56 protein-coding genes, 1 tRNA gene and 1 riboswitch (2 of these 58 cut by a window edge) are annotated in these 57,671 nt (G+C 37.1%); of the genes, 37 read left to right on the plus strand and 20 right to left on the minus strand.

Annotated features, from left to right (window positions below; all coding sequences use genetic code 11):
• From EZ456_RS05750 to EZ456_RS25280, 19 genes are all read left to right on the plus strand, one after another.
• Positions 1-360: the 3' end of an O-antigen ligase family protein gene (locus EZ456_RS05750; protein ID WP_131528197.1), read on the plus strand. Its footprint begins 858 nt before the window's first position; only the last 360 of its 1,218 coding nucleotides appear in the window; its start codon lies off the left edge, out of view; it ends in the stop codon at positions 358-360.
• 58 nt (positions 361-418) lie between these two features.
• The gene (locus tag EZ456_RS05755) at positions 419-1,693 is read left to right on the plus strand and encodes a DegT/DnrJ/EryC1/StrS family aminotransferase (RefSeq protein ID WP_131528199.1); all 1,275 of its coding nucleotides are present in this window, start codon (positions 419-421) and stop codon (positions 1,691-1,693) included.
• On the plus strand, positions 1,690-2,292 hold the full coding sequence (locus EZ456_RS05760) for a sugar transferase (RefSeq protein WP_131528202.1): 603 nt from the start codon (positions 1,690-1,692) through the stop codon (positions 2,290-2,292). Before EZ456_RS05755 ends, EZ456_RS05760 begins: the two co-directional genes overlap by 4 nt.
• A 6-nt stretch (positions 2,293-2,298) precedes the next feature.
• Positions 2,299-3,399 carry a glycosyltransferase gene (locus EZ456_RS05765; protein WP_131528204.1) on the plus strand — a complete coding sequence of 367 codons (1,101 nt, stop codon included), beginning with the start codon at positions 2,299-2,301 and terminating at the stop codon, positions 3,397-3,399.
• A 20-nt stretch (positions 3,400-3,419) separates the two neighbouring features.
• Positions 3,420-5,261 (plus strand): asparagine synthase (glutamine-hydrolyzing), encoded by a 1,842-nt coding sequence (gene asnB, locus EZ456_RS05770; protein ID WP_131528206.1) that lies wholly within the window; start codon positions 3,420-3,422, stop codon positions 5,259-5,261.
• Positions 5,262-5,265: 4 nt separating this feature from the next.
• Positions 5,266-6,159: a glucosamine inositolphosphorylceramide transferase family protein gene (locus EZ456_RS05775; protein ID WP_131528208.1), complete on the plus strand. Its 894-nt coding sequence runs from the start codon at positions 5,266-5,268 to the stop codon at positions 6,157-6,159.
• A gap of 13 nt (positions 6,160-6,172) precedes the next feature.
• Positions 6,173-7,255, plus strand: coding sequence for a glycosyltransferase (locus EZ456_RS05780; RefSeq protein ID WP_131528210.1), 1,083 nt, complete (start codon positions 6,173-6,175; stop codon positions 7,253-7,255).
• Between the two features lie 117 nt (positions 7,256-7,372).
• A complete protein-coding gene (locus tag EZ456_RS05785) occupies positions 7,373-8,464 on the plus strand; it encodes an NAD-dependent epimerase (RefSeq protein WP_131528212.1) in 1,092 nt (363 codons plus the stop codon).
• 212 nt (positions 8,465-8,676) lie between these two features.
• Positions 8,677-10,080 carry a pectate lyase family protein gene (locus EZ456_RS05790; protein ID WP_131528214.1) on the plus strand — a complete coding sequence of 468 codons (1,404 nt, stop codon included), beginning with the start codon at positions 8,677-8,679 and terminating at the stop codon, positions 10,078-10,080.
• A 78-nt stretch (positions 10,081-10,158) separates the two neighbouring features.
• A complete protein-coding gene (locus EZ456_RS05795; RefSeq protein WP_225876475.1) occupies positions 10,159-11,313 on the plus strand; it encodes a glycosyltransferase family 4 protein in 1,155 nt (384 codons plus the stop codon).
• Between the two features lie 52 nt (positions 11,314-11,365).
• Positions 11,366-12,169, plus strand: a complete 804-nt coding sequence (locus EZ456_RS05800; protein ID WP_131528216.1) for a phytanoyl-CoA dioxygenase family protein — start codon at positions 11,366-11,368, stop codon at positions 12,167-12,169.
• 11 nt (positions 12,170-12,180) lie between these two features.
• Positions 12,181-13,152, plus strand: coding sequence for a hypothetical protein (locus tag EZ456_RS05805; RefSeq protein ID WP_131528218.1), 972 nt, complete (start codon positions 12,181-12,183; stop codon positions 13,150-13,152).
• Positions 13,149-13,643: a GNAT family N-acetyltransferase gene (locus EZ456_RS05810; protein WP_131528220.1), complete on the plus strand. Its 495-nt coding sequence runs from the start codon at positions 13,149-13,151 to the stop codon at positions 13,641-13,643. Before EZ456_RS05805 ends, EZ456_RS05810 begins: the two co-directional genes overlap by 4 nt.
• Before the next feature lie 39 nt (positions 13,644-13,682).
• Positions 13,683-14,720, plus strand: coding sequence for a GNAT family N-acetyltransferase (locus tag EZ456_RS05815; protein WP_131528222.1), 1,038 nt, complete (start codon positions 13,683-13,685; stop codon positions 14,718-14,720).
• A gap of 24 nt (positions 14,721-14,744) precedes the next feature.
• Positions 14,745-15,809, plus strand: coding sequence for a GNAT family N-acetyltransferase (locus EZ456_RS05820; RefSeq protein WP_225876476.1), 1,065 nt, complete (start codon positions 14,745-14,747; stop codon positions 15,807-15,809).
• 30 nt (positions 15,810-15,839) lie between these two features.
• On the plus strand, positions 15,840-17,768 hold the full coding sequence (locus tag EZ456_RS05825; RefSeq protein WP_131528224.1) for a polysaccharide biosynthesis protein: 1,929 nt from the start codon (positions 15,840-15,842) through the stop codon (positions 17,766-17,768).
• A gap of 133 nt (positions 17,769-17,901) precedes the next feature.
• Positions 17,902-18,318, plus strand: coding sequence for a helix-turn-helix domain-containing protein (locus EZ456_RS05830; protein ID WP_131528226.1), 417 nt, complete (start codon positions 17,902-17,904; stop codon positions 18,316-18,318).
• 152 nt (positions 18,319-18,470) lie between these two features.
• On the plus strand, positions 18,471-19,028 hold the full coding sequence (locus EZ456_RS05835; RefSeq protein ID WP_131528228.1) for a hypothetical protein: 558 nt from the start codon (positions 18,471-18,473) through the stop codon (positions 19,026-19,028).
• 42 nt (positions 19,029-19,070) lie between these two features.
• Complete coding sequence (locus EZ456_RS25280) at positions 19,071-19,370, plus strand: hypothetical protein (RefSeq protein WP_131528230.1); 300 nt, start codon at positions 19,071-19,073, stop codon at positions 19,368-19,370.
• 331 nt (positions 19,371-19,701) lie between these two features.
• On the opposite strand, the gene EZ456_RS05845 is transcribed toward EZ456_RS25280, so the two are convergent.
• Complete coding sequence (locus EZ456_RS05845) at positions 19,702-20,715, minus strand: zinc-binding alcohol dehydrogenase family protein (protein WP_131528232.1); 1,014 nt, start codon at positions 20,713-20,715, stop codon at positions 19,702-19,704.
• Between the two features lie 365 nt (positions 20,716-21,080).
• Between EZ456_RS05845 and EZ456_RS05850 the strand changes: the two genes are divergently transcribed.
• Both EZ456_RS05850 and EZ456_RS05855 read left to right on the plus strand, forming a co-directional pair.
• Positions 21,081-21,995 carry a pentapeptide repeat-containing protein gene (locus tag EZ456_RS05850; RefSeq protein ID WP_131528234.1) on the plus strand — a complete coding sequence of 305 codons (915 nt, stop codon included), beginning with the start codon at positions 21,081-21,083 and terminating at the stop codon, positions 21,993-21,995.
• A 206-nt stretch (positions 21,996-22,201) separates the two neighbouring features.
• Entirely contained in the window at positions 22,202-22,633 is a 432-nt protein-coding gene (locus tag EZ456_RS05855; RefSeq protein ID WP_131528236.1) for a DUF1801 domain-containing protein, read from the plus strand.
• A 99-nt stretch (positions 22,634-22,732) separates the two neighbouring features.
• Here the strand turns inward: EZ456_RS05855 and EZ456_RS05860 are convergent, their stop codons facing one another.
• The 6 genes from EZ456_RS05860 to EZ456_RS05885 form a co-directional block, all read right to left on the minus strand.
• Positions 22,733-23,182 (minus strand): SRPBCC family protein, encoded by a 450-nt coding sequence (locus EZ456_RS05860; RefSeq protein WP_131528238.1) that lies wholly within the window; start codon positions 23,180-23,182, stop codon positions 22,733-22,735.
• A 232-nt stretch (positions 23,183-23,414) separates the two neighbouring features.
• Positions 23,415-23,501: transfer RNA gene (locus EZ456_RS05865), tRNA-Ser, on the minus strand.
• 95 nt (positions 23,502-23,596) lie between these two features.
• Positions 23,597-24,589 carry a YihY/virulence factor BrkB family protein gene (locus EZ456_RS05870; protein WP_131528240.1) on the minus strand — a complete coding sequence of 331 codons (993 nt, stop codon included), beginning with the start codon at positions 24,587-24,589 and terminating at the stop codon, positions 23,597-23,599.
• A gap of 8 nt (positions 24,590-24,597) precedes the next feature.
• Entirely contained in the window at positions 24,598-25,005 is a 408-nt protein-coding gene (locus EZ456_RS05875) for an acyl-CoA thioesterase (RefSeq protein WP_131528242.1), read from the minus strand.
• Positions 25,005-26,060 carry an endolytic transglycosylase MltG gene (gene mltG, locus EZ456_RS05880; protein WP_131528244.1) on the minus strand — a complete coding sequence of 352 codons (1,056 nt, stop codon included), beginning with the start codon at positions 26,058-26,060 and terminating at the stop codon, positions 25,005-25,007. Before mltG ends, EZ456_RS05875 begins: the two co-directional genes overlap by 1 nt.
• Before the next feature lie 18 nt (positions 26,061-26,078).
• Positions 26,079-26,849 (minus strand): PASTA domain-containing protein, encoded by a 771-nt coding sequence (locus tag EZ456_RS05885; protein WP_131528246.1) that lies wholly within the window; start codon positions 26,847-26,849, stop codon positions 26,079-26,081.
• A 190-nt stretch (positions 26,850-27,039) separates the two neighbouring features.
• Between EZ456_RS05885 and EZ456_RS05890 the strand changes: the two genes are divergently transcribed.
• From EZ456_RS05890 to EZ456_RS05900, 3 genes are all read left to right on the plus strand, one after another.
• Positions 27,040-28,026, plus strand: coding sequence for a D-alanine--D-alanine ligase (locus EZ456_RS05890; RefSeq protein ID WP_131528248.1), 987 nt, complete (start codon positions 27,040-27,042; stop codon positions 28,024-28,026).
• Positions 28,027-28,356: 330 nt separating this feature from the next.
• Positions 28,357-28,941, plus strand: coding sequence for a Crp/Fnr family transcriptional regulator (locus EZ456_RS05895; RefSeq protein ID WP_225876477.1), 585 nt, complete (start codon positions 28,357-28,359; stop codon positions 28,939-28,941).
• 113 nt (positions 28,942-29,054) lie between these two features.
• Positions 29,055-29,447: a DUF983 domain-containing protein gene (locus EZ456_RS05900; RefSeq protein WP_131528250.1), complete on the plus strand. Its 393-nt coding sequence runs from the start codon at positions 29,055-29,057 to the stop codon at positions 29,445-29,447.
• A 330-nt stretch (positions 29,448-29,777) separates the two neighbouring features.
• Here the strand turns inward: EZ456_RS05900 and EZ456_RS05905 are convergent, their stop codons facing one another.
• Positions 29,778-30,302 (minus strand): nuclear transport factor 2-like protein, encoded by a 525-nt coding sequence (locus tag EZ456_RS05905; RefSeq protein WP_131528252.1) that lies wholly within the window; start codon positions 30,300-30,302, stop codon positions 29,778-29,780.
• A gap of 708 nt (positions 30,303-31,010) precedes the next feature.
• On the opposite strand from EZ456_RS05905, the gene EZ456_RS05910 reads away from it, so the two are divergent.
• Positions 31,011-31,841, plus strand: coding sequence for an IS982 family transposase (locus tag EZ456_RS05910; protein WP_131528254.1), 831 nt, complete (start codon positions 31,011-31,013; stop codon positions 31,839-31,841).
• A gap of 17 nt (positions 31,842-31,858) precedes the next feature.
• Here the strand turns inward: EZ456_RS05910 and EZ456_RS05915 are convergent, their stop codons facing one another.
• From EZ456_RS05915 to EZ456_RS05935, 5 genes are all read right to left on the minus strand, one after another.
• Positions 31,859-32,620, minus strand: coding sequence for a copper homeostasis protein CutC (locus EZ456_RS05915; RefSeq protein WP_131528256.1), 762 nt, complete (start codon positions 32,618-32,620; stop codon positions 31,859-31,861).
• A 25-nt stretch (positions 32,621-32,645) separates the two neighbouring features.
• Positions 32,646-33,524 (minus strand): YegJ family protein, encoded by an 879-nt coding sequence (locus tag EZ456_RS05920; RefSeq protein ID WP_131528258.1) that lies wholly within the window; start codon positions 33,522-33,524, stop codon positions 32,646-32,648.
• Between the two features lie 41 nt (positions 33,525-33,565).
• The gene (locus EZ456_RS05925; RefSeq protein ID WP_131528260.1) at positions 33,566-34,600 is read right to left on the minus strand and encodes a N(4)-(beta-N-acetylglucosaminyl)-L-asparaginase; all 1,035 of its coding nucleotides are present in this window, start codon (positions 34,598-34,600) and stop codon (positions 33,566-33,568) included.
• Positions 34,601-34,829: 229 nt separating this feature from the next.
• Positions 34,830-35,636: an amidohydrolase gene (locus EZ456_RS05930; protein ID WP_205945034.1), complete on the minus strand. Its 807-nt coding sequence runs from the start codon at positions 35,634-35,636 to the stop codon at positions 34,830-34,832.
• Positions 35,637-35,656: 20 nt separating this feature from the next.
• A complete protein-coding gene (locus EZ456_RS05935; protein ID WP_131528262.1) occupies positions 35,657-36,802 on the minus strand; it encodes a methionine aminotransferase in 1,146 nt (381 codons plus the stop codon).
• Positions 36,803-37,082: 280 nt separating this feature from the next.
• On the opposite strand from EZ456_RS05935, the gene EZ456_RS05940 reads away from it, so the two are divergent.
• On the plus strand, positions 37,083-38,615 hold the full coding sequence (locus EZ456_RS05940; protein WP_131528264.1) for a DUF2271 domain-containing protein: 1,533 nt from the start codon (positions 37,083-37,085) through the stop codon (positions 38,613-38,615).
• Positions 38,581-39,270, plus strand: coding sequence for a PepSY-associated TM helix domain-containing protein (locus EZ456_RS05945; RefSeq protein ID WP_205945035.1), 690 nt, complete (start codon positions 38,581-38,583; stop codon positions 39,268-39,270). Before EZ456_RS05940 ends, EZ456_RS05945 begins: the two co-directional genes overlap by 35 nt.
• Before the next feature lie 69 nt (positions 39,271-39,339).
• On the opposite strand, the gene EZ456_RS05950 is transcribed toward EZ456_RS05945, so the two are convergent.
• Positions 39,340-40,566 carry a multidrug effflux MFS transporter gene (locus EZ456_RS05950; protein WP_131528266.1) on the minus strand — a complete coding sequence of 409 codons (1,227 nt, stop codon included), beginning with the start codon at positions 40,564-40,566 and terminating at the stop codon, positions 39,340-39,342.
• A 211-nt stretch (positions 40,567-40,777) separates the two neighbouring features.
• On the opposite strand from EZ456_RS05950, the gene EZ456_RS05955 reads away from it, so the two are divergent.
• The 4 genes from EZ456_RS05955 (at position 40,778) to EZ456_RS05970 (ending at position 43,311) form a co-directional block, all read left to right on the plus strand.
• On the plus strand, positions 40,778-41,548 hold the full coding sequence (locus EZ456_RS05955) for a queuosine precursor transporter (RefSeq protein WP_131528268.1): 771 nt from the start codon (positions 40,778-40,780) through the stop codon (positions 41,546-41,548).
• A gap of 41 nt (positions 41,549-41,589) precedes the next feature.
• Positions 41,590-42,036, plus strand: a complete 447-nt coding sequence (locus tag EZ456_RS05960) for a hypothetical protein (protein ID WP_131528270.1) — start codon at positions 41,590-41,592, stop codon at positions 42,034-42,036.
• Between the two features lie 127 nt (positions 42,037-42,163).
• On the plus strand, positions 42,164-42,964 hold the full coding sequence (locus EZ456_RS05965) for a type II toxin-antitoxin system antitoxin SocA domain-containing protein (RefSeq protein ID WP_131528272.1): 801 nt from the start codon (positions 42,164-42,166) through the stop codon (positions 42,962-42,964).
• Positions 42,965-42,966: 2 nt separating this feature from the next.
• Complete coding sequence (locus tag EZ456_RS05970) at positions 42,967-43,311, plus strand: hypothetical protein (RefSeq protein WP_131528274.1); 345 nt, start codon at positions 42,967-42,969, stop codon at positions 43,309-43,311.
• A gap of 75 nt (positions 43,312-43,386) precedes the next feature.
• On the opposite strand, the gene EZ456_RS05975 is transcribed toward EZ456_RS05970, so the two are convergent.
• From EZ456_RS05975 to EZ456_RS05985, 3 genes are all read right to left on the minus strand, one after another.
• Positions 43,387-44,631, minus strand: coding sequence for a homoserine dehydrogenase (locus EZ456_RS05975; RefSeq protein WP_131528276.1), 1,245 nt, complete (start codon positions 44,629-44,631; stop codon positions 43,387-43,389).
• 138 nt (positions 44,632-44,769) lie between these two features.
• Complete coding sequence (locus EZ456_RS05980) at positions 44,770-45,828, minus strand: homoserine O-acetyltransferase family protein (RefSeq protein ID WP_131528278.1); 1,059 nt, start codon at positions 45,826-45,828, stop codon at positions 44,770-44,772.
• A 28-nt stretch (positions 45,829-45,856) separates the two neighbouring features.
• A complete protein-coding gene (locus EZ456_RS05985) occupies positions 45,857-47,188 on the minus strand; it encodes an O-acetylhomoserine aminocarboxypropyltransferase/cysteine synthase family protein (protein WP_131528280.1) in 1,332 nt (443 codons plus the stop codon).
• 264 nt (positions 47,189-47,452) lie between these two features.
• A riboswitch (SAM riboswitch) is annotated at positions 47,453-47,563 on the minus strand.
• A gap of 211 nt (positions 47,564-47,774) precedes the next feature.
• Here EZ456_RS05985 and EZ456_RS05990 point away from each other — a divergent pair.
• Positions 47,775-48,788, plus strand: coding sequence for a hypothetical protein (locus tag EZ456_RS05990; protein ID WP_131528282.1), 1,014 nt, complete (start codon positions 47,775-47,777; stop codon positions 48,786-48,788).
• Between the two features lie 155 nt (positions 48,789-48,943).
• Here the strand turns inward: EZ456_RS05990 and EZ456_RS05995 are convergent, their stop codons facing one another.
• Positions 48,944-50,059 carry a trans-sulfuration enzyme family protein gene (locus tag EZ456_RS05995; protein WP_131528284.1) on the minus strand — a complete coding sequence of 372 codons (1,116 nt, stop codon included), beginning with the start codon at positions 50,057-50,059 and terminating at the stop codon, positions 48,944-48,946.
• A gap of 122 nt (positions 50,060-50,181) precedes the next feature.
• On the opposite strand from EZ456_RS05995, the gene EZ456_RS06000 reads away from it, so the two are divergent.
• From EZ456_RS06000 to EZ456_RS06015, 4 genes are all read left to right on the plus strand, one after another.
• A complete protein-coding gene (locus tag EZ456_RS06000; protein WP_225876478.1) occupies positions 50,182-50,676 on the plus strand; it encodes a hypothetical protein in 495 nt (164 codons plus the stop codon).
• Between the two features lie 496 nt (positions 50,677-51,172).
• Positions 51,173-52,366, plus strand: coding sequence for an aminofutalosine synthase MqnE (gene mqnE, locus EZ456_RS06005; protein WP_131528286.1), 1,194 nt, complete (start codon positions 51,173-51,175; stop codon positions 52,364-52,366).
• A 100-nt stretch (positions 52,367-52,466) separates the two neighbouring features.
• Positions 52,467-53,093 (plus strand): histidine phosphatase family protein, encoded by a 627-nt coding sequence (locus EZ456_RS06010; RefSeq protein WP_131528287.1) that lies wholly within the window; start codon positions 52,467-52,469, stop codon positions 53,091-53,093.
• Between the two features lie 45 nt (positions 53,094-53,138).
• Entirely contained in the window at positions 53,139-53,864 is a 726-nt protein-coding gene (locus EZ456_RS06015) for a menaquinone biosynthetic enzyme MqnA/MqnD family protein (protein ID WP_131528288.1), read from the plus strand.
• 114 nt (positions 53,865-53,978) lie between these two features.
• Here the strand turns inward: EZ456_RS06015 and EZ456_RS06020 are convergent, their stop codons facing one another.
• Both EZ456_RS06020 and EZ456_RS06025 read right to left on the minus strand, forming a co-directional pair.
• Complete coding sequence (locus tag EZ456_RS06020; protein ID WP_131528289.1) at positions 53,979-54,293, minus strand: HPF/RaiA family ribosome-associated protein; 315 nt, start codon at positions 54,291-54,293, stop codon at positions 53,979-53,981.
• Between the two features lie 63 nt (positions 54,294-54,356).
• Entirely contained in the window at positions 54,357-55,106 is a 750-nt protein-coding gene (locus EZ456_RS06025) for a phospholipase D-like domain-containing protein (protein WP_131528291.1), read from the minus strand.
• Positions 55,107-55,647: 541 nt separating this feature from the next.
• Between EZ456_RS06025 and mutS the strand changes: the two genes are divergently transcribed.
• Positions 55,648-57,671, plus strand: the 5' portion of a protein-coding gene (gene mutS / locus EZ456_RS06030) for a DNA mismatch repair protein MutS (protein ID WP_131528293.1). It continues 589 nt past the right edge of the window; the window shows 2,024 of its 2,613 coding nt (coding positions 1-2,024); it begins with the start codon at positions 55,648-55,650; the stop codon falls past the right edge of the window.

A 57,671-nucleotide genomic window follows, 5' to 3' on the forward strand; every position in this document is an offset into this window, starting at 1 on the left:
ACCTGGAATGATGTAGTACAGCACAACTTTGTTTATAAAAAAGGACCTATCGTAATTACCTCTCATAATGCCTACCTAATGTTTATTACTTATTTGGGGCCTTTGCTGGGCTTTATTTTACTCGTTTTATTATATCGAAAAGTTGGAAGAATTATTTTTTACGCCTTTCTACATATCAAAGATAGGAAGAATACACTCCTGGTCTGTTTAAGCTGCTCTTTTCTGGCCATATCCATCAACTCATTTTTTCATAACGAATGGCTTCTGGCTACAAGCGGCCCCACATTGTTCCTCTACTTTGCCATTTTACAACTTTCCAAAATCAAAATGGAAGATCCCATTCTGGTTAAATACAATTAACAGTTCTGGTTATCCTAAAGCTGTAGGCTATTAAATTCTCACAATTAAATTGACGAATATGAACATTCCATTTTCACCACCGTTTATCGATCAATCTGTGGTTGATCAGGTATTAGAGACCCTTAATGATAAGTGGATCACAACTGGGCCCAAAGTAAAAGCCCTTGAACAAGAAATTAAAAGCATCACAGGAACAAAAGAAGTGGTCTGTGTAAACTCGTGGACATCTGGGGCAATTTTAATGTTGAAGTGGTTTGGGGTTAAAGCCGGTGATGAAGTAATTGTTCCAGCTTATACTTATAGCGCTACAGCTTTAGCGGTTCTTCATTGTGGTGCCACACCCGTTATGGTTGATATTTTAGATGATTTTAACATCGATCCGGATAAGGTAAAGGCCGCAATTACGACTAAAACAAAAGCCATAATTGCAGTAGATATTGCTGGCTGGCCTTGCGATTATACAGCTTTAAAAGAGTTGATTATGAATCATAAAGTGCAAAAAAAGTTTAAGTGCGAATCAGAAAAACAATTGCTCTTAAAAAGAATTCTGTTAATTTCTGATGCGGCCCATTCAATTGGAAGTTTATTTAATGATAAACCAGCTGCTCAAAAATGTGATGTGACTATATTTTCTTTTCATGCAGTTAAAAATATTACTACAGCAGAAGGTGGTGCGATATGCTTAAATCTTCCGTATCCATTTGATTCAGAGGCAGAATACAGCTATTTAAAAATGTATACGCTCAATGGGCAAAATAAAGATGCACTTTCCAAATCAAGAGGCGGAGGCTGGCGCTACGATATTTTATTCCAGGGATTAAAAATCAATATGCCCGATATATGTGCTGCTATTGGCCTTGCGCAGATCAGAAAGTACAATGACGAACTTTTGCCACAGCGAAAGAAAATTGCTCTTCAATATTGCGCGGGCTTTCTGCATGAAGATTGGTTTATTGCTCCACCTTTGGTGAGTACACAAAGAGAATCGTGCTATCATCTTTTTCCGATGCGGGTTAAGGGGTTAACTGAAGAACAAAGAGATCAGGTGATTGATGACCTCGCATCGTTGGGTATTGCCAGTAATGTTCACTTCATTCCAATGCCAATGCTTACCCTCTTTAAAAACCTAGGTTATAAAATTGAAGATTACCCAATGGCGTATCAGAACTATGTAAACGAAATTTCACTCCCTATCTACCCGCAATTAACCGAAACAGAAGTAGAGTTCATTATCAATTCGGTTATCAGCTGTGTTAATATACAATTGAATAATCGCATTAAAACTATGGAAGAAACTTTTATTGTACATAAACAAATGGCAGTTGCATCATGAAAAAGAATAAAAAAAGAGTGTTCGACGTGGTACTCGCAAGCTTATGCCTAATCCTTTTTAGCCCGCTCTTAATCCTGATTGCGATTTTGGTTAAACTCGATTCTAAAGGGCCTATCATCTTTAAACAGATCAGGGTAGGGCGAAATATGAAAGATTTTCACCTGGTAAAATTTAGAACCATGTGCGTAGTGCAGGGTAGCCATAGTTTGCTCACCATCGGGAATCACGATAACCGAATTACTAAGCTGGGTTATTGGTTAAGGAAATATAAACTAGATGAACTGCCCCAGCTATTAAACGTTTTAAAAGGGCAAATGAGTTTTGTAGGCCCAAGGCCAGAAGTGAGAAAATATGTAAACCTCTATAATGATGCACAGCGTTACGTTTTATCGGTTAAGCCTGGTATTACCGATTGGGCTTCAGTAGAGTTTTGTAACGAAAACGAACTTCTTAAACATGCTGAAGACCCTGAAACTTATTACATCGAACGCATTATCCCCGCAAAAATAGAACAGAACATGAGGTATATCAACCATAACGATATCCTAACCGATTTCAGGATTATTTGGTTAACGATTAACAGAATTGTCATCAACTAAAATAATATGTACGCTCCTAAAAAAACTACTAAAGAAGAAGTTAATCATACAAAGAAAGTATTCTTTGTACTCAGCTCATTAACTTCGGGTGGCTCAGAACGGGTATTCTGGAACCTGGCCCAGGGATTTAACAAAGATAAATTTGATGTAACCGTTGTGATTTTGGATTCAACAGTGAATTGTTTCTCGATGGATTTGGCGGGTGTACGTTTTATCGATCTAAAAACAAAAAAAGCATCTAAATCTTTTTTCGCGCTTTATAACTTGCTAAAAAAGGAAGCGCCTTATGCCGTTTTTTCCACTACCGATCACATTAATATTTTAGTATCGCTGGTGGGGCGGTTTTTAAAAATTCCGATGCTTATTGCAAGGGCTTCTAATATTCCGCACGAACAAAGATTGTTTGAAGGATTTAAATCGAGGTTTTACGAACTTTTTGCCAGCGCAAGTTATCGGGGTTACAAACAGATTGTTTGCCAGTCAGAAGAAATGAAACAATCATTGATCGATACTTATAATGTTAATCAAAAACTGATCAAGGTCATTGCTAACCCCGTATTGAAAACCAATAAGTTAAAGGAAGTTAAAACACCTGATAAAATTTATAGATTATTAGTTGTGGCCCGTTTTGCACTCGAAAAAGGCTTAGAACGGCTGGTTGATATTATGGCGCATTTGCCCGAAAATTATCACCTCGATTTTGTGGGAACAGGCGTGCTGAAAGAACAGATTAACGCCAAAATTAAGAACCTTGGGCTCGATCACAGACTTAAAATTTTAGGGGAAATTAAAAATATTCATGAAGTAATGGTTCAGCACGATTTAATGGTGCTGAGTTCTTATACCGAAGGTTTTCCTAATGTGGTTTTAGAAGCGCTTACCGTAGGCCTACCAGTGGTAACCTTTAGAGTGAGCGGAATCCCGGGATTAATTATCGATGGCTTTAACGGTTTTGTTTTAGAGCAGGATGATTTGGCAGGCTTTAGGCGGCGAATTATCCAGTCCTGCACCCAAGGCCAATGGAACCCGGCAGAGATTAGGCGAAATGTGTATCAGAAATGTGCGCTTGATAAAATCAGCGCCCAATATGAAGAATTAATCAGTTAACAATCTAAAATATTATCGCTATGTGTGGAATATACGGCACAACCATACCTTACTCCAACGGAACTATCCGTGAGAAAATGGCAAGAATTAGTTTTCGGGGCCCAGATTATACAGGTGTTCAACGTTATGATCAAGTAATTTTTGCGCACAATAGATTAGCCATTATCGACTTGGATGCGCGTTCCAATCAACCCTTTTCGTATATGCACCTCCATATTGTTTTTAACGGAGAAATATACAATTATAAAGACATTAGAAAGGATCTGGAACGCAAAAACTACCAGTTTAGCACCAGCTCCGATACCGAAGTAATTTGCGCAGCATATCTTGAATATGGTGCCGATTGCTTAACTCGTTTTAATGGGATGTTTGCTTTTGTAATTTATGATACTCGTAAAAATGAATTGTTTGGTGCCAGAGACCGTTTTGGCAAAAAACCTTTTTATTATGCACACGATCATCTATCGTTCGAATTTGCAAGCCAACCCTCACAAATCAGTATAGATAGGAGCCTTGGTGTTAACGAAGAAGCTATTAACCAATATTTGATATGGGGTTATGTGCCAGAACCTCAATCTATTTATACAGAAGTAAAGCAATTGCCTGCAGCTAACTATTTTAAATACGATCTTAAATTTCATAAGCTTAAAATTACCGAATACTGGAGTTTGGATTATGGTTGGAAGAATAAGTTTGAGGGTAGTTACGAAGAAGCTAAAGATGCTTTAGCATTGATTTTGGCCGATGCGGTTAAAATCAGGATGAATGCCGATGTACCCTTGGGCGTATTTTTATCTGGCGGTATAGATTCATCGTTAATTGCGGCTTTGGCCACAAAAGAAATCGACCATGTTAAAACGTTCTCCATAAAATTTAACGAGAAAGGTTTCGATGAAAGTGCTTATGCCAATCAGGTTGCTAAGCACCTGGGCACCGACCATTATACCATTGAGTGTAATTATAATGATGGTATTGAGTTAATTGAAAACTTTAATCGTTTTTACGATGAGCCTTTTGCCGATTCGAGTGCTATTCCCACCATGTTACTCAGTAAAAATACCAGGCAACATGTAACTGTTGCCTTGAGTGGTGATGCTGGCGACGAAGCTTTTTTAGGTTATCACCGTTACAAATGGATTAAACAGGTAAACAATCTATTTCATGCGCCGCATAGTGTTAGAAAAGTATTGGCGGGCTTAATTAACCAATCGCCGAGTTACCGCCATAAATTAATTGCCATGGGTATTTCTATGGAAGATGTAGAAAAACTATATGTAAAGATGTTTGGCAATATGGAAAACTCGTGGGTAAAACAACCCGACTTGGCCAAATATAACCCATTGATGCATATTTTAACTAATCCATCTAAACCGTTGTTAGAACGCATTTCTGATTTTGATATTAAAACCTATTTAAATGGCGATATCAATACTAAAGTAGATCGTGCATCAATGGCCTTTTCGCTAGAATCGCGCTCTCCTTTAATGGATTATCGGGTGATGGAGTTTTCGAGAAGCTTGCCCACAGCATTTAAATATTCCAACGGAAACCAAAAAAGAATATTAAAGGATTTATTATTTGATCGTGTTCCTGCGCACATGTTCGATCGGCCAAAAGCTGGCTTTACCATGCCATTTCAACACTGGTTCAGAAATGAATTAAAAGATTATGTGATGGATAATTTATCAGTCGATAATTTGAAAAACATTCCTGGCATTCATTTGAAAAGAACACAAGAAATTATTAATGAGCATATGACTGGAAAGTGGAACAGGTATCCACAGATTTGGAAATTGCTGGTGCTCTCTCAATGGTTAATTAAAAATAAATCAACAGCAAATAAAATTTCATTAGTAGCATAACAGGATGAATGCAACAGTTAACCTCTTTAATAAAATATTCACAGCTGATAAATGGAACATTGGTTTTGTTTATCAAACGCCTGAAGAGCTGATCAGTACAAAAAAGCTTGGCGCGGCCATAAACTGGTTGCAAGAAGATACCATCGATTATGCAGCTGATCCTTTTGTGGTGAGTGTAAATAATGCACCAAGGATTTATTATGAAGAACTGGATTTTTGGAAAGGGAAGGGCGAGATTATGATGATTGATGGATTCGATTTCAAAAACAAGAAAAAAGTACAGGGCATTAAGCCCGATGCGATCCATTTATCTTATCCTTATCTTATTGAGGAAAATGGTTGTTTATACTGCATTCCGGAAACATCAGAAGCAAAAGAAATAACACTTTATCAGGTTGATCATAAAGATCCAAGTCAGTTAACCAAAATAAAAGTGCTGGTTAGCGGAAAAGCTTTTGTAGATAGCTCGATTATTTATCATGATAATAAATACTGGCTTTTTACCAGTGTATCCGGAGAAAATGATCACCTGTACATTTATCATTCAAAAACTTTAAATGGTCAATACACCGGGCATTACCAGAACCCTATTCCTGTAGAAAAAGAATTTTGCAGGGCTGCAGGGAGTTTATTTAAAGTTGGTAAATCGCTGTATAGGCCAACACAAAACCCCATTAACCGCTACGGAGGCTCAATTATCATTAACGAAATTGAAACACTCAGTGAAAAAGAATTTAAAACCGCCAATAAATTCGAAATATTACCAGATAAACCGTACAGTAAAGGACTCCACAACATCAGTTTTGCCAACAACATTATTGTAATAGATGGTAAGCGGAAAGTATTGAGCTTGATGATGCCATTCAAAAAAATTGTTCGAAATCTTAAAAGAAGATAAATCACCATCCGAAATGAATACAATAGGAAAAAAAATGATTTTCATTTCGTTAACCGATGCTCCCAATGGCGCTGAAAATGTGCTGCTGATGATGGCTACCACTGTTAAAGGCGAAATGTGCTTTTTAAAAAAACATGCTTTTACAGGACTTAAAATTTCTGAAGGGATTTCTAAAAGATACTTATCTAAGAAAACAATTTTTTGGGGCTTTGTAAAACTGATACCGCTGCTCCGAAAATATAAAAAGGATGATGTGGTAATGAGTACGCACCCATATTTAAATGCGTTCTTGGGTTTTTTGAAACGTATAGGTTATCTCAGATCGAAATTAATTGTACGCGAATGCACTTCTGTTTTTACCCGTTTCACCGGAATTAAAAAACGCATTTATCAAATCATTTACCGCATGGGTTATCCGGCTGTTGATTTAGTGGTTTGTCAAACAGCGTTAATGAAAATACAGCTCTTCGATCATAATAGATTTTTATCTGAGCATAAAATATTGGTTCAGCCCAATCCAATCGATTTTAATAAGATTATTGCTAAATCTGCTCAGCCTTTAATTAATGGCGATGCCAAACTAGATTTTATCTGCTCCGCAGGAAGGCTGATCCCGGAAAAAGGATTTCCGATTTTGATCAAAGCTTTTAAACTGATTCAGCAGGAGCACCCAAAATTGAAATTACTTGTATTGGGAGAGGGGAAAGAAAGAGCATTATTAACCAATATTATTCAGGAGAATAATTTAAGCGATTCGGTTTTTTTAAAGGGACAGATAGATAATCCAGCCCCATATTTTAAACAGGCAAAACTTTGTGTAGTATCTTCCATAAAAGAGGGTTTTCCGAATGTGCTGTTAGAAATGATGTCGGTAAATAACGCGGTAGTATCTACACTTTGCGCAGGAGGCATCAGCGAAATTCCGGCTATTGGCAAAGTTGAAATAAACAATGTAGAAGCTCTTGCCGAGGCGATGGGCAAAAAATTAAAGCAAAACCAACATCAAAGTTCTGAAATTGAGATGCAGTATTTGTACAGCCGCAGACCGGAAATATTCGCTCAATCTATTTTAAACGCTTTACAGCACCAAAACTAGCCCGAAGTATAAACAAAGCATTACCGCATTTCTGATGGGATGCTTTGCTGTATCCTAAAAATAAACAATCGAGCCTTTTTCGAGGCCATTTTTAACTGTTTCTCAAACTTAAATTTTATGAAAATTTTAATTACCGGTACAGCCGGATTTATTGGTTTCCATTTGGCAAAACGCTTATTGGAAAGAGGAGATGTTGTTGTTGGTATTGATAACATCAACGATTACTATGATGTAAACCTAAAACACGCCAGGTTGGCTCAAACAGGTATTAACCATGCCGATTTGGTTTATGGTGTTCCTCAGGTAAGTGATAGATATGAAAATTACACTTTCATAAAGTTGGACATCTGCGATAAAGAAAGTTTAGAAAATTGTTTTAAAACGTATCAGTTCGATGCGGTTTGCAATTTGGCTGCACAGGCAGGTGTACGGTACAGTTTAACTAACCCAGACGCCTACATAGAAGCAAACATTAAAGGCTTCTTAAATATCCTGGAGTGTAGCCGTCATTTTAAAGTTGGCCATTTATTGTATGCCAGCTCTTCGAGTGTTTATGGGTTAAATAAAAAAATGCCATTTTCTGCACACGATAATGTAGATCATCCGGTTTCATTATATGCGGCTTCTAAAAAAAGCAACGAATTAATGGCACATGCTTATAGCCATTTATTTAATTTACCAACTACTGGTTTACGTTTCTTTACAGTTTACGGTCCTTGGGGTCGCCCAGATATGGCCTTGTTCTTATTTACAAAAGCAATTTTAGAAGGTAAGCCTATTGAAGTTTTTAATAACGGGGAAATGAAAAGAGATTTTACCTATGTAGATGATATTATTGAAGGTATTGTAAGAGTCTTTGACCAACCAGCACAGGCAAATCCCAACTGGAATAACCAAAATCCTGATCCAGCTACATCGGCAGCACCTTTTGCCGTGTTTAATATCGGGAGAGGAGCACCGGTTAACTTGTTAGATTTTGTTGAAGAAATTGAAAAAGAAACGGGATTAACGGCGCAAAAAATATTTATGCCTATGCAAGATGGTGATGTAGCAGAAACATCAGCAGATATAGATGATTTAAAAAACTTGTTAAATTATGAACCATCTGTTTCTGTGCAAAAAGGTGTAAAGAATTTTGTGAACTGGTTTACAACATTTTATCACCCAAATTTACAGTTAGCTCCTAAAACAGCTGTTGTTACAATTTAGTTTGTCATAATAGTGTAAACTATATGTATTATAAATTTTATTTAACTGAATTATTAAACTGTCATTTTACTATCTGTAAGCAATTGGTTTACAGTATAAATAATATCAAATATTAAGCCTATTATTTAATTATCAGCGTTTTAACTGCATTTTATTAAATATACTCATTTATCGCACATAGCGTTAAGTTGTAAATTTAAAAAAAATAAAAAATGCAGAGAATGACAAAATTGTTTAAAAAAGTGAGTTTAATTGGTTTAATATTATCGACAATTATCTTCTTTAGTAATTGTAAAAAAAGTGTGAAGGCTGACGATCCAACAGCTGATAGCACCGAATTGTTTTCAGGCGATTCATCAGCCGTATTGGCAGCTACCAGCGGCAGTACTGGTAAATTAAGCGTTTCTGGATTAAAATCTGAGGGAGGTTATGCATTTAAAATTTCGCAATCAATTTCTGGTGGTGATAATTCTACTTCAAAAGAACAATCAATTTTAAGATTATTTGAAAACGGAGTAGAAATTGGTCCTGCCCATAGTATACACGATGATATCAGGAATTTAGGTAAAGGAAGGTTTAGCCATTGGGGTGCTACGGTAATATTTTCAGCATCAGATAATACCGACCCAAGAACTAATGGTCGTTCTTATACTTATGTAGTGGGCGGTACAAGTGCTGCGTTACCACCGGCTGAAACGATAACTCCTCCTCCTACAAATACCACCATTAACGCTGCCTTGGTAGGTTATGCTTTGGTAAATGGTAAAACAACAGGTGGTCAGGGTGGTGTTGAAACTACGGTAACCACACTTGATCAATTAAGAGCAGCTGTTGGTGATAACGTTACACGTACTATTTATGTGAGCGGTACCATTAAAGGTGCTGGTAAGGATATCGTATATGTAAAATCAAATAAATCAATTATTGGTAGATCTGGTGCTGTTATTGAAGGTGTGAATCTATTTATTTATACCGTAAGTAACATTGTAATCCAGAACATTACCTTTAAAAATTATGTAGAGTCGGCAGCAGTGCAAATTAAAGATGCTGCTCACCATATCTGGGTAGATCATTGCGATTTCTCTACAGATCGTAGTCGTGGTTGGGATTATTGGGGTAAAGATATTACGATTACCAGAGAATCTGATTATGTAACTGTTTCTTGGAGTAAATTTCACGATACCAACCTATCAGTATTAATTAGTGGCGGTATCGCAGGTCACGAAGCTGATAAAGGTAAACTGCATGTAACCCTGCACCATAACATGTGGTACAACATTACCGAAAGAGAGCCATCAATGAACTATGGCAGTGTACACATGTTTAACAACTATCACCTTAACAACTCTGGTTACTCTATCGGTACAAGAGCTGGTGGTATAGTAAGAACAGATAATGAGTATTTCTCAAATTGTGTTAAACCATTAACTACAAAAGTGGCAAGTGATCCGGAAGGATATTTTAGCGGTATTACAACCAACATTTACGATAAATGTGGTGCAAACAATATAACGACGGCAGTTTCTACCTGGGTTCCAGAGTATGAGTACAAATCATTCCTTAACGATGCAGCGAGTGTGCCTGCTATTGTAACGGCAAATGCTGGTGCCAAGTAGGTAAACCAAAACCTTCATATTTTTTCTGCAGTAAGCCACCTGGATAGGTGGCTTTGCAGTTTAAATTAAAATTTTGACATGATGAATATAACTAGGAAAAAGATTTTTATCGTCTGCGACTCTTCCAGATCTCTGCTCGATTTCAGAGGGAAGCTGATTGAAAAGATGCAACAACATAACCAGGTTTATGTGTTTACGCCAAAAATTGAACAAGAATCGGTTCGAAATAAACTGAAAGAACTAAATGTGATTACCTACGAAAGTAAATTAGATGGTAGCAACGTTTCTATCTTATCCGATTTAAGGTTTATCTTTTCGCTGTATAAACTCATCAAGCAAATAAAGCCTGATATTTTTTTTCCTTACACCTTTAAACCTGTTATTTATGGCTCTTTCTTAGCTAAAATATGCAAGGTTAAATTAATTGCCCCCATGCTTACCGGTTTGGGTTATAACTTTACCGATAATTCTTCAAGTAATAAATTAATCGTTAAAATAACAAGGTTGTTATTAAAGCTGAGTCTGCAGCCCAATCCACATTTAAATATTATTTTTCAGAACAAAGACGATTCTCAACGTTTAATCGATCTGAAGATCCTGAACAAAAAACACCAGGTTTATGTGGTAAACGGATCAGGTGTAGATTTAAGTCATTATCACTATTCCAAACCAAGTACTTCGCCCATAACTTTTCTAATGGTATCGAGGCTCATCAATGCAAAAGGCATCAAAGAATATTACGATGCAGCTAAATTGATCAAACAACGGTTTCCACAAGCCGTTTTTAAACTGATTGGACCTTATGATCCTAATATTGATGCCATTGCACCTGATCTATATCAAAAAATTGCCAGTGGAGATACCATTCAATATATGGGGCAGGTTGATGATGTGCGGCCAGATATTGAGCGCTCTTCGGTAATGGTGCTTCCTTCTTATTATGGAGAAGGGGTTCCACGCTGTGTACTCGAAGGAATGGCCATAGGCAGGGCTGTAATTACCTGCGATTCTGTAGGATGCCGGGAAACCGTTAACACCGATCCTGAGCAGCCCAATGGATTTCTTATTCCGGTTAAAGATGCAGGTGCACTAGCCAGTAAAATGGAATATTTTATTAATAACAGTGATGATATTATTGCTTATGGAAACAAAGGACATGAATTTGCAAAAACAAAATTTGATGTGAATATCGTTAATGCAGAACTTTTTAAGATTATGCATTTACAGGCTTAACCACCCTTTTATACATCAATAACTAACCAAATAATAAACTAAACCTAAAATTGTGAACAATACATTTATTTACAAACGAGCCACTCTAGCCGACTTTAGGGAAGCTATAGAGGAGTATGGATGGGTTGTGTATGAAAAGGCAATCAACCAGAAATTAATTTCAGAAATAACCACAGGTTTCGAAACCTCATATCTTTTAAGAAGAGAAATACAGGTTTTAAATGGAATTGATGAAAATATGGAGGGAACATTACATCATTTACTTGAGAAAGATAATTTCGCTATTGAGCTTTTGAGTAAGTTGTACTGCCACAGAGAAATCCGTGATTTTTTGGGTGGAAACTATATTCTTAATGGAATAAATGGCGTAATTAATACCAAAAAGACCAAGTCTTATATCCAAAATATCCATCGTGATATACGTACATTTTCCTCCGAATCTAAATTTATGATCCAGATGATTATTGTGCTTGATGATTTTACCATATTTAATGGCGCCACGCATTTTTTGTCAGGCTCTCATAAATTGGATATCAAACCCGAAGAAAAACACTTTAAAGCTTTCGCTAAACAAGCTATTGCAAAAAAAGGAAGCATTATATTATTCGATTCTAATATCTGGCACGCAGGTGGTATCAATTTTACCAGGAAGCAGCGTAGAGCCTTAACCTTAGGTTTTACCAAACCTTACATTAAACAACAATTCGATTATCCCAGATTTTTAGGATATGAATTTGGCGAAAAAATAGATAACGATTTAAGGCAGATTATCGGTTATAATGCAAGGGTACCAGCCAGTTTACAAGAATATTACAGACCTGTAGAAAGCAGAATGTATAGAGCAGATCAAGGGTAGATAATAAAACTATGGAAACAGAAACGCACTCACCCAAAAGTATTGGAGGCTACATACCACTCGAATTATCAAAAGGCAAGGTTTATTATCCTGATTTAATTGCACTTAATACGGGCAGGAATGCGCTGGAGTATGTGTTAAGGATAAGAAAGTACACTACCATATATCTTCCATACTATACCTGCGAGGTTTTGTTAGAACCGCTCAGAAAACTAAATGTACATTATCACTTTTACCATATAGACGAAGATTTAGATCCGGTTATCGATTTCGAAATAGGCGAACGTTGCTGCCTGCTTTACACCAATTACTTCGGACTTAAAACGGAAACCGTTAATAAGCTAGCCAAAGAAATCAAGAACCTGATTATAGATAATGCGCAAGCATTTTTTTGCAAGCCGATAAACGATTGTGACACCTTCTATTCATGCCGGAAATTCTTTGGTGTACCTGATGGTGCCTATCTAAATATCTCTACAACATTAGGGTTAAATTTAAAACAGGATCAATCAATAGATCGGTTCTCCCACCTGATTAAAAGTATCGATATCAATATTGAGGAGGGCTATACCGATTATATTGAAAACAACAAACTGCTGTGCAATAACGAAATCAAAAAGATGTCGGTATTAACAGAAACCATTCTTTCGGGTATTAATTACGATGAGTGCGCCGATATCAGGAGAAAGAACTTTGCTTATCTGGATGAGCACTTAGGGCAGGAAAATATTTTGAGGTTAAACTTTTCAAGAGAAGATGTGCCGATGGTATATCCACTCCTAGTAGAAGATCCATCGATAAAACAGCAGCTCATCAATCAAAAAATATTTGTGGCCACTTATTGGCCTAATGTTTACGAATGGGCCCATGTTGATAGTTATGAATACTTTCTAGCTAGACATCTTGTTTCATTGCCTATCGATCACCGCTACAGCATAGCGGATATGAAAGCAATTGTTAAAGCTTTAAAACCGCTCGTATGAATACGCAAATTTACTTAAGACCATTAGCATTAAAAGATGCTAATGTGTCGTACAGGTGGAGAAATGATCCTGAAGTATGGTCGTACACTAAATTTGTGTTAAAAGACCCCATTACGGCCGAAATTGAAAAACAATGGCTATTAAATAAACTAAATCTGGCCAATGAGAAACGCTTTGCCATCTGCGTAAAAAATACGAATGAATATATTGGCAATATTCAGCTGCTCGATATCGAAAACGAGAGTGCAGAATTTCACCTCTTTATTGGAGAAAAGAAATATTGGGGAAAGGGTATAGGCTATAAAGCCTCTTTAATGTTGTTAAAATATGCCTTTTATAACCTTAATCTTAAAAACATCTTTTTAGAAGTACATTCAGATAACCTGGCTGCTTATTCTATTTATAAAAAAGTGGGTTTTCAACGCGTTTCGCAACATGCCGATTTTATAAAAATGGTTATAAATTCTTCCGTTTTACTTAGCGCAAACTGACCTATTTACTTTAAATCTACCCTAATTTAATAGCTCAAAATGAGAAAAATTATTACAATTGATGATAAACAAGAATGGTCTGCTTATGTAAAGCGTGCTTTGCATTACGATTTTTATCACACCTGGTATTATCACTCTTTAGATAAAAGTGGTTTGCCAATATTGTTTGTGCATGAGGAAGGTGAAAATTACATTGCTTTTCCACTTTTGAAGAGAAATATCCCTGGCTCCGACTTTTTTGATTTTACATCGGTTTATGGATATACGGGGCCCATTTCAAACATGGACTTCAATGCGCTAGATGATGCTTTTATGGAACGTTTTAAAAGTACATTCATAACGTTTCTAGAAACTGGTCAAAATGTAACTGTTTTTTCCAGATTGCATCCATTTTTTAATCAAGAACGGTTAATGGAGAAGTTTTCTGGAGTATATGCCAATGGAAAAACAGTTGCGATTGATTTAACCACAACCATTGAGAGTCAACGGGCGGGTTACCGGAAAAGCGTAAAAGAAAAAATCAGACGGTTGCGAAAGCGGGATTATGAAGTCAAAATTTCTAACGATATCAATGATGCGAGCATATTTTCTGAAATATATACCGAAAATATGATTCGAATAGGCGCCAAAGACCATTATCTTTTTAATAATGCTTATTTCGTTGCGCTACTTTCTTCTGATGAATTTGATAGCAAACTTTTTTTGGTGTATAAAGATGGAATAGCCATATCGGGTGCCATAGTAGTTTGTACAAAGGAAATTATGCAGGTACATCTTTTGGCTACCAGAACTACCTACCTGTTCGAATCTCCAGCTAAATTATTAACTGATGAAATTACTGTAATTGGTAGACAATTGGGATATAAATATTTTAACCTGGGTGGTGGTGTTAATTTTAAAGAAGATAATCTTTTCGGTTGGAAGATGGGCTTCTCTAATCTATGCTTCGAATTTAATAGTTGGCGCTACATTGCCAATAACGAATTATACAATACACTTTTAAGCGAAAGATCGCTTGATCCTTTTTCAAAAGTTGATTTTTTCCCCCTCTACCGTAGTCCTGTAATTGCTTCATAATTAATTATTAATTCTTTTTAATAAATGGATATGCTAATTGAAAATAATGCTAGGGGCACCACTTTGCAATTAACTTTACAACAAAAGGATGATTGGGTAAAGTATATTAGCCTTGCTGCCGATTACGATTTTTATCATACTTGGCACTACCATGCTATGGCAACAAACGGAAGGCCTATTTTATTTGTGTATTGCGAAGACCTTAATTTTATTGCTATACCTTTATTAGAACGTGCAATCCAAGATACGCCGTATTACGATTTACATTGCGTTTATGGGTATTCAGGTCCTATTTCTAACCTGAAGTTTACCGATATGAGCGACCGTTTGAAAGGAAATTTTATAAGTGCTTTTTCAGCCTTTTTACATAAGGGTAGTTACGTTTCTGTTTTTTGCAGGCTCCATCCTTTTTTTGATCAAAACCAACTGTTACAAAAAACCGGTGGTATGTATGAAAACGGAAAAACGATTGCCATTAACCTACAGCAAAATATAGAAGAACAGCGTAAGCAGTACAGGCAAACAACAAGAGATAGTATTAAAAAGTGCCGGAGATTTGGTTATGCTGCCGTAGAAGCCACTTCACAAGAGGGCATTGCCGCTTTTACAAAGCTTTATCAATCCAATATGAACCGGATTAGCGCTACAGATTTTTACCTTTTTACTGAAGAATACTTTACTAAGCTTGTTCACTCCACAGCATTCGATTGCAAGTTAATCCTAGTTTATTCAAATGAAGATATTGTTTGTGGCAGTATCATTATGTGTACCAAGGGCATTATTCAAGGCCATTTAATTGCCACTAACGCCAGTTACCTTAAAAATTCTCCTGCTAAGTTTTTGGTCGATGAAATTAGTGAGATGGGCCGTAAATGGAAAATGAAATATTACCATTTAGGTGGTGGGCTTGGTTTTAAAGAAGATTCGTTATTTGAATGGAAGCTTGGTTTTTCAAATATGGTTTTAGATTACTACAGTTGGCGATTTATAGCCAATAAGGCCGTTTACAATCAATTGGTAGAAAAATCGGGCAACCAAATACACGCTGATGCAGACTTTTTTCCACTTTATAGAATGATACCGCAATAAACTTACATAAATACTTAATGATTCTCAATTATGAAAAAGTTCTTTTTCCCAGATAAAGCACACTCAAGGTGGTTAATTTTATTAATCGACCAGATGATTGTTGTTTGGACATTGTTTATATCCATTGTCTTAACCAATACGTTAAGCTATGTAGACGTTTTTAACTCTGGCAACGCTATTTATGTAGCGCTTTATTGTTTCATCGCTGCAGGTGTTTTCATTTCTTTAAGAATACACACTGGCATTATACGGTATTCCAATACCGAAGATATCCTAAGGGTTTTTCTGGCTGTATTTGTAACCAGTTTACTCTTTGTAAGCGTAAATAAAATACTTTCGCAACGTTTTCAATTGCTTTGGCACCAGATGGATAAAGCATTGATATTAAATTTTTTCATCTCCTCATCGCTGCTTATTCTCATGCGTATTTTGGTAAAAGGGGTGTTTTTCATCTTTAAAGAACTCAAATCAGAAACCAAAGAGAATATTCTGATTTATGGATCGGAAAAAAAGGCGATTTTGATCAAAAAAGCAATAGAACAGAATGAAGATTCTAACCTGAACATTATTGGCTTTATTGATGATAACAGAGATCGCGTTGATAAATACCTCGAGCAGAAAAAGGTATACCATTCTTGCTCGGTAGCGCTATTAAAAGAAAAACACCATATAAAAAAGATACTTTTTGCCGAAGATGCACTAAATACTTTAAACAAAAAGAAAATCATCGATATCTGTGTTAACGAGGGTATTAAAGTAATTATGGTGCCACCATCAGATAAATGGCTGTACGGTAAGCTAGATTCACACCAATTACGCGATCTGAAAATTGAAGATTTGTTGGAACGTGAACCGATCAAACTCAACAAAAAGAATATCCTGAAGGACTTAAGTGGTAAATGTATTTTGATTACAGGCGCTGCGGGTTCCATCGGATCAGAGATTGTTCGGCAGGCCCTGCAGTACAATCCTAAATCGGTAATTCTCTGCGATCAGGCAGAAACACCGCTTCACGATTTAAAGCTCGAACTGGAAGATAACTTCCTGGCCGCGAACGTGAAGATATTTATGGCCAATGTGCAGAATGTAAACCGGATCAGAACATTATTCGAACTCTATAAACCTGAAATTGTTTTCCATGCTGCGGCTTACAAACATGTTCCCATGATGGAGAATAACCCAGCTGAAGCCATTTTAACGAATGTGCTGGGGACTAAAAACATGGCTGATATATCAATGGAGTTTGGCGTAGAAAAGTTTGTAATGATCTCTACCGATAAAGCGGTTAAGCCAACCAATGTAATGGGGGCATCCAAACGTTTGGCCGAAATTTATATTCAGTCATTAAACACTCCTGAGATTATTTCAACAGGAGAAATTGCTACACATGCTTCCCGCACTCGTTTTGTAACCACCCGATTTGGGAATGTATTGGGCTCGAACGGCTCTGTTATTCCACGATTTAAAAGCCAGATCGAAAAAAGAGGACCCATTACAGTTACCGATCCGGAAATAACCCGGTATTTTATGACAATTCCAGAAGCTGTACAATTGGTAATGGAAGCCGGTGCCATGGGTAAAGGAGGAGAAATATATCTTTTCGATATGGGTAAGCCCGTTAAGATTGTCGATTTAGCTGTAAATATGATCAAATTGGCAGGTTTAACCCCTTACATGGATATCGATATTGTGTTTACAGGTTTGAGACCAGGAGAGAAGCTGTATGAAGAACTCTTGCTCATTGATGAAGAAATTATACCTACCCATCATCCAAAAATTAAAATATCGCAGAAAGTAGCTTACAATTATGTGTATGTTAACCAGATTATTAAAGATCTGATTGTGCTGAATAATGATGGGAATGATCTGAATATGGTGAAGAAAATGAAGGAAATCATACCCGATTATATCAGTAATAACTCAAGATTTGAAGAGTTAGACCTGTTGGTTGCCAATTAATTACCGTAAAATTACCCTATTATAATTATTTTACTTTTGTTAGCGAAATAATTATTAAATTGCATTAAATAGTAATAGTCGTCCCAGATTGTTGATCGAATTTAAATGTTTATTTTAAATTAAATTAACTGCTATGAGTTTAAATGTAGGCCAAGTTCTTGAGCGTGTTGTACGCAGAGACAGAATGGGAATAAGTGAATTATCCCGGAAATTAAATGTAAGTAGAAGAACTATTTACAATTGGTTTGATCAGAAAAGCTTAAATCCCGAAATTATTTGGAAAGTGGGTACCGTAATCGGTCACGATTTCTCTGTTGAGCTACCCGAAACTTTTTCTAAAAACAGTAACTATATCCACGAAGCTTTTGATGCACATGGTGAGGACCAGGCCAAAGGTGATGCAAACTCTGTATATTTCTGGATGAATAAATACATCAAGTTACTTGAAAAATACAATGAAATATTAAGCCAAAACAACATAGAAAAGAGCGCTTCCGAAACTATTGCGCATCATACTATGCCAAGAAATAACAATCGGTCTATTTCTTAAACCATTGCTGGTATTTTAATCTATTTTAAACCAATATCTTCTTAGGGGTTTACCATTCGGTGAACTCTCCCTTTTTTATAGTATCTCTCTAAATAATTCACCATAAGCACGTTTTATGGTGATGGATTTCTATTCACTAAAATTTTGAAATCATGAAAACAATTAACGCATTAACTCTACTGTTACCATTGTTCGTTTTTCAAGGCGCAAAAGCACAATCGCAGGTTTATGGTGGTACAGGTATTCGGTACTCAGTTGGTATCGAAACAGGTTTGGCAACTGGCTACTTAGCTAAAAAATACGAAGCGCCCCTTGGGGTTTCCGTTCAGGCAGAATTTCCCATTACAGAAAGAATTTTATACGCTACGGTAAATACAGGATTCAACAACATGTTTGTATCAGGCAATTATTCACGGTTGGTTGATGATTTACAGCTTGTGCCAGTTAAAGCAGGCCTAAAATATTTCTACAGAAGCAACCTTTACCTGCAATCGGAAATAGGTTTTTCCTTCCTTCTAAATAAAACAAACTGTGTAGAAGGTAAAAAAGCGGCATTTGTATACGCACCGCAAGCAGGAATGATATTTTATCTGCACAACAATAATTACATCGATGCCGGATTACGCTACGAAAGCAATGGCAAATTCTATCACTGCGACCATACGAACAACTTTGTAGGCTTCAGAATCGCCTGGGGCTTTAGTTTATAACAACGGATATTCCTTAGTAGTCATCTTTAATAAGCTTCATAAATGAAAGCAAGTATACAATACAATACGATGAACGGATTGTGGATCCTTTTTATTGATTGTAAATATGAGGATTCTCCGAAATACATCAGGATGATTACGAAAATTATAATCAAAATGTTATCTGGAACGATCATTCCTGGTAATCGCCGAAGGGTTAGATCTGGTAGGCACTACCTTATTCATGAGCATGTTGTAGAATTACATACCGACGAATGGTTTCCATTGGTGCTAGCAAGCGAGAGAAAAGAGCTCCTGGAAGGTATTAAATCCATTTTTATGGATATGAATGGGAAAAAATAACTCGCTCAGATTATTTAATCAATTAAAAATTACGGGAAGGTTGCTCCGAGAGGAGTAGCCTTTTCTTGTTTCGGGGTTAGCGTAAGGAATAAAGGCTGTAACATCTAGTTAAAATGGATCCCGATCTGTCACGTTGAGCCCTGTCGAAACGCTTTATCATGCATTTTGGCTAGTCTTTCAACAAGCTACCATTGACGTATTCTAAAGAAAAGTCGTCATTGCGAGAAGGAACGACGAAGCAATCTTTCATGCTAGTGATCCTTGCTGTAAAGATTGCTTCGTCGGCTGAAAAAGCCTTCTCGCAATGACGATTACTCGCAGCCTATAATCCCTAATATTCGATTACAACTTTACCAATAGTTTTTCCACTTTCCAATAAGCGATGTGCTTCTTTCAAGTTTTCTGCAGTAAATCCTTTCAACGTAGTGTTTAAAGTAGTTTTAAGCGTGCCATTATCAAAAAGTTCGGCAAGTTTATTTAAAATATGGTGTTGCTCTTCCATGTCGTCGGTTTGGTACATTGAACGGGTGTACATCAATTCCCAAGAAAAAGTAACACTTTTATTTTTTAACTTATTCAGCGCAATAGGAACTGCTGTGCCAGTAATAGAAACAATATGCCCTTGTGGTTTTATCAGTTCTACAAGCGCATCCCAATAAGCATTTAAATCAACAAAATCTAGTATAAAGTCTACTTCCTGATAGCCTGCCGCACGTATTTCTTCAATCAGGTTTTTATGGTCTACCACCAAATCGGCTCCCATAGCCAGGCACCATTCTTTGGTTTCGGTACGCGAAGCCGTGGTAATTACCTTTAGCCCGCTTATTTTTTTTGCGAGTTGTATCGCAATTGAACCTACACCACCTGCTCCACCAATAATGAGTATACTTTTTCCTTTATCTTTTTGGTCGCTAATGCGGATACGGTCGTATAACGATTCCCATGCGGTTAGCGCGGTTAAGGGCATAGCAGCAGCTTCTGCATTGCTGAGCGTGCTTGGCTTTAAACCTACAATACGTTCATCTATCAATTGATATTCGGCATTACTGCCATTACGGGTAAGATCACCAGCGTAATAAACTGCATCACCCGGCTTAAAAAAAGTAACCGTCTCCCCAACAGCTTCTACCGTTCCGGTAGCATCCCAACCAATCACCTTTGGGCTTTCCAATATCGTATCTTTAGCACTATTCTGGCGTATCTTATAATCCACCGGATTTACACTAATCGCGTTTACCTTTACCAGTATATCACGTCCGGTTGGTTGCGGAACAGCGGTTTCAAATTCGATAAAACTTTCTTTCTCTGTAATGGATAGTGAGGTTTTAAATCCTATAGCTTTCATTGTTTTTCAATTATCGTTATCATTGCTAAACTAGTTTTAGCAGTTGTTGTTTTAAAACTGTAAATATAATATGGAGCTTTGCCAGTATCTGTAGTTCCAGTAAAGGCTGGCGTAGTATTCAGTTGATTTGTTGCAATGTACACCCAATCTTCAGAACCAAATATAACATTATCTGGCCACTGTAGTTTTGCATCTTGTACAATTAAAGCTTTTAGAAGTTCTGTTGCGCGTTAAACACCACCATCGGTTGCCAAATAACAACAATAAGTAGCGTAATTACAACTAATAAGAGCGACCAATTTGCTAAATTTAGCGAACAGGCTGGTTACATTTGCAATGTCGAAAGATTAAAAAAGACAGTACATATGGATGCAAAAATGATCGGCAGCAAGATTGCCGGAGCACGAAAAAAAATAAACATGTCTCAGGCAGGACTTGCCGAACATGTATTTGTAAGTCCACAGGCCGTTGGGAAATGGGAGCGGGGAGAATCAATGCCAGACATTATCACCTTAAACCAGCTCACCAAGATTCTGGATGTAGACCTCAATTATTTTTCAGAAACACTATCTTCTCTAAATAATACCAGAGAAGTTGAACAAGAAATACCAGAAGTCAATAGCGTAACGGGTTCAGAACAACCACAATTGCTGACAAATTTCAGTGGGAATGAACTTGCCAAGACCGACTTTGCGGGCGTTATTGCGCACAACCTAAAATTTAACGGGAGTAATTTACGTGGTTCAGATTTTACTGGCGCCGATCTTACTTTCAGCTCGTTTCTGGGTAGCGATGTGCGTGAGGCCAATTTTCAAGGCGCAAACCTTACCGATTGCAACCTGTCGGCTACTGATCTTACAGGTGCTAATTTTGATCAGGCCATTTTAGTGCGTACAAAATTCTATGCTTTAGAACTGGCCGGTGCAAAAATCAGCAACACCAAACTAACAGCCGTAAAACTGAGCAAGACCGATCTGAGGAAAACAATCTTTGAAAACTGCGTGTTTGAAGGAGTAGACTTCGACTATTCCGATCTGCGTGGACTCAGCCTTGATGGGCAGACTTTTATTGGGGTTCTATTTCACAATGCAGCGCTTAATGAAACTACGTTTAAGAATGCAATACTTAAAAATGTCTCATTCCGCTCTACTTTCGCCCTTACCAATAAATATTACCGGGCTATTAAAACGATCTGTTTTGAAGGGGCTACAATGGATAAACTCACGTATGCTTCACTCAAAGGTTTAGGCGCCGACTTGGCGCAGGTTAACTTTGTGTAATGAGTAGGTATAAGAGAAACTAGGTTTTGTTCAGGACTCACTGTATTTAAAACAAAATGGCTGTTCGAAATAGAACAGCCATTTTGCGTTAAGCATTCATTTACTTATATTGGGTATCGGGATTTCTGGAACGGCTAGCAATTGGCAAAATTTTCGACAGTTTTGTTTAAAGCAGGCTAAACTGACAATCTTTAATTAACTAAGATATGGCTGCGATAAAAACCACATTAAATGATGCAAATGTTGAAGATTTTATTACTTCATTTGCCGAAACCGAACAAAAACGCAAAGATGGCTTTGAGCTGCTAAAAATCATGCGAGATTACACCGGTTTTGAAGCCAAAATGTGGGGTGCGAGCATGATTGGTTTTGGCGCTTACCACTACAAATCTGAGAGAAGCAATCGGGAAGGAGAATGGCCCCTGGTTGGATTTTCACCTCGTAAAGCCGCCATCTCACTGTATGTTTATATGGCTACTCCTGAGCATGAATCCTTGCTAGGGGAATTAGGGAAATTTAAAATGGGTAAAGGCTGTATCTATGTCAATAAACTATCCGACATCAATATTGATGTACTTGAAAAAATGATGGGAGAAACCATTAAACGGTTGAAAGAAAAATTTCCTGACAAGGGCTAATGTGCTTGCAGATCTAAAAACAGAGACTGTATCAGGATAATAGCCTGTATTCATGATACAGGCTCTGTTAATAAGAAATAACTGTCAATCAAAAAAGAATTAACCCTCAGGTATTTCTGGTTCTACCAACTTGATCAGTTTTTCTAACGATTCCTGCCAGCCCAGGTAGCACATTTCGGCAGGTATGACTGCCGGTATATTTTCCTGTAAAATTTCTAATTCTGTACCTACTGAAGTCTTTTTTAATCTGATCGTATTAACAATGGTTCCTGGCAAGTTAGGGTCATCAAATTTATCGGTGAACTTGAGCAGCTCATTCGGCTGAACTTCCAGGTACTCGCCGCCGAAAGAATTACTGTTGCCTGTAGTAAAATTCTGGAACGACATTTTGAAAGTACCGCCCACCTTTACATCCATTTGGTGTACTGTACCCAAAAAACCATAAGGAGGCATCCAGGAAGCAAGCGCTACAGGCTCGATGAATGCACGGTATACCTTTTCTGGAGATGCTTTAATTACTCTGTGTAATGAAACTTTGTTGTTAGACATAAAATAGATTTTTCTGACCCTACTCATCTGGCTTTTCGGTTCGCCCGTTTTTAAATGGTTGCTGCTCCACCGTCATAACAAAGATGGCAGTAAAAAATAAAAGCAAGTGGGGGCTAATGCGACTTAATTAGGGGTTAATTGCGATAGCTGATAAGATTTGTACTAGAATGGAATAGAAGTTTCCTGAACTAAAAAAGCCTGAAATCTAAGATTTCAGGCTTTAAATTTTCTGCGGAGAGTGGGGGATTCGAACCCGCGGACCCTTTAACAAGTCAACAGTTTTCAAGACTGCCGCAATCGACCACTCTGCCAACTCTCCGSCGCAAAAGTACAAACTCCAGTTAAATCTGCAAACTATGAATGCGTTTTTTTTATATAAACTTGATAATTACTTAACACAGAGAGAGAAAAAAATTATTTTTTCTGTATGTTTTCTTCAATTGGCTCCGATTTTTTGAACAAATTAAAGGTAGGGCGGATAATCTTTACACTTCTTTTGCTTACATCAACGCTGGCATTTAGTTCAAAACCGATTAATAAAATCAAAGAATTGAGGTAAAGCCAGATCATCACTACGATTAATGTTCCGATAGAGCCATACACTTTGTTGTATGAACCGAAGTGATTGATGTAAAAAGAAAAGCCCCAAATGGTAAGGAAAGCTAAAATGGTAGCCAGCCAGGAACCTGCACTAAAGAAACGCCACTTTTTTGAATGTGCCGGCCCATATCTATACAGAATAGAAACTGTAATAAAATATAAAATGCCCAATAAGGCCCAACGAATAATCTTGATAGCGAAAAGCGTAATCCCATCTTTATAATGTAATTCTTTCTGTAAATAATCGAGTAGAATTTGTCCTGTAGCCATGGCCGCAATACACACGATAACAGAGAAAGCGATAATAACAGTTAATACAATAGCTACCATTCTTCGTTTAAACCATGTTCTGGTTTCTACGATCAGCGATGACCGGTTAAACGCCCCCATTAAATTGTGAACGCCATTTGTGGCAAAAAATAACGACAATACAAAACCCAAAGAGAGCAAGCTACCATTTTGAATGTTTACAATTTCGGTAAGTGTCGTTTCAAAAGCCAGATAGGCATTAGTAGGCAATACCAAGGCAATTAAAGACATTAATTGATCTTGAAAGCCAATTTTTTTAGGTATGTAAGGGATTAAGGTAAATAAGAATATAATAGCGGGGAAGATAGCCAGCATGAAATTATAGGCCAAAGACGATGCTTTGTTAACTAAGGTAGCTTTGCTAATCTCCCGAAAGAAAAATGTGGCTACCGTATATAGTGGTAATGGACTAAAACCAGGCAAAACACATTCCTTGGTCCATTCTATAAACTTAGAATATAGCTTAAAATGTAATAATTGTCTGTGTAGCCATTTCATTATACCTGTTAATTAAAAAACACCGATAGTTTTTCCATAAAATTTTCGGGCGGATTTGTAGGTTTATTTTTCTTCATATCCACAAACACCAGTGTAGTTGCCCCAATGTTGATCAATTCTTCTTTTTCGTTATACAATTCGTACTCGAAAAAGATCCTGATGCCTGGTAAGGTTTTGACGATTGTTTTTACTGTAATTTCCTGGTCATAAAGGGCTGGTTTAATGTATTTGCACTTTAATTCCAAAACAGGCATCATAATCCCATCAGCTTCCATCGAGCTATAGCTCATACCCAAACTGCGCAACATTTCTACCCGGCCTACTTCATAATACTGTGCATAATTGCCGTAATACATATAACCCATCTGATCGGTTTCGCCATATCGAACCCTGATTTTTGTACTGTGGCTATACATTATTTAAATATATTTCTTTTGTTTAAAGCTTCGCGGTATTTCTTTGCATTGATTTCGTGCTGTGCTTTATTTTCTGCAAAGTTATGATAGCCAGAAAAATCTTCTTTAGCACACATGTAAATATAATTGTTCTTGTCGCGGTTTAGTACCGCATCAATTGCATTAATACTTGGCATCATAATCGGCCCAGGAGGTAAACCTGCGTATTTATAGGTGTTGTAAAGCGATTGCACCTGTAGTAATTTTCCAGTTACCCTTTTCACTGTAAAATCGTTGTTTGCAAAAATTACAGTTGGATCTGCCTGAAGCAATATTCCTTTATTTAAACGGTTTAAATACAAACCTGCTATAATTGGCATTTCTTTGTCGTAAAGTGCCTCTGCATCCACAATAGAAGCTAAGGTATATACTTGTACCGGGCTCAGGTTTAAACTTGCTGCTTTTTGTTTGCGATCGGCTGTCCAGAATTTATTGTATTCCTTGTGCATGCGCTCGAAGAAATCAACTGGCGAAATATTCCAGTACATTTCGTAAGTATTCGGGATAAACATGGCATAAACATTATCCTGGTTAAAACCATACTTGCTAATCAATGCCGAAGAATCTAAAACATTGATAAAGCTTAACGAATCGGCCTCCAGATTGCTGGCAAGGTAGGCTGCAAAATTTTCCTTTTTACGGATATTATGGAATTTCAATTTAACGGGATCTTGATTTCCGGCTTTAATTAAGTTAATTAAACTGCGGTTGGTCATTCCTTTTTTTAAACGGTAACGGCCTGGTTTAACACTCGTAGCTAAATTCATTTTTCCGGCAGCTGCAGTAAAAGAAGAGATACTTTTTACCAGATCTTTCTTTTTAATCACGTCAATCAGATCATCGTAACTGCTTCCTGTTTTGATATATAAATATTTTTGATTTTCGGTAACGTTAGGGGCAAAGTAAAGCCTGTACATATTTAACGCAAAGTAACCAGCAATTAAAATAACAGCAAGTGCAATAACTATTGCCACCTTTTTGCCTGTACTCATGTTCTTTTTTTCTACTTCAGTCATCTGTAATATGATACGTGTTTATTGTTGTTTGTTAGATAGGGTAATGTTAATCTTGGTACCTATAGCCACTTTGGTTAACGAATCAACCAGCATAGGGTCTTGTTTAATAATAATAGCAGCCACACTATCGGTAATAGGGCCATCGTAGATAATGGTGCCTAAAGTCAAGTTCGAGCCCCTCAGGCTAAATTTAGCTTCATCCATGGTTAATCCCATTAATTGTGGAATATCTACTTCTTCGTTTCCGCGACCATCGCCCAATACCAGGTTAATCCTCGAACCAACAGGCACAACCTGACCGGCAGCTATCGGCTGACCGCCAAAAGAGGCTTCTAAAACCACATCACGACTTACATCTGGCTTATAGGTCGTATCTCCAAGTTTTAATCTCGAACTCTCTATAATGGCCTGCGCTTCCCGTAAGGTTTTAAACGCTATATCAGGGAATTTTGTATTTGGTGTTTTACCTGCATTAATGGTTAAATAAATGGTACGGTTATCTTTAACAAAAGTGTTGGGATCAGGATCCTGATCAATCACAATTCCGGCAGGTTGATCCATAATAAAAACAGAATCTACTTCATATTTTAATCCGGCATCTTCGAGTTTTTTAACTGCCTGCTCAAAAGATAAGCCTTTTACCATAGGTACATTTAGGCCTTGTCCGTGTTTGGTGTAGTATCTTAAACTAAAAAAAGCGACCAGTAAAAGCACAACAACGGTTATTATTGCAGCTAAAATGTTGTTTCTAAACGATTTGGTTTTTAAATAATCTATAAATTTAGACATGAATCTTAATTTGGGTTATGCGTGCAAGCTCAAATGTAACTATTTTAATTATTGAATCTATTCACCATTCAATCCTTCGCTAATTCCTTCATTCAATATTTCTCTTGTTCAATATTACTAAAGCACAAAGATATTTATATTTTTGAGGATATATTTATATTCAATTTCTATTTATAAAAGGATTTTTAACATGAAGAAAACTATTGCATTGTTAACAGGCGGTACCACAGGCGAATGGGTTGTTTCGGTAAAAAGCGCGGCCACTATTGCCCAAAATATCGATCCGGATTTATACGATGTGTATAAGATTATGCTAAACGAAAAGGGTTGGTTTTATGAGCCTGCCGATTCTGTTAAAATTGAAATTGATAAAAATGATTTTTCCTTAACCCTTGAACGTAGAAAAATTAAGTTCGATGGCGTTTTTATTGCCATACATGGTTCTCCTGGTGAGGATGGGAAATTGCAGGGCTATTTTGATATGTTAGGTATTCCATACACCGCCTGCGATGCATTGACTTCATCAATTACCATGAATAAAGGTTATACCAAAGCCGTTGTAGAAGGTATTGATAACTTGTACACCGCAAAATCTGTTCAGATATTTAAAGGTGGAGACTATAGTTTAAATCAAATTAAACAAGATCTAAGATTGCCCTATTTTGTTAAACCAAACAGTGGAGGCAGCAGCATTGGCATGAGTAAGGTAAAACATGCCGATGATCTGGAAAGTGCTTTAGAGAAAGCTTTTAAAGAGGATGATCAGATTTTAATTGAAGAGTTTGTGAGCGGCAGGGAGTTTTCGATCGGTATTTTTGGAGCTGAAGGGAAAATTATTGTTTTGCCAACTACTGAGGTTATTCCGGCAAATGAGTTTTTTGATTTCGAAGCTAAGTATACTCCAGGCGCAACGGAAGAAATTACCCCAGGCAGAATGAATGAAGAAGAGGTGAGTCGTGTGCAACAGGTGGTAAAGGATGTATATAAGAAACTAAACTGCAGGGGAGTGGTACGTGTCGATTATTTTCTGGAAGAAGGAACTGGTAAGTTCTATTTTATTGAAATCAATACCATTCCTGGTCAAACGGCAACCAGTTTCATTCCACAACAGGTAGCTGCAATGGGTATCACACTGAAAGAGTTTTATACCCGTTTAATGAAGGAAACATTGGGGTAGTCCTTGTGAATTTTGTCATTGTGAGAACTTGATAGTAAAAACACAAAGAATTAGGGATGACATCCTGCGAAACAAATCTGTGTGGTATTAGTTGGATATTGGAATGATAGTCTGAAGATTTTCACATGCACCTAACGTTTGGACACATCTTTTGCAATTCCCTTTAGCACGGACCGTCATTGCCAGCTTGACTGGCAATCTTAATGCAATAGAAAGGTTAATTAGTCGTGTGTGGAGCTTTAAGATTCCCGTTTTCACGGGAATGACGCAAGATCTCACAAGATTTTTTATCAATCACTTAGATATACACATTCGGGAAAAGCCTAAATTATGATGAACTTCCAAAAACTGATTGATAAGGGCTTAAAAGTTAAAAACTACCCGAAAGACTCTGTTATTTATGAGCCCGGTATGCAACCGCGCTATGTATATTTCATCAAATCAGGCGAGGTAAGGATGGTTACGGTTAGCGATGAAGGAAAGGAGTTTATTCAAGGAGTTTTTAAAACGGGGCAATACTTTGGTGAACCTGCATTATTAATCGATCGGCCTTATTTAGCTTTTACCATTACCAATAAAGATTCACAGATTATTGCTGTAAATAAAGAAGATTTCTTTAACCTGATCAAGAATGAGCCCTATTTTAGTATGGATCTGATTCGTACTTTAAGTCACCGCCTTTTTTATAAATCGATGATGCTGGAAGAATTGGCGAGCGAAAAGGCTGATCATCGGTTGTTAACGATTATCAATTACCTTCTTAACGATATCGCTGTAGGTGAAAATTTAAAGGTAACGCGACAAGAATTAGCCGATATGACTGGTTTAAGGGTAGAGACGGTTATCCGTAGCACTAAAATTCTAGCTGAAAAAGGCCTGATCAAAATCATTAAAGGGAAAATAGTAAAAGTTTAGCGTTTTATTGGGAATACATGAAATGAACCAATACCCTAATCCTTCAAACATGATGTAGATCATAAATTAGTTTTCAATTTAGACTTACCTTTGTGTTATTAAATTAGAAGATTATGGCTGAGTTATCTAAATTCCAGGCTTTTGTACAATGTAAATGTCCGCGCTGCCGTAAAGGTGATATTTTTACCGGGAGTGCTTATTCTTTCAGACTGCAAAAAACAAATGTTAACTGTCCGCATTGCAACTTAAAATTTGAGCGTGAACCAGGATTTTTCTATGTAGCGATGTTTGTAAGTTATGCCATGAATGTTGCCGAAATCATTACTATTGGAGTAGCATCGTATGTTTTAGGTCTACCTTTAATTTATGAAAATCTGTGGTACTATGTAAGTTTAATCTTAACCGGTGTTTTATTGTTATCACCAATTAATTACCGCTATTCGAGAGTTGTTTTGCTTCATTACCTTACACCAGGCTTGCATTATGTTCCTGGAAGTGGGGATTAGCAAATTATAGATAAAAAAGGCTGTATTATAAAACTAATTTCTCTTCAGGTTTTGTCATGTTGAGCTTGTCGAAACACTCTACCAAGGCTATTTAATCTAGTCCTTCGACAGGCTCCAATAGAAAGGCTCGTCATTGCGAGGAGGAACGACGAAGCAATCTTTCATGCCAGTGATCCTTCCATAAAGATTGCTTCGTCGGCCGAAAAAGCCTTCTCGCAACGATACCCAAGATTATTATTCTCTTAAAATCATGTCATTTATATTGATTATTATACAATAATTAAACCTCAGGATTACAGTCTATATTTATTATACAGCTTCTTTTTTTAGCTATTTCTTCATTGGATGTTGAACATATTCTGATAATCTGACAACCTTTCCATTTTTCAATTGAATATCATTAAATAAAGCCACTGTATCGGTTTTACCTTCTTTTGTTGTAGAAACCTGGCTGTACCATAGGCTTACCCATTCTTCACTTTTATCTTTATTCACCACAGATTCCATATCATGCATTTCGATTTTAAAGCCTTTCATTTTATCAAATTCGCCCTGTATTTCTTCCAGGAACTGAGGTTTTGTACCTTTAAATTTGTAACCATCCACATCTAAGGCCACACTGTCAGCAAGCACCTTGCTCATACTGGCCGTATCTAAATTTTCGAATGTTTTAATAAGTGTCATTGCGGTTATTGCATTTTTGGTATCGGGGTTCATTTCCCAATTTTGCACCTGCTTAATGGTATATGGATACTTGGTGCTATCTGCTGTTGCAGTATCAGTAGTTTTAGCTTCTTTATTTTCGCATGCTGCAAAAAGTAAGGTAGCCATGATCAGGCATGATAATTTCTTCATAACAATTAGTTTATTGGTTGATTAAATATAACTAATTACTTGAATATTAATTGAATGTATACAGTTTTTGTTCGTGGGTTTACATACCTGAAATAGGGACGACTAAATAAAATAGATAACAAAAGTAAACCGAGTTCAAAGTATTGGATGCTAAAAATGATTTTAACAATTTATAGCATAATGAGAATAAAAATATAATACACGTATCTTATGATTAGGTTTTTTTATTAGAAAATGAGTGTTTAGTAATGCTTCGGGAACAGCAGTCCCGTTATTCGCTATAGCTCCGATAAAAAGATCGGAGGCTGGCGCTTTTACCGGGTTTATATAACAGAGGACTGTATAAAGAGGCATGAATCTTTTCCTAGCAAGCTAACTGTAATTATTTTTAGCATATCGTCCTCGTTTGTGGAGGTGAATTGCGATTTTACGCCTTTAAACTCTTTTCGCATTACAAATGCAGATCTCGCAAGTCCTGGTTACAAACGAAGACTATTTTAAAGTTGATTTTGAAAATCCGGCGTCATTCCCGCGCAGGCGGGAATCTTAAAGCTTGTTATATTAAGATTATCTGCGATGAGCACTTCGTGGTTCCCAATCAAGTTAGGAATGACAATTGTAATTAACTCAAGTTGCGGGTTATAAAGATTAAAAAATAAGCATCAAAAAAGAGAACTTTGGTTTACGACAACTAAAAAACTCAGTTTGATGCTTACAAAGGATAAAATTATAGGAATATTTTGTTTTATTGATGATTTGTTGAAAACAAGCCACCATTATGAAGATAGCCGCAGGCAGGTTAGCGATAGCGAAGTAATTACTACGGCAGTTGTTTCCTCTTTGTACTTCGGTGGTCATCAGGATAAAGCGAGACAGTTTATGAAGATGACAGGAATGATACCATTTATGTTGGACAAAAGCCGTTTTAACCGAAGGTTACATGCTGTTAGCGAATTGATTTACAGCTTGTTCATGCAGATTGGTTATTGTTTCAGGCATATCAGTTGCGAAATGAGCTATATATTGGATTCGTTTCCTGTTGCTGTATGTGATAATATTCGTATAGCAAATTGCAAAATATTGAAAGGGAAACAATGGCACGGGAAACAGACAAGCATGCGAAGGTACTTTTATGGCGTAAAAGTGCCGCTATTGGTTACTAAAGACGGTATTCCTGTGGGATTTGGGTTTGTTCCAGGGAGTGAACATGATGCTCAGGCATTGAAAAAGTTACCCATGGAACTGCCTGCTGAAAGCGAAGTGTTTGCTGATTCAGCTTATACCAATTATGAGATTGAGGATCAATTAATGGAAACTGATCAGATTGCTTTAAAAGTTCACCGAAAGTCAAATGCAAAAAGAAAAGATAGCGTAAGCGCTGCCTTTATAAAGGAATATATGCGTAAAAGGGTGGAAACAACAATTAGTGAGATCAAAGGACTATTCCTTAGAAAGATCCATGCGGTCACTTTCAAAGGATGGCTCCTGAAAATTACACTGTTCATCTTTGCTTTTACACTCAATAAAATAATATTATAACTAACAACTTGAGTTAATTAATTATTTATAGAACAATTTATACAATCAACCAAAGCCTTTACTTTTATTGCTGAGGTGAGTTCGTACCGATATTCATCCTCAATACTACCCATTTTGGTTTCGGTATTTCTGAATTCCATTTTACTGGGTACAAATTCCTTTGCTGATGCATGAAATTGTGTGGCACCAGTTTGATCAATGAGGTTTTTGATGTTGTTTTCATTTATACCCGCACCAGGCATGATGGTAATTCTACCGTTTGCTTTTTTTACAAGCTGCGCTAGTTTTTCTGCCCCTAGAATTGCAGAAGAAGCACCTCCAGAGGTAAGCACCCTTTTTATTTTGAGTGCGATTAAATCTTCCAATGCCTGATCCATATCGTTACTCATATCAAATGCCCTGTGGAAAGCCACCTCCATAGGTTTGGCCAGCTCAATCAGTTCAGCGCACCTTTCTTTATCAATAGTGCCATCAGCCTTAAGTATTCCGATAACTATGCCTTCACAATTTAATGATTTGCAGATTTTTATATCTTCTTTCATTAATTCAAATTCAATTTCAGAATACAAAAAATCGCCTCCACGCGGACGGATAATCGGCCAAATTTCGATGGATAGATTTTTCTTAGCTAATGAAATTTGGGCATAACTTGGTGTGGTGCCACCTTCTGCCAGGTTATCACAGAACTCAACTCTTTTCGCACCACCATTCTGGGCAGCCAATGCCGATTGATAAGAATTAGCACATACTTCTAAGCAACCAATTGCCACTTCATCCATTATAATATATTTAAATTAGTTTGTATTATTCCTGTGGTCCTGCTGGTCCTAAAACCACCCATCCCTTCGAAGATTTATAGGCATTAAGTAACTGTACTGATTTTCCACCATCTGGATACCAGCATACCTCTGTAATTACCCAGTGGGTGTCATCAACCTTTTTACGCGCTGGAAAAGCATTTTGGACAGTAGAAAAATCAGGAAAACCATGTTCTTCTATATTATTGATGAAAGATAGTTTAAGTACTTCGGCGGTTTCGTTGATAATAGCCTGATCAATCTCCATTTTCATCACTGAAAGTAAAGATTTAGCTTCTTCAAAAAAATCCTTGCAGGCTATAGCGGCATCAATATCTTTATTGTTATATGCTTTTTCGATCGCCAGAATGGCGCCTTCCGGTGTTTCGAGATTGGCTTTGAAATGATCAACTCCTTCATCAATATATAAGCCTATACTGTTATCAAATGCTGCTTTCTCTTTTTCCGCAACGCCATCCCTAATGGCCCGTATAGTATAACCGCCAATTAACCTGCCATTTTCAATAATCATCCAATCTGAAATTAAATCGCGTTGTATGCCAATTTTTTGATTAAATTTTACTGAGCGAATGTTTACAGGTTCGTTGCCAACGGTACCAAATAAGTTTCCTTCATCGTCAAAATGTGGGTCAGTTAACCAAATGTGTTCGCCCTCATCACCATCTGTAATGAGTACTTTTATAGAAAAATAGTTTTGATATTCTTGTGGGTTTTTTAAACTTTCTTCGAAATACCAAAGGGTTAAATTGGCTTTTTCGATCGCCCAGTTCATGCGTTCGTCTTCGCTTGGCACATAAACCATATCTGGTTCACCCTTGCGTTCAGCAACATTTTTCTTTCCGAAAATTTTAGATAATAATCCCATTTACCATCTCATTTTTGTTTATCGTTTGGGATAATTCAATATTAATAATAGCTTTTGCCCTTGATTAAAAGATCTTGTTTTTCTGCGTTGCAAACAGCGTAACTAAAACCTTTCTGAATGGCATAAGCACCGTATTCGCCTTTTTTGTTGATGGCTAAAAATCCTACCTGTATGTTTTTTGCAGTTTCGGGCTTCTTTTTAATGATGCGCATTACCGCTTCTTTGCAAGCCGCTTCGGGTGTATAACCTTGACGCATTAATTCTACCACCAAAAAAGATCCAACATTTCTTACCACCTCTTCACCTACGCCAGTTGAGGTTGCACCACCAACTTCATTATCGACATAAAGGCCAGCCCCAATAATTGGACTATCACCAATCCTTCCATGCAATTTATACGCCATACCACTGGTTGTACATGCGCCAGAAATGTTTCCTTTAGCATCAATAGCGAGCATACCAATAGTATCGTGGTTGTATTGGTTTCCTGGAAGTTTTTGTGGAGCAGCTTTCTGGTAAAGCTTATTTTCGATATTCATTACTGGCGCATATTTTGCCGTTTTTAACCACTCTTTCCAAGCTTTTTCACTGGCAGGGGTAAGCAAGTTTTCCTTTTTAAAACCCTGCTCTAATGCAAATTGCAAGGCACCATCTCCAGCCAACATTACATGCGGCGTTTTTTCCATCACTTTACGCGCTACCGAGATGGGGTGTTTAATATGTTCTAGCGCTAAAACAGCGCCGCAGTTACCGAGTTCGTCCATAATGCAGGCATCGAGGGTAACATGGCCATCGCGGTCTGGCAAACCACCATATCCGACAGATTGGTTATTCTCATCCGCCTCCGGAACCCAAACGCCTTGTTCTACAGCATCTAAGGCGCGACCACCTGATGATAGCACTTTCCAGGCATCTGCATTTGCGGCAATCCCGAAATCCCAGGTAGAAATCACAATGGGGAAATTTGCTGCTTGCGGCGTTTTTTGGGGAATTACATCAGCAATACTGCTTTTATCAATGGCCAACAATCCAGCCGATAGGGCAGATGCTTTTATAAATTTGCGGCGGTTAAACATGTGTAAGGTTAATTGTTTGAAGTGGTTAATTGGCTAATCGTTTAATTGATCGGTAGCTAGTTTGAAAATTGTGATTTGGATATTGTTTGTTTTTAATTGCTAAATTGTTGAAACGATCGCTCGAGTTTGATCATTAGGATTTGAATAATTGGTTATTTTCAAATGCTGCAATTGCTAAATTGTTGAAACGATTAATTCTGTTTGATCATTGTGGTTTGAATATTGGTCATTATTTCACTATAGTGAATCTATCTGCATCCTTTAAAAACGGAAATTGCCTCCTGATTTTAACCAGTTCTTCAAAATTAATACTGAATGTATATAAATCTTCGTCTTCAGGTTTGTAATAAACCGTATTGCCATATGGATCCAGGCACATTGATAAACCGCTGTGGTAAATCTGGTTTCCATCATGCCCAACACGGTTTACAGCAATAACATAACTTTGATTTTCTATTGCCCTGGCCGGAATTAATGCCTTCCAATGTGCAGATCGTTTATCTGGCCAGTTTGCAACTAAGAGTAAGATATCATATTCCTGATCTACATTACGTAACCAAACCGGAAAGCGCAGATCATAACAAATGGCCAATCTGATTTTCCATCCTTTGAGTTCGACAATGAGTTTTTCTTTACCAGGACTAAAGTGTTGATCTTCATCTCCCATGCCAAACAAATGGCGTTTATCGTAATGTTGGTTTTTGCCATCTGGCTCCATCCAGATTAAACGGTTAAAATACTGATTGTTTTCTTTTATAATGATGCTCCCAGTAATTACACAATTATACTGGTGTGCCATTTTTTGCATCCACTGCATCGTTTTTCCATCCATTTCTTCAGCTAAGGCTTCAGAATTCATACTAAAGCCTGTGTTAAACATTTCGGGTAAAATAATGATATCGGTTTTCTCCCTTACACCCATCGATAATCTAAGTGCCAGATTCAAAAGGTTTTTCTCAATGTTTTCCCAAAAAAGATAGGCCTGAAAGACAGTTACTTTCAGATTTTCTATTTGAGTGTAAACAGGTGCTTCCATTGTATATAGGTTTATTCTGGTTAAATGTTTTTTAATTTCTCGGCCGCTAAGGCAAGTGTAGCGTTTTCTTTAGCAAAGCAGAACCTGATAATTTTATGGTCGGTTGCTTTTTGGTAAAATGCAGAAACCGGGATGGTGGCCACGCCAAATTCCTTGATCAGTCTGATGCTAAAATCGGTATCTTTTTCATCACTAATGTTGCTGTAGCTTGCGCATTGAAAATACGAACCGTTACAGGGCAAAAGTTTAAAACGGCTTTCTGCCAAAAGACCTCTAAAATAATCTCTTTTCTGTTGAAAGAAACTGCCTATTTCTATATAATTTTTTGGTTCTTTAATGTAATCGGCAATAGCTTGCTGCATGGGACTATTAACGCTGAAAACATTAAATTGGTGTACCTTCCTAAATTCTTTGGTTAATTTCTCTGGCGCCAAACAGTAACCAAGTTTCCAGCCTGTAGCATGTAAAAGCTTACCAAACGATGCTACAATGAAACTTCTTTGTTTTAATTCAGGGTAGAGCATTACACTTTGGTGCTTTTGTTCATCGTAAATTAAATGTTCATAAACTTCGTCGCTTAAGATTAAAATATCGGTGCCAGTAATCAGTTTAATAAGCGATTTCATATCATCTGATGATAAAATACTACCGGTTGGGTTTTGTGGTGTATTTAAGATGATCATTCTGGTTTTGGCTGTAAATAACTTCTTAACCATATCCCAATCGATGGTATAACTGGGCGGGGCAAGTTCGTAGGTTTTAACCAAGCCTCCTAAAAGTTTAATCGTAGGGGCATAACTATCGTAAGCTGGCTCGAAAATGATAACTTCATCACCTGCATTGATGATGGCGGCCAATGCAGTAAAAATAGCTTGGGTTCCACCTGCTGTAACCGTAATTTCAGTTTCAGGATTATATTTTATGTTATATAGTTTTTCAACCTTCCCTGCAATGGTTTCTTTTAAAAAAGTAGAACCTGGCATTGGTGCATATTGGTTAAAACCATCTTGCATGGCTTTATTTACCAATTCAACTAGTTTTGGGTCGCAGGCATAGTCAGGAAATCCCTGAGAAAGATTAATGGCATTGTGTTCTGCTGCAAGTTTACTCATCACAGAAAAAATGGTGGTACTTACGCCAGGGAGTTTAGATTGTATATTAAGCATCTTATAAGCGAAAATAGCAAAAAAAAGCTTAAAGCGTAAAAACCTATACCAAAAGCCCGGTTACTTAGTCGCATAATTGCAATTATTCCTGATTAAAACTTTTTTAGGATCATTAAACCCTTGCACCAAATTAACGTCAATAACCAAAAGCATTAAACAGCTTACTATTAGCGAATTTTAGGCAAAAAAATTGTATTATTTCAAATATATTTGTTCTTATTTAAAATTATTCCAGATAAACCTGTTTCTTTGCATTTTAAAACTCAATTATCAATTAAATATGAAATTTAAACACTTAATTGTTGCCATTTTATTGGTAATAATTGCATCTGCATTTGTTAGCCCGAATAAATCTTTAAGAACATTTGTTTCCAACTACGAAAATGTATTGGGCACATCGTTAGAATTAAAATTTAAAACAACCAATCAGGCCGATGCAGATTTAGCCGAAGCGCGTGCATTAAACGAAATAGATAGGTTAGATGATATTTTAAGTGCTTATAAAGCGAACAGCGAGTTTAGTAAATGGATGAGCAATGGTAAACAAACCACCAAAGTTTCGGCAGATTTGTTTGAAGTTTTAAAGCAATTTGAGAATTATAAAGTATTAACCAATGGCGCCCTTGATGCATCAGCTAAAGTAATTGGCGATGTTTGGAAAAAGGCAGCTGCTGAAAATCGTTTACCATCGGCTGAAGCATTGCAGCATGCAGTTACCTTGGTTAAACAAAAACATTATCTATTAAATGAGCAAGATAAAACGGTTACCCGTTTGGATGATGCGCCATTAGCATTAAATTCTTTTGCAAAAAGTTATATCATTAATAAAGCTGCAGAGAAAGCTATTCAAAGCCCTGGAATTGAAAACGTGGTGGTGAATATTGGTGGCGATATGGTAATTAAAGGAAACCAGGCAGATGCTATTGAAATTGCCAACCCTAAAGCTGATGCCGAAAATGATGTTTCACTAACCACAATCAACGTGTCTAATATGGCCGTGGCAACCAGTGGCAATTACCGCAGAGGTTTTAATGTGAATGGAAAATGGTATTCGCATATTGTTGATCCACGGACAGGAAAACCTGTTTCAGAAATAATCAGTGCTACGGTTATCGCTCCCAATGCGAGTGAAGCAGGTGCTTTAGCTACTTCCTTTAATGTGCTTTCGCTTACCGAGATTGAAACCATGACTGCCACTAGAAATGATATCGCATACTTGTTGATCACTAAAGAGGGCAAAGAAATTAGAAGCAAAGCGTGGGCTAATTACGAAGTTGCTTTAAAGAAACCAGCTACTCTTTTAGAAAAAGCAAGCAAAGCTGATAAACTTTGGAATACTAAATATGAGTTAGTCGTAAACTTCGAAATTGCCAACATAGAATCTAAGGATGGTAAACGTGTTCGTAGGCCGTTTGTGGCGGTATGGGTTGAAGATGCAGCTAAAACTCCTATACGTAATCTTGCCATATGGTACAATAAACCACGTTGGTTGCCAGATTTAAAATCATGGAGCCGTGCTAATGGCGATGAGTTTAAAAAGGGAGCTGAAGGGAAACTGAGCTCAACCAGTTCGGCTACTCGTGGACCTGGTAAATATAGCTTATCATGGGATGGAAAAGACGATAGCGGTAAATTGGTAAAAGCAGGAACTTACACGGTTTTTATTGAAGTTGCCCGTGAGCATGGCACTTATCAGGTAATTGCTAAGGAAATGAAATTTACAGGCTCGGCAAAAAAGGTAGAATTAACGCCAAATACAGAACTAACATCAGCATCACTTGACTACAGAAAAATCGGAACCCCAAAAAAATAATATCACCGTTGCACCTAATGGTTTAGGAAAAAAGCAAGTTAAAAAAGATAGCGGGAAGGGGAAGGGTAAAAAACGTTTAGCGGGTTTATCACGTTGGCTGCATATTTATTTATCGATGGTGAGTTTTACGATTCTGCTATTCTTCGCAGTATCGGGCTTAACCTTAAACCATGCAGATTGGTTTACTTCAGGTAAGGAAGTGGTTACTAAAGATTCTGGATCAGTAAACTTAAAATGGGTAAACCAAGCAGATACCAATAAACTCAACAAGTTACAGATTGTTGAGTTTTTTAGAGGTAAACATGAGGTTAAAGGTGCACTGAGCGATTTTAGAATAGATGATAGGGAAGTGAGTCTGACCTTTAATGGACCTGGCTACCTGGCTGATTCTTTTATAGACCGCGAAACTGGTAAATACGAATTAACCACAACCAGGTTTGGCGCTGTGGCCGTGATTAATGATCTGCATAAAGGTAGGGATTCTGGTAAAGCCTGGTCGTGGATTATTGATATTTCGGCAGTGCTGATGACCTTGGTATCTATATCAGGAATTATCTTAATCTGTTTTATCAAAAAGAAACGATTAAGTGGCTTCATCATCGCAGCAGTAGGTACATTAGTCTGCTATTTGATTTACAAGTTATTTGTACCATAAGTTAACCACAAAGGTACTAAGGGCATTGAGATTATCTCTTTGTGTTCTTGGTGCCTTTGTGGTAAATTATTAATGCGCTATAACAGCCGCATCAGACGATGCCTCTAATTCAGTCGTGATAAACCTTCTACCGATTAACAAACAGCCTAAAGCGATAAACGCAGCTGCCGTCATTACCAATGGCATGGGTACAACCGAATGTTCGCTAAATAAACTTACCATTACGGAAGCCAAAGCGCCTAATCCCATTTGTAAGGCACCCATCAAGGCAGATGCACTGCCCGCATTTTTGGTAAATGGTGCGAGCGACAAGGCAGCAGCATTAGGATTAATTAAACCTAAGCAAGCCAAGAATAATGCTATAAAACCGATTGTCGAATATAGATTCAGCCAATTGTTTAAAGCAAAAACCAAAAAAATTAAACTAAAAATACATTGTGCAATAAGTGCATAGGTTACAATATTTTTGCTGGTAAACCATTTCAGTATTAAGCTATTTACCTGACTTGAACCAATGAACGATACTGATAACAGTGCGAAAATCCAACCATAACCGGTTTTACTTACTTCATAGATCTTCATAAATACCTGAGGAGATGAGGATACATAAGCGAATAAACCAGAAAAGGTGATTGAGCTAATTAAAGCATAAGTATAAAATTGCGGCTCTTTTAAAACCGTAAAGAAATTGGTTAGAATTGGCTTTGGTTTTAAAGAATAATTTGGATCGGGTTTATAACTCTCCGGTAGTTTGAAAATTGAAGCCAATAGCATTAAAACGGCCATCAATCCTAAAAATACAAACACATATTTCCAGCCCAAGGCCGAAATTAAGTAGCCACCTGCAGTTGGGGCAAGCATAGGCGAAACAGCGATGACCAACATTAAGGAAGCAAATACTTTAGGGCTTTCTTCTACAGAAAATAGATCCCTCACCATAGCAACCGACGCTACAGCCGTGGCACAGCTTCCAATGGCTTGTACAAAACGTAAAACAATCAGTTGGTTAACATCAGTTACCGCCAAACAGAGAAAAGAGGCCAGGATATAAAGTGCCAAACCAAAATAGAGCGGTTTCTTTCTTCCAAATTTATCTAACAGCGGACCATATAATAACTGGCCAGCAGAAATTCCGATAAAAAAGCTCGATAGTGAAAGGGCTACAGTCGATTCATTGCTTTTTAAATCCTTTGCAATATCAACAAAACCAGGTAAGTACATGTCGATAGAGAAAGGGCCAAGGGCAGCCAATGAACCTAAAATGAGTATGAGATAGAAGTGTTGTTTTTTAGCCATGAAGATTACCAGATTTTGATGGCGCAAAGATTGGGAGATTTAAGTTGTTAACCTATTTCTACGGTCGAACGATTGTAAAAATCATATTTTTATTGCTAACCAATTAAAGCTAAAGTGTAAATGGCGCAGCTTTGTAATCTTTGAGTTATCTATATTAAAAATATGATGATCTCTATGTTAAATCTCCTATTTATTTATAGATTTATAGTCTATGACTTTTAAGACAAAAGAAAGCCGTTTACTACTCGTTCTGGGTAGCTTTTTTGTAGCAAACGCTATACTATCAGAGTTTATTGGAGTTAAATTATTCAGTGTTGAAGAAACGCTGGGTTTTAAAAAAATCGATATCAATTTACTAGGTGTTCCGAATCTATCCTTTGTAATGTCGGCTGGCGTATTAACCTGGCCAATTATTTTCATTATGACGGATATTATAAACGAATATTTTGGTGTTAAACAGGTTCGATTCCTATCCATTCTTACCGCCATATTAATTTCATTTGCCTTTCTTGTAGTCTGGGGATCTATGCATTTAACCGCTGCCGATTTCTGGGTGCATCAAAATATAAATGGAGAAGACCTCAATATGAATAATGCTTTTGCAGGAATATTCGGGCAGGGGATGTGGATCATTGTAGGATCGATTACCGCCTTTATTATCGGGCAAATGGTTGATGTAGTGATATTCCATAAAATTAAAAAAATAACCGGGGAGCGGGCGCTTTGGTTGCGTGCCACAGGCTCTACTTTGGTCTCTCAGTTTATTGATAGTTTTGTGGTCATATTTATTGCATTTTACATAAACCCTCAATACCATTATAGCTGGCAACAGGTTTTTGCAATTGGCTTAGTAGGATATACCTATAAATTTGTAGTTGCTATTTTAATGACCCCGATTTTATATATCGTACACGCCATAATTGATGGTTATTTAGGGAAAGACCTCGCGCATAAGCTAATCAAAATGGCTGGTAGGGGATAAATATTTACAACAACGCAATAACCAAATAATACATCCGATTTATGAGAAATATTTTAATGCTACTGGCGGTACTTTCACTATTTTCTTGTGCTGGTAAAAACGAAAATGATCAGGAGCTTAATATTCAGGGTACATGGCAGCTATTATCGGCTACAACCATCGAAAACGGAACAAGCCAAACAACAGATTATTCTGGCAAACTGAAAATGATCAAGATGTTTAACAACACACATTTTGCATTTTTAAAACATAGCCTTGATTCTAAAGATACAAGTAGTTTTGATGCCGGTGGTGGAAGCTTTGTATTAGATAAAGACGATTATACCGAGCATTTGGAATATTATAAAAATAAAGACTGGGAAGGGAAGACTTTTAAGTTTAAGCTCGCCATCCATAAAGATACTTTGATTCAGAAAGGTATTGAAAAGGTAGAAAAAGCTAGGGTAGACCGGATAATTATCGAAAAATATATCAAGGTTAAACCATAATAGCTCACATAACTTATCGGCAGCTGTGTATCATTGCAGGCATAGTTAGTGTATATTCATAAAACCGTACTGTTCTTAAATCAATCATTTTGTTGTTTTATTTTGGAACATGTTGTACCTTTGATTTATGGGATACGAACTATCAAAAAAGGAAATTGGCGAAAGAATAGCTAGCCTACGCCTAAAGAAGAGTTTCTCTCAGGAAGATTTAGCAAAAAGCATTTCGATTTCAAGGCCGTCCTTAACACAAATAGAATTAGGGAACAGAGTAGTTAGCTTGAGCGAAATGCAGAGGCTATCGATGGTCCTGGGTTTTTCTCTGGATGATTTTATGACTAAAGATTTTCTAACTTATCAAAGTTTAAAGCTGCCTGAAGAAACAACAGATGATGCTATAGTGGAACGTATTTCTGTTCCAATTTTGAATATTAACAAGTTTAAAAACGTTCTGCTTTATATTTTGGAACGTTGTGCAGGTAAACCTAATGTTGGTGAAACCGTTCTATATAAGCTTCTTTATTTTTCTGATTTTAATTACTACGAGTTGTATGAAGAGCATTTAACAGGCGCTAAGTACAAAAAATTACCTTACGGTCCTGTTCCTCAAAAGCTAGATTCCATTATTAATCAAATGATAGATGCAAATCAACTTCAACGGATTAAAACAGAATACAAAGGATTTCCACAAAAGCGCTACCTGCCCATGGAGAAAGCTGATTTAACTACGTTTAAAGCCAGTGAAAAAGATGTTATAGATAAAGTTATCGAACAGATGAGCGATTGGTCGGCTACAGCCATAAGCGATTATTCTCATAAGGATTTACCTTGGGAAGTTACTGAAGAAGGAAAGGACATTAGTTATAACTTAGCTTTTTATCGGGAACTACCTTATTCTGTTCGGGTCTATGATGAAGAGGAAAATGATTAATTATGCTTTTCGAATCACTAAACGAGTTTGATAAGGATCTAAAAAAGCTTTTGAAACGGTATCGCAGTCTGCATTCCGATTTAGAAGATGTTAAAATTATTTTGAGGGTAAGGCCTGATGAGCGAAACCCTTTCAGTTTTCAGATAGATAATTTAGGTATTTCCACTTGTGTAATTAAGGTTAAAAAAATTACCTGCGATAGTCTGAAAGGTAGAGGAGTAAACTCTGGCCTGAGGTTAATTTACGCGTACTTTGCCGAAGAAAAAAAGATTGTTTTCATTGAGCTTTACCATAAAAACGATAAGGAAAATGAAGATAAGCAACGGATACTTGAAAATTTTAAATAAACGCAAAAGGTCGGACTCGCTCCGACCTTTGTACTTAACAACAAAACAAATAAAAAAATTAACCTTAAAAATATATTACAGGCTTGCCAACTCCTGAGCAAAAACATTTTCACTCAATTCCTCTTGTTTGTAAATCTGTCGGCCTGTATAAGCCACAAAAACAGATTCATCCAAAAGCAAGTCGCGGTTTTTAATTAAACTTTCTAGTTTAACCGTTCCAACCACATATTTATAGCTGCTTGCAGCATAACGTTCGCTGATATTATCAAAATCCAATAGTGTAATCAGATCTTCATCTGCATAACGCAAGTAAATTTCTAATAAAATTTCTTCAGTATGTTTTACACCGTTTTCTGAGTGGTATTTTTTGTACTCGTAACGGTAATCGTAACGCAAAGCCGCAATATCAGATAGTACAGCAGCACCAGTAGGGTGGCCTCCAGCACCTTTACCGTAGAAAAACTGTTTATCAGCAAAAGCTGCCTGAACTGCAACAGCATTGTATTCGTTTTCTACATTGTAAAGAAAATCATCTTTAGCCACCAGTTTCGGTAGTACATAAGTCACAATGTCTTTTGTATTCACCTTACGTGCCGTAGGAACCAACTTAATTTTAAAGTTTTTCTCACGCGCATATTTAATGTCGTGGTTAGAAAGATTCTGTATACCGATATTTAAAATAGCATCAGGATTTACAAATAAACCATAAGCGTGTGCTGTAGCAATAGCCAGTTTATATTTTGGATCGTAACCTCCCACATCTAAAATCGGATCGGTTTCCGCGAAACCTAAATCCTGTGCTTCTTTTAATGCAGCGTCGTAACTTTGGTTCTCGTTAAATATTTTCGATAAGATGTAATTAGACGAGCCATTAAAAATCCCGCTCAAAGCATGGAATAATTCATTATCGTAATATTCTTCTAAATTGCGGATAATTGGAATACTGCCACAAACGGCTCCTTCGTACAATAAAGAAGTACCATGTTCTTGTTGTAAATCTACAAGCTCTTTCAAGTGCGTAGCAATCATTTTTTTATTTGCAGATACCACATTTTTACCATTTTTTAATGCGGTAGTTACAATTTCGTAAGCAGCATCAGCATCATTAATTAATTCTACAATCGTATTAATCTCTGTATTGTTCAGTATTTCGTTGCGATCGGTGGTAAACAGATCCTTATTAAGGGTACGCTTCTTTCTAGGGTCTTTTATCGCGATTTTAATGATCTCCAGGTTCAGGTTCTGGCTTTGGATAATATCCAATAAACCTTGCCCTACAACACCGAAACCAAATAAACCGATTTTTAAATTCTTACTCATTTTTTTAAAGTGATTACACAGATAAATGGATTACACTTATTAACTGTATTTATTTATATTATTTTTTTGTTGAATTTGATAGTACAGATATTAGCTGTTCTCTTTATTTTTCACCCTAAACCCTAACCTTCTACCTTTCTAAGCGGTGTGCTGCAATTTGATAATCTTTTTATTCCTGCTTTCCTTAATGAAGTTTCCGATTACATTAGTCAAGGCATCTGTTTCGATTAAAAATCCATCATGGCCATAATCTGAATGCAAGGCGCTAAATTCTGCTCCTGGGATATGATCGGCCAGGTATTTTTGCTCTGACAATGGAAACAGTACATCGTTTTCTATGCCAATTACCAAGGTATTTGCAGTAATTAGTTTTAGTGCATCGGCAATACTTTTGCGGTTGCGGCCCACATTATGGCTATCCATTGCTTTGGTTAAATAATAATAACTGTAAGCATTAAAGCGGTTGATCAGTTTTTCTCCCTGATAATTCTGGTAAGATGACGACCTGAAGTTGTCAGTCTTATCGTTTACACTTTCTACCTGTGTACTGCCATAAGCACTGTAGGTTCTATAACTTAAAAGTGCAATACTACGGGCTGTTTTTAAACCTTTGCTGCCACCATTTGGTTGGTTCGCATAAAAAGTTCTATCGGTAGTAATGGCCAAACGCTGACTTTCGTTAAAAGCAATTCCCCAGGGAGAATGCGCCGCATTAGTCGCAATCAAGATCAGGTTTTCAATTTTATTAGGCTCCGAAATACTCCATTCAACAGCTTGTTGCCCACCTAAAGAACCACCAATTAATAATTTGATATAATCGATACCCAAGTGCGCTGCCAATAACTGGTGTGCTGATACCAAATCACGAATGGTGAACTGTGGAAACGAAAGATAATAAGGTAAGCCGTTTACGGGATTGGTGCTTAAAGGATTTGTACTGCCATAATGCGAGCCCAATACGTTAGCGCAAACGATATAATGGTCTTCTGGATTAAACAAAGCATTTTCACCAAATAAACCTTCCCACCATTCAAAAACATCCGCATTTGCGGTAAGTGCGTGGCAAACCCAAATTACGTTATCTTTATTTGCATTTAATTTACCATAAGTTTGATAAGCGATCTGCAGGTTGCGGATCTTTTTCCCGCTCTCTAATTTGAATTGTTTATTATAATGATATGTTGATGCTGTACTCATTGTTTTGTTGTATTCGGAATATTAACGGTTAGGCTTGTAAACTCTCTGAAGGAACTGTAGCATTAATGTTTGCAAACGCTTGTTCGAAATCGGCTTTAATATCATCAATATGCTCAATGCCTACCGAAACCCTTAATGCATTCGGTTTTACACCTGCAGCTAATTGCTCTGTTTCGCTTAATTGCTGGTGTGTTGTGGCTGAAGGCTGAATGATCAGTGTTTTTGCATCACCCACATTGGCCAGGTGCGACACCAATTTTAAGTTATCAATTACCTGCGTTGCCTTTTCTTTACTTCCAGCTAATTCGAAAGATAAAACTGCACCAAAACCATTGCTTAAATATTTTTTAGCCAGGTTGTGATATTTACTGCTGGCTAAGCCAGGATATTGAACTTCTTTAACCAAAGGATGATTTTCTAACCAAGTGGCCAATTCAAGTGCATTATCTACATGGCGTTGAACGCGCAGCGATAAAGTTTCTAATCCTTGTAATAAAAGAAAAGAATTGAAAGGTGATAGGGCAGGTCCGAGATCTCTTAATCCTTCTACACGGGCACGGATGATAAACTGGATGTTGCCAAATGGTCCACCGATGCCAAAAACATCGCTGAAAACCAAACCATGATAACCTTCTGAAGGTTCAGAAAATTGAGGGAATTTGCCATTGCCCCAGTTGTAATTTCCGCCGTCAACTATAACGCCGCCAATACTGGTTCCATGACCACCAATCCATTTCGTTGCAGATTCTACAACAATGTTGGCGCCATGTTCTAATGGTTTAAACAAATAACCTCCAGCACCAAAAGTATTGTCAACCACCAAAGGAAGATCGTGTTTTTTTGCAATTGCGGCAATTTTTTCGAAATCAGGTACACTAAATGCAGGATTGCCAATGGTTTCTAAAAAGATTGCTTTTGTTTTATCGGTTATTTTGCTTTCAAATTCTTCAGGTACATCTGGATTTGCAAAATCGACCTGTATACCCAAGCGTTTAAAAGCAACTTTGAATTGGTTATAAGTTCCGCCGTAAATGTGAGATGAAGAAACGATGCTATCGCCAGCCTCCAATATGTTGTTTAACGCAATAAATTGAGCTGCTTGCCCTGATGCTACGGCTAAAGCAGCTACACCACCTTCTAAAGCGGCAATACGTTTTTCGAAAACATCATTGGTTGGATTCATGATCCTGGTGTAGATATTGCCAAACTCTTTTAGTGCAAATAAATTAGCGCCATGTTCGGCGTTTTTAAATCCATAAGAAGTGGTTTGGTAAATTGGAACAGCTCTTGATCCTGTTGTAGGATCTATTTCCTGACCAGCGTGTAATTGTAAAGTTTCAAATTTATATGATGTTGACATAATTTCTATTTTTTTTTATTGATGTGATTAGATAGCAGAAATTAGGATTATCCTAAAACCTAACAGGGCGTATCCCGGTTTCCCGGGACCTTCCAATTTGAAAAAAACAAAAAAGGAAGATTTTTAAATTACTGTATGCAACAGCACATACAAGTAACCGCACGCATATCGCAACAAATAAAAGAAATAGAGGCTTGTTCTATCTTTTGAAGGTTTGCACTGGGTTCGCTTAGCGATTGAAGATTTAATGTTTTCATCAGTTCTAATTTATATCTCCAAATAACACCATGTTATCCGGTCAGGAATTGGCACCTTCTCTTTCTGAGGGTTGCCAGTGGGTCATCGAGCCAGTCTCTCGCCACTTCTTTATAAATCAACCTGTGAAGATTGACTTTTATTTAGCTTTCTGCCAAATAATATTTCAAATGTCTGAATTTAATTTTAATCCACAAAATAAAATTTCGAATTTATATTAACTCATTGAAAATGAATTGTGTATTTTTATGATGCGATGATAATATGAATTTTTAATAATGAATTAACGCTTAAAGTTCTAAGTTTGTAGTACCTATCTAAATTAATCATGATGAAAAATACAAAATCCCTATGTTTAGGCCTGTTATTTACTATAGCTTGTTTAAATAATGTAAACGCTCAATTTGGAGGTTTAAAAGATAAATTATTAAAGGTAGGCACTGCTCAGGGTGCTAAAGCTTTAGGAGTAGACAAGTTTTTAAAACAGCCAGCTGCCATTACCACTAACTTTGAAGATGTAAATAGAGAAGGCGAAAAAATGCCTGATTTTATTACTTCCTTAAAAATAAAAGCCCAACCTTTATATTTACTGCCTAAAAATCCAGAAGGTGGTTTTGTACTTTGCGAAGGCCTGTATGAAATGACCAATAAAAGCTACTGTTTAAAAGCTGGAACTTTTGCTCCATCAAAAGGCGATGGTTATATGTTTGCACCCGTTTTAGGTCCGAAAGAAGAAATTGTGGTTTCTATACTCAAAAGTGCCGAGAAACACACTGATGTAGAACAACATGATATTCAGGCTTTATTGTGGACCATTATTGCACGAACTAAATTTGCCGATTTTAACGGACAGGTAAAACTTACTGCGGTAAAATTATTAACGCCAAAACAACTTACACAATTAGAGGGGGGTGCTTTAGGTGTTTTGCCTTTCGATGTAATGGAAAAAGCTAAAGACCAACTGCCTGCAGGCGTGAGGGCTGTTTTTGAAGCTGAAAATAATATCCGTCAATTAGTGGCTTCAGGAAATTATACCTATGCCGATATGGAGAAATATGCCATTATAGCGGGTATGGCACCACCTAGGAGTGATGTGCCAAGCGGTATCTGGACCAAACATCCTGATGGTTATTATGTACGTTATTTTCCTTCTGGTTATTCAATCACCAAAGTACAGGTTTACGTACCAAAAGAATTAATGGCAAATGGAACAAAATTAATATATGATGCTGCCGGTGATATTGCCTGCCCAGCTAATACAGGATCGCAACGTTTAGCACAAACTAATGAACCGTTGGAGGCAAATTATTCTGCTAAGTTGACTACGATTTGTAGTCCTAAGTAAGTTATTAAATTGGTAGTCGTCATTCCCAACTTGATTGGGAATCGTAATGCAATAACGCTTTAAGATTCCCACCTGCGTGGGAATGACGATCATTCTTTTCTGAATTTCTTGTATAAATCCTATAAGGTTTTAAAAAAGCTTATAGGATTTTCTTTTTACCCCAATGCCTGCGCTAAATCAGCGATAATATCATCTACATGCTCTAAACCTACAGAAATCCGGAGTAGGTTTTTAGGTGTTTTACTATCAGGTCCTTCTACCGAATAACGGTGCTCGATTAAACTCTCAACACCACCTAAACTGGTAGCCTGTGCAAATAACTGAACTTTATTCACCACTTTATGGGCAGATTCAACATCACCTTTAACTAAAAACGACATCATTCCGCCAAAATCTTTCATTTGTTTTTTAGCGATTTCGTGCTGTGGATGACTTTCTAATCCTGGATAAAAAACAGCTTCAACATTAGGGTGACCGTTTAAATAGTTAGCTATAATTTTTCCATTTTCACAGTGGCCTTTCATGCGGTAAGCTAAGGTTTTAATGCTTCTGGTTAATAGAAAACAATCGAAGGGGGAAGGAACAGCGCCACCAGTTTGCTGAATGTTTTTGATTTTCTCCCACAACTCATCTTTTTTGGCAGTAACCAAAATTCCGCCGAGTACATCGCTATGACCACCCAGGTATTTGGTGCTGCTGTGCATTACAATATCTGCCCCTAATAAAATCGGATTTTGTAAAATCGGAGAAGCAAAGGTGCTATCGCAGGCCAATGTGATGTTTTTGGCTTGAGCTATCTTTGCAATTTCTTCGATATCTGTAACCTTTAATAATGGATTGGATGGAGTTTCGATCCAGATCAATTTGGTGTTTGGCTTAATGCTCGATTTTATTAGGTTTAAATCAGTCTGGTCAATAAAATCAAATTCCAAACTATCGTTAAAAATAGTAAGCAACTGTTTTTTTATTCCCCAATACATATCATCCGGGGCTATAATATGACTGCCGGGCTTTAAAGCTTGAAACAAAACCATACCACAGGTATTGCCAGATGAAAAAGCAGCAGCATCTTCGCCATATTCTAATTTAGCCACAGTGTTTTCTAAAGCAGACCGGTTTGGATTACTTACCCTGCTATACATATGTCCACCTGGATAGCCGCCTTCTTCATCGCGAAAAAATGTTGTCGACAAATTAATTGGTAGGGTAACATCGCCTGTAGTGCTTTTTACAAGATTAGAAGCGTGAATAGCAAGGGTTTCGGGTTTCATGATAATTGATTTTGATCGAAGTAATATCGGGATGCAATTTAATAATTTGGCGCTAATTTAAGGTTCGTAATGATTTTGGCAAGATTTATGTAACAAGTTTGACGAAATTAAATTAAACAAAAATGAAAAGATTATTTATAGCTATCGCAATAGCATGTTCTACTTTAGTAATGTTACAAAGTTGTAATACTGCAAAAAGAGTAACAGCAGGTGTAACAGGTAGCAGAGGTACAGTGGTTCGCGAATGGGTAGTGAGTAATGTAGCTTTAGAAGGATTGCCTGATGGTGCTGTACAAGGCTTGTTTGGAGAAAAATCTTACAAATGTTTCCAAGGAAGTACATGGAATTTAACTAATAGCGGTAATGGTTCTTATACTTTACCTGCTTCTAGTGCATGTGGTTCGGTAATGCAGACTATTTTCTGGTCGGCTGCACCTAAAGATCAAACATTCCAGTTTAAGAAAATATTTGAAGGCGATAAAGCTAAAAATGTAACAGAAGGTTACCGTTTGGTATTAACTGAGCTTTCTAGCACTCAAATGATCTTAAAATCGCCAATCGAATTTGGTGGTAAAACTGCTAACATCGTATTAACATTTACGCCTGCTGCAAGATAATATTTAACATTGAAAAACATACCCAAGAGCACTTCTGAAAAGAGGTGCTTTTTTTTGTGTCGTCTCTTAGTTTTATCATCCTGAGGGTTAATTTGTTGTATAAAAATCAATATAAATGACTATTTTCTGCAAATGTTAGGTTACTTGGGGGCGTCATTCCCAACTCGATTGGGAATCTTAAAGCACCTGCATTAAGATTCCCGCCTGCGCGGGAAAGACGACTACTCTATTAAAAATTTGTAAATGCTAGTGGATTCGAAGGATTTTTATGGGATATTGGTTTAAGGAAATTGTCTTTCTGAGGTTTCCCGTGTTTCCGTGGCTAATATTATAATAGTTAAGTGAGTTTTTAACTCCCAATAACAATCAAAATCTGTGTTTATCTGTTCTGATCTGTGGTTAATTATTGCGATTGCTATCTTAAATCACCGTTTGTTACAAGAAAATGATTTTCAAATCGCCTCATTATTGTATTTTTGTTCAAAATAAATCAGGAATGAATACAACTGACCAAGTTGAAAAAATATTAGCTGATACCAATTTATCAACTGAATTACAAAACATAGCACACAAAGTTCTTCAGGGAGAACGCATCACCTTTGATGAAGGTGTTTACCTTTACGAACATGCAGAACTGGGTTACCTTGGTGTTCTGGCAAATTTTATCCGCGAACAGAAACACGGTGATAAAACTTATTTCAACCGAAACTTCCATTTAGAACCTACCAATCTTTGTGTTTACGACTGCAAATTTTGCTCGTACTCTCGTTTAATCAAACAAAAAGAAGAAGGCTGGGCCTTAACTATGGAGCAAATGCTCGATATCGTTAAAAAATACGATGGCGAACCTGTAACGGAAGTACATATTGTAGGTGGGGTACTTCCTCAGTATGATGTTGCCTTTTATTCTGCTTTGTTTACTGCAATTAAACAGCATCGCCCTGATTTACATGTGAAGGCTTTAACGCCAGTTGAGTATCATTATATTTTTAAGAAAGCTAAAATCGATTACGCTACAGGTATGCGTTTAATGAAAGAAGCTGGATTAGAATCGATACCAGGTGGAGGGGCAGAGATTTTTCACCCTGAAATTAGAGAGCACATCGCTAAAGACAAATGTACTGGTCAGCAATGGCTTGATATACATGAAGAATGGCATAAACTGGGTATGCGCAGTAATGCCACCATGCTTTACGGTCATATCGAAAAATATTGGCACCGCGTAGATCATATGGAGAAACTGCGTGAGTTACAGGATCGTACTGGTGGTTTCCAGACTTTTATCCCGTTAAAATTCAGAAATCAAAATAACCAGATGAGTAATGTGCCTGAATCTTCAGTGATTGAAGACTTAAGGAATTATGCCATCGCCCGTATTTACATGGATAACTTCGATCACATTAAAGCCTATTGGGCTATGATCAGTCGCGAAACAGCTCAGTTATCGTTGAATTATGGTGTTGACGATATTGATGGTACTTTAGATGATACCACAAAAATATACTCTATGGCTGGTGCGGAAGAACAAACGCCTGCTATGAGTACCAAAGAACTGGTAAATCTGATAAAACAAGTGGGTAGAAAAGCCATAGAACGAGATACTTTATATAATGTGGTTACCGATTTCGAGAACGTAGTTTTTGAGGAGGAAAAGAAACCACAATATTATAAGTTACCTGTAGTAAATTAGGATTGTTATGATGATAGGATTTTAAGATCTTTTCGCAGAGTCCAAAAAAAAATAATAAACGTTAATCGTGTAATCTTATAATCCTAAAAATCCCATTTTAATGGTCAAAGAAATATACATCATACGCCACGGCGAAACGGAACTCAATAGGCAAGGCATAGTACAGGGCAGAGGTATAAATTCTGACTTAAATGATTTAGGCAGGGCGCAGGCGGAGGCTTTTTATCAAACTTATAAAAACATTCCTTTTGACAAGATTTACACTTCTGATTTAAAACGTACCTGGCAAACCGTTCAAAAATTTATAGATGCTGAACTACCTTGGGAAAAACTTTCGGGCTTAGACGAATTGGCCTGGGGCGTTTGGGAAGGACAACCCAATACGGAAGATGCACGTGATGCTTTCCGTGAGATGTTACTGAGCTGGGAGAATGGAGATTATACTGCTCATTTTGAAGGTGGCGAAAGTGTGCAGGATGTTTATGAGCGTTTAAAACAACCCATGGAAGTTTTAATGACCAGGCCTGAAGAAAAAACAGTTTTGCTGTGTATGCATGGCAGGGCAATGCGGGTTTTCTTATGTTTATTATTAGGCAAACCATTGAGCGAAATGACTGAATTTCCACATCAGAATACGGTGCTTTATAAGATGGGGTTTGAGGATGGAAAATTTACCATTCTTGAATTTAATAGTGCCGTTCATTTAGATGGTTTAGTAATTGGATAATCCGCTTAACGCCAAGCGCGCAACGCAAAACATTAACATAACACCTTGAATAAGATTAAAATATCGGCTGTTGCGTACACCAACACCAAAGCTTTTATATACGGATTAGCACATTCGGACATTATAAATAAAATTGATTTAAGTTTAGATATCCCTTCAGATTGCGCAGCTAAAGTAATTAATGGTCAGGTCGATATAGGCTTAATGCCCGTAGCAGCTATTCCTTTAGTTCCAAATGCCAACATCGTGGCCGATTATTGTATCGGAAGTGATGGAGGTGTAAATTCTGTATTCATTTTTAGTGAAGTTCCTGCCCAGGATATTAAAACGGTGAGATTGGATACCCACTCGCGCACTTCAAACAATTTAGCCAAAGTATTGCTGAAGTTCCATTGGAAAAAGGAAGTGGAGTTTACTACTGATCCTACTGTAAAAACGGATGCTTTTGTTCTAATCGGCGATAGGACCTTTAGTAAAAAAGATGATTTTGCTTATGCTTATGACATGGGCGAGGAATGGAAAAATTTTACCGGATTACCCTTTATGTATGCTGCCTGGGTGGCCAACAAAGAAATTTCACAGGAATTTAAAGATGAATTTAATGCGGCTTTAAAATTTGGTTTGGCGCATAGAAAAGAAGTTTTGCAAGAGTTACCAGAGGTGTTGAATTTTGATCTGGAAGATTATTTATACCACAGACTTCAATTTGATGTAACCGACGACAGAAAGAAAGCCTTAAATCTGTTTTTGGGGTATATTGAGCAGTTGTAAAATTTGGTTCTTTTAGCAAGCGTCATTCCCAACTTGATTGTGAATCTTAATACACCTGCTATAGGTGCTTTAAGATTCCCGCCTACGCGGGAATGACGTCCACGCAAAAGAAATCTAGTGAGTTTTCATTTTTCCAGCTACTTTTTCGAGTGTGCTTTTTAGCTTGGTTAAAGCACCTGAAATTGCTAAATCGTAAGTATTGCCAAGATTTGAAACCGCAATGGGGTCCTTTCCGGTAATTCTAGCTTCTAACAAACATCTTTTATCGTCTAAGCCATCTTTACTGCCATTTTCATCAGACAAATGAACCTCCAAGCGTGTAATTAAATCACTGTATCTGCTCAAGCCTTCATTTAATTGTGTCTGAATTTTTTCATCGTATTCCTGGTGTATCGTTAAGTTTTTGTCGGTATTCAGTTGGATCGTCATAATTATAATATTAGGTTAAATTTATATAAATGTAACACACAACTTCGAAAAACGTTTTTAATTTTAGTTAATCGGTTCAAGATATAATTGCTTCCCCCAAGTTTGTAAATCTACTGCTGGTATATAAGCATTCTCAAACAGATCTTCAATTTCCTTCCTTATTTTCTCAATCGCATTTAAATCCGTTGTTCTAATTCTTGTTTCGTGGTTAAATTGAGTCCCACTTTGAGTGAAGTTTAATGATCCTAAATAGGCAATTTGATCATCAATTAAGTATATTTTACTGTGGATTAGAGATGTTTTCTCGTTAGACATATATACTTTAAATGGAAATAGCTGCTTATAGCTGTAAGAATAGATCTTAATGTTTTTAATTTTTGTCTTGTACCAACCTCGTATCAAGAAAAGAATAATAATAGGTATAGAACCTAGAAATACTTTAATGTCCCTGAAATAATAAGCCAACACAATCAATAAGGCTATTAGTCCATAGCTGATGTTTGAAAGTGTCTGTGTAAATTTAATCCAATTATTTCTAATTGTTTGTCTATCGAAATCTTTATTGCGTTTTTGAATAATAAGTTTATAGATATTTCTTTCACGATCACCATAAAAATCCTCTATATTATTTGTAGTAATTAACTTAATATCAATATTTTTATCTTTTAGATTAATCAATTCTGAAATTAGGTATGGTGATAGGTAAGGGGATATGATTTTGACAGAATGTTTTGCACTCCTCATATCATCCATTAGCTTTTTACCCGCCCCTTTTCCAATATAAATATCACAAAGCGCATTATTGTAAAACATGTATAAAATATTGAGATTTAGCTTCGTTAGATAATAAAATGATTAAGTTAAGGTTTTTTCTTAAATAAGAAAATTTTATAAAGCCTACTTTGTTTCTAAACCTGGTAGGAGCGAACACGAGTGCAACGAAGTAAAGCGGATGACAGGACTGGATATCCGAAATGAACAGAACCCTTCATTTTCAAATAATGGTTAACTGTTTAAATTGTGTAAACTGCTTAATTATCGGAGAAAGAAAACTGTATGCAACTGGGTTAAAACAGACCATTGTACCTAAACCTGATAGGAGTGAGCATCCCGATTTTTCATCGGGATAAAGCGGATAGCAGGACTGCACTCACCGAAATGTACAGAACCCTTCATTTTCAAATCACGGTTAACTGTTTAAATTGTAGAAATTGGCTAACTGTAATCCTCATCAATTAACGGATTCAACCAGCTAACTGATTAAACAAACTAACAATCTTTTAACTTTTCAACAAAACAGCTGTAAAATGCTTATTCGTGTTATCTTTATGGCTTTTGTAAATTAATTTCAGTTTTGGCTAAAGACACGAATAAAGAAACCCCGTTAATGCAGCAGTACAACGCGATTAAAGCGAAGTATCCGGGTGCACTTTTACTATTTAGGGTTGGCGATTTTTATGAAACCTTTGGCGAAGATGCCATTAAAACGGCACAGATTTTAGGCATCGTATTAACCAGAAGAGGTACTGGCCCTAATGGCGGTGCTTTAGAACTGGCAGGTTTCCCGCATCACTCTTTGGATAATTATTTATCCAAATTAGTTAGGGCAGGGCAACGCGTAGCCATTTGCGATCAACTCGAAGATCCTAAAACCACAAAAACCATTGTTAAACGTGGTGTAACTGAGTTGGTTACGCCAGGTGTAGCTTATGGTGATAATATTGTAAATCAAAAATCGAACAATTTCCTGGCCTGTGTTTTCTTTGATAAAACACAACTGGGTGTTTCATTTTTAGATATATCGACAGGTGAATTTCTGATTGCACAAGGTAACAGCGATTATATTGACAAACTTTTACAAGGCTTTAAGCCAACAGAGGTTATTTTTCAGAAATCGAAACGACAGGTGTTTACCGAGAACTTCGGCGACCGTTTTTACACCTTTGGTTTAGATGAATGGCCTTTTACGTCTGATTATGGCAATGAAACCTTGATGAAACATTTTGAGGTTTCTTCGTTAAAAGGTTTTGGTGTAGAGCGTTTACAGAGCGGAATTGTAGCTGCTGGTGTTATTTTACATTATCTGGGCGAAACTGAACACCGTAATCTGCAGCACATCAGTTCGATAGGCAGAATTGAGGAAGACCGTTACATGTGGTTAGACCGCTTCACCATCCGTAACCTGGAATTAGTGAATTCGCCTAACGACAATGCCGTAACCTTGTTCGATATTCTGGATCATACCTGTACACCAATGGGTGCACGTTTGTTGCAGAAGTGGATCATTATGCCATTAAAAGAATTGAAGCCAATCCAGGAACGCCTCGGAATGGTGGAGTATTTTGTAAAACATGAAGAACTACAAGGCGAATTTTTAAATAACATTAAACAGATTGGCGATTTAGAACGATTGATTTCTAAAGTAGGCCTGCAACGTGTAGGTCCGAGAGAATTGGTTGCTTTAAAACGCGCATTATATCATATTGAAGCGGTTAAAAAACTGGCTGCCAATTCTAAAAACCCTTTCCTCATTAAAATAGCGGATCAATTGAATCCATGTTTGGCCATACGCGAAAGGATTGAAAGGGAATTACAGCCCGAGCCACCGGCGTTGCTGATTAAAGGAAATGTAATTGCGGATGGAATTGATGAAGATTTAGACCGCTTGCGTAAAATTGCATTCGGTGGCAAAGATTATCTGGTGCAGATACAGAAACGCGAAGCAGAAGCGACAGGAATACCATCGTTAAAAATTGCCTTTAATAACGTTTTTGGCTATTATTTAGAAGTTACCCATACCCATAAAGATAAAGTGCCAGCGGGTTGGATCCGTAAACAAACACTGGTAAATGCCGAGCGTTACATTACACCGGAGCTTAAAGAATACGAAGATCAGATTTTAGGTGCTGAGGAAAAGATACAGGCTATTGAAATCCGCTTGTACAATGAACTCATGTACGAAACAGCCAGTTACATCAAGCCGATCCAACTCGATTCCTTTTTAATTGCACAGCTCGATTGTTTATTGTGTTTTGCACAGTTAGCAGTCAAAAACCATTACAACAAACCTAAGGTTACTGAAGAAAAGGTGCTTGATATCAAAGGTGGCCGTCACCCGGTAATTGAAAAACAATTGCCTGTTGGACAGGAATATATTACCAACGATGTTTACCTCGATACGGATAGTCAACAGATTATTATGATCACCGGGCCCAACATGGCGGGTAAGTCAGCCATTTTAAGGCAGACTGCGCTGATTGTACTGATGGCGCAGATGGGTTCGTTTGTTCCAGCAAAAGACGCCGAAGTAGGTATTGTAGATAAGATTTTTACCCGTGTAGGTGCATCTGATAATATTTCTTCAGGAGAAAGTACATT

The sequence above is a fragment of the Pedobacter psychrodurus genome (assembly GCF_004331735.1).
In the GTDB taxonomy this organism is placed as follows: Bacteria; Bacteroidota; Bacteroidia; order Sphingobacteriales; family Sphingobacteriaceae; genus Pedobacter; species Pedobacter psychrodurus.

Excerpts from the sequence above, each read along its gene's own strand:
- EZ456_RS05830 (WP_131528226.1), top strand. The coding sequence starts at position 17,902 with ATGAGTTTAAATGTAGGCCAAGTTCTTGAGCGTGTTGTACGCAGAGAC.
- EZ456_RS05820 (WP_225876476.1), top strand. The coding sequence starts at position 14,745 with ATGGATATGCTAATTGAAAATAATGCTAGGGGCACCACTTTGCAATTA.
- EZ456_RS05790 (WP_131528214.1), top strand. The coding sequence starts at position 8,677 with ATGCAGAGAATGACAAAATTGTTTAAAAAAGTGAGTTTAATTGGTTTA.
- EZ456_RS05805 (WP_131528218.1), top strand. The coding sequence starts at position 12,181 with ATGGAAACAGAAACGCACTCACCCAAAAGTATTGGAGGCTACATACCA.
- EZ456_RS05825 (WP_131528224.1), top strand. The coding sequence starts at position 15,840 with ATGAAAAAGTTCTTTTTCCCAGATAAAGCACACTCAAGGTGGTTAATT.
- EZ456_RS05895 (WP_225876477.1), top strand. The coding sequence starts at position 28,357 with ATGATGAACTTCCAAAAACTGATTGATAAGGGCTTAAAAGTTAAAAAC.
- EZ456_RS05960 (WP_131528270.1), top strand. The coding sequence starts at position 41,590 with ATGAGAAATATTTTAATGCTACTGGCGGTACTTTCACTATTTTCTTGT.
- EZ456_RS05930 (WP_205945034.1), bottom strand. The coding sequence starts at position 35,636 with ATGGAAGCACCTGTTTACACTCAAATAGAAAATCTGAAAGTAACTGTC.
- EZ456_RS05760 (WP_131528202.1), top strand. The coding sequence starts at position 1,690 with ATGAAAAAGAATAAAAAAAGAGTGTTCGACGTGGTACTCGCAAGCTTA.
- EZ456_RS05855 (WP_131528236.1), top strand. The coding sequence starts at position 22,202 with ATGGCTGCGATAAAAACCACATTAAATGATGCAAATGTTGAAGATTTT.
- EZ456_RS05910 (WP_131528254.1), top strand. The coding sequence starts at position 31,011 with ATGCTTACAAAGGATAAAATTATAGGAATATTTTGTTTTATTGATGAT.
- EZ456_RS05885 (WP_131528246.1), bottom strand. The coding sequence starts at position 26,849 with ATGTCTAAATTTATAGATTATTTAAAAACCAAATCGTTTAGAAACAAC.
- EZ456_RS05845 (WP_131528232.1), bottom strand. The coding sequence starts at position 20,715 with ATGAAAGCTATAGGATTTAAAACCTCACTATCCATTACAGAGAAAGAA.
- EZ456_RS05850 (WP_131528234.1), top strand. The coding sequence starts at position 21,081 with ATGGATGCAAAAATGATCGGCAGCAAGATTGCCGGAGCACGAAAAAAA.
- EZ456_RS05995 (WP_131528284.1), bottom strand. The coding sequence starts at position 50,059 with ATGAAACCCGAAACCCTTGCTATTCACGCTTCTAATCTTGTAAAAAGC.
- EZ456_RS05780 (WP_131528210.1), top strand. The coding sequence starts at position 6,173 with ATGAATACAATAGGAAAAAAAATGATTTTCATTTCGTTAACCGATGCT.
- EZ456_RS05795 (WP_225876475.1), top strand. The coding sequence starts at position 10,159 with ATGATGAATATAACTAGGAAAAAGATTTTTATCGTCTGCGACTCTTCC.
- EZ456_RS05970 (WP_131528274.1), top strand. The coding sequence starts at position 42,967 with ATGCTTTTCGAATCACTAAACGAGTTTGATAAGGATCTAAAAAAGCTT.
- EZ456_RS05785 (WP_131528212.1), top strand. The coding sequence starts at position 7,373 with ATGAAAATTTTAATTACCGGTACAGCCGGATTTATTGGTTTCCATTTG.
- EZ456_RS05955 (WP_131528268.1), top strand. The coding sequence starts at position 40,778 with ATGACTTTTAAGACAAAAGAAAGCCGTTTACTACTCGTTCTGGGTAGC.
- EZ456_RS05935 (WP_131528262.1), bottom strand. The coding sequence starts at position 36,802 with ATGCTTAATATACAATCTAAACTCCCTGGCGTAAGTACCACCATTTTT.
- EZ456_RS05985 (WP_131528280.1), bottom strand. The coding sequence starts at position 47,188 with ATGTCAACATCATATAAATTTGAAACTTTACAATTACACGCTGGTCAG.
- EZ456_RS05925 (WP_131528260.1), bottom strand. The coding sequence starts at position 34,600 with ATGTTTAACCGCCGCAAATTTATAAAAGCATCTGCCCTATCGGCTGGA.
- EZ456_RS25280 (WP_131528230.1), top strand. The coding sequence starts at position 19,071 with ATGAAAGCAAGTATACAATACAATACGATGAACGGATTGTGGATCCTT.
- EZ456_RS05965 (WP_131528272.1), top strand. The coding sequence starts at position 42,164 with ATGGGATACGAACTATCAAAAAAGGAAATTGGCGAAAGAATAGCTAGC.
- asnB (WP_131528206.1), top strand. The coding sequence starts at position 3,420 with ATGTGTGGAATATACGGCACAACCATACCTTACTCCAACGGAACTATC.
- EZ456_RS06000 (WP_225876478.1), top strand. The coding sequence starts at position 50,182 with ATGAAAAGATTATTTATAGCTATCGCAATAGCATGTTCTACTTTAGTA.
- EZ456_RS06020 (WP_131528289.1), bottom strand. The coding sequence starts at position 54,293 with ATGACGATCCAACTGAATACCGACAAAAACTTAACGATACACCAGGAA.
- EZ456_RS05875 (WP_131528242.1), bottom strand. The coding sequence starts at position 25,005 with ATGTATAGCCACAGTACAAAAATCAGGGTTCGATATGGCGAAACCGAT.
- EZ456_RS05900 (WP_131528250.1), top strand. The coding sequence starts at position 29,055 with ATGGCTGAGTTATCTAAATTCCAGGCTTTTGTACAATGTAAATGTCCG.
- EZ456_RS05915 (WP_131528256.1), bottom strand. The coding sequence starts at position 32,620 with ATGGATGAAGTGGCAATTGGTTGCTTAGAAGTATGTGCTAATTCTTAT.
- EZ456_RS05810 (WP_131528220.1), top strand. The coding sequence starts at position 13,149 with ATGAATACGCAAATTTACTTAAGACCATTAGCATTAAAAGATGCTAAT.
- mqnE (WP_131528286.1), top strand. The coding sequence starts at position 51,173 with ATGAATACAACTGACCAAGTTGAAAAAATATTAGCTGATACCAATTTA.
- EZ456_RS05980 (WP_131528278.1), bottom strand. The coding sequence starts at position 45,828 with ATGAGTACAGCATCAACATATCATTATAATAAACAATTCAAATTAGAG.
- EZ456_RS05870 (WP_131528240.1), bottom strand. The coding sequence starts at position 24,589 with ATGAAATGGCTACACAGACAATTATTACATTTTAAGCTATATTCTAAG.
- EZ456_RS05920 (WP_131528258.1), bottom strand. The coding sequence starts at position 33,524 with ATGGGATTATTATCTAAAATTTTCGGAAAGAAAAATGTTGCTGAACGC.
- mltG (WP_131528244.1), bottom strand. The coding sequence starts at position 26,060 with ATGACTGAAGTAGAAAAAAAGAACATGAGTACAGGCAAAAAGGTGGCA.
- EZ456_RS06025 (WP_131528291.1), bottom strand. The coding sequence starts at position 55,106 with ATGTTTTACAATAATGCGCTTTGTGATATTTATATTGGAAAAGGGGCG.
- EZ456_RS05775 (WP_131528208.1), top strand. The coding sequence starts at position 5,266 with ATGAATGCAACAGTTAACCTCTTTAATAAAATATTCACAGCTGATAAA.
- EZ456_RS05940 (WP_131528264.1), top strand. The coding sequence starts at position 37,083 with ATGAAATTTAAACACTTAATTGTTGCCATTTTATTGGTAATAATTGCA.
- EZ456_RS05815 (WP_131528222.1), top strand. The coding sequence starts at position 13,683 with ATGAGAAAAATTATTACAATTGATGATAAACAAGAATGGTCTGCTTAT.
- EZ456_RS05765 (WP_131528204.1), top strand. The coding sequence starts at position 2,299 with ATGTACGCTCCTAAAAAAACTACTAAAGAAGAAGTTAATCATACAAAG.
- EZ456_RS05755 (WP_131528199.1), top strand. The coding sequence starts at position 419 with ATGAACATTCCATTTTCACCACCGTTTATCGATCAATCTGTGGTTGAT.
- EZ456_RS05990 (WP_131528282.1), top strand. The coding sequence starts at position 47,775 with ATGAAAAATACAAAATCCCTATGTTTAGGCCTGTTATTTACTATAGCT.
- EZ456_RS05890 (WP_131528248.1), top strand. The coding sequence starts at position 27,040 with ATGAAGAAAACTATTGCATTGTTAACAGGCGGTACCACAGGCGAATGG.
- EZ456_RS05860 (WP_131528238.1), bottom strand. The coding sequence starts at position 23,182 with ATGTCTAACAACAAAGTTTCATTACACAGAGTAATTAAAGCATCTCCA.
- EZ456_RS05975 (WP_131528276.1), bottom strand. The coding sequence starts at position 44,631 with ATGAGTAAGAATTTAAAAATCGGTTTATTTGGTTTCGGTGTTGTAGGG.
- EZ456_RS05950 (WP_131528266.1), bottom strand. The coding sequence starts at position 40,566 with ATGGCTAAAAAACAACACTTCTATCTCATACTCATTTTAGGTTCATTG.
- EZ456_RS06010 (WP_131528287.1), top strand. The coding sequence starts at position 52,467 with ATGGTCAAAGAAATATACATCATACGCCACGGCGAAACGGAACTCAAT.
- EZ456_RS05835 (WP_131528228.1), top strand. The coding sequence starts at position 18,471 with ATGAAAACAATTAACGCATTAACTCTACTGTTACCATTGTTCGTTTTT.
- EZ456_RS05905 (WP_131528252.1), bottom strand. The coding sequence starts at position 30,302 with ATGAAGAAATTATCATGCCTGATCATGGCTACCTTACTTTTTGCAGCA.